This window comes from Methylophaga sp. F-2 (genome assembly GCF_056859315.1).
The window spans coordinates 288358-346028 of record NZ_JBSXOF010000015.1 but is presented as its reverse complement, the minus strand read 5'-3'; the positions used below and the strand labels follow the sequence as shown (position 1 = coordinate 346028).

Below are 57671 nucleotides of genomic sequence, written 5' to 3'. Positions count from 1 at the left end.
ACTAACATCCAACCCATTGATTCATAGAGAATTTTAAATATTGGCACACTTATAGCAAGTTATATTCATAACTTGAATAAGGAAGTGCTCCAATGGAACACCCATCAATATCAAACAAGCATAAACTAAGCCTGGTAGAAGGGTCTAAACCAGCAATAGATTACACTCAGACCAAAACAGCGGAAGACATACACCGTCAACTTCCTTACACGCTGCAAACCAGCCTTATTTTGGAAGACATGCTTCAATTATTTCAGCATGAAGTGAATGCTGTTTTCCCTGAGTGTAGCTTTCATTATCAAAACCCTAGTATGAAAGTCGATATCAACTCGGCGGAAAAATCTCACCACCGCTGCCATTATAAGCTTGAAATGAATGGTGATTATCTGGGCGATCTTAGCTTTACGCAAAGCAAAAAGTTTTCTCAAGCAGATATTATTTTTCTAGAAGATTTACTCAGCCTGCTTGTTTACCCTTTACGTAACTGCCTGCTTTATAAAAAAGCACTTGCCTCTGCACTACTGGATGACTTAACCAGTTTGGGTAACCGGGCTGCTTATGAAAAAAGTTTGCATAGGGAAATCGACAGAGCAAAAAGACACAATATACCTCTGTCACTCGTCCTTATTGACATTGATAACTTCAAAATTATCAATGACAACTTTGGTCATATGACCGGCGATAGAGCACTTAAAATTTTGGCAGATATGATTAACCAGAATTTGCGTGGTAGTGACTTGGCATTCAGATTTGGTGGTGAAGAATTTGTTCTGCTACTAACGGATACTAGCATTCACGACGCTCAAGTTGCAGCTGAGAGAATCCGTGAATCCGTTGCACAAATATTATCTCATGATGGAACAAACAGCTTCGGTTTCACCATCAGCTTAGGCGTAGCCCAACTTGATATGAATGAAGAAGGCTATCACCTGTTTGAACGGGCTGATATGGCACTTTATGAAGCCAAACACATGGGTAAGAATATAACTGTCTGCGCCAAGAAACCCTAATCTTTAATAGACAGCAGACAGTATAAAATCAATGGCCTCGAATACGAGGTCTTCTTTTAGGCGTGGGCTCATCCTGATCCCGGCTTTGTTCTTTTTTATTGGTACTATATTCTTTTCTTGGACGTGTTTTTTTAGGACGCTCCGTCTTAGCAGCTGGTTTCTTGCGTCCACCTGTAACGTTACTGACTGGCTTCATCCCAGCCTGTTCATAAAGATAATCTAAGTCTGAACCTTCCAGCTTTGTCCAGTGTCCCATACGCAGATTATTAGGAATAATGATGGGTCCATAACGCACCCGCATCAAACGGCTGACCTGTACACCCTGGCTTTCCCACAAGCGACGTACTTCACGGTTACGACCTTCCTGGATAACCACGTGGTACCATTTATTGGCTCCTTCACCGCCAGATTCCTGAATATCTGCAAACTTAGCTTCACCATCTTCTAGCATGACGCCATCACGTAGCGTCTGCATCATTTCTGATGTCACTTCGCCTAAGACACGAACCGCATATTCGCGATCCATTTCATGCGATGGATGCATTAAACGATTTGCCAATTCACCATCTGTGGTCAGGATGATTAAACCACTGGTGTTTAAGTCAAGCCGTCCCACACTGACCCAACGGCCCTGCTCTGGAATAGGTAAGGACTGAAAGATAGTACGACGGCCTTCAGGGTCCTTACGCGTGCACACTTCACCAACAGGTTTGTTATAGAGAATGACCTGTTTAGCCGGTTCCTGCCATAAACGTTTCGGAGAAAGCGGTTTATTATCCAGCTTTAAACGATCGCCTTCACTGATCTGATCTCCTAAACTTGCCAACTCACCATTACGAGTGACACGTCCTTCTTTAATCCAGGTTTCTACCTGGCGACGAGAGCCATAACCTGCTCTTGCTAATACTTTTTGAATACGTTCAGCCATAAAAACGCGTCAGCAACCCTTTTTATTTATAGTTTAAACCCATTGATGAACGGACTTCCGCCAAGGTTTCCTGTGCCACTTCACGCGCGGCAGCATTACCATCATCAATAATACGGCGGACATCTTCTGGGTGTTGGCTAAAATCCAACGCCCGTTCACGAATCGGTCTCAGTTCAGCACTAACAGCATCAATCAACGGACCTTTACAATCCAGACAACCAATACTGGCACTACGACAACCTTCTTGTACCCACTGTTTCTGATCTTCTGAAGCGTAAACCTCATGCAACTGCCATACAGGGCAGCGATCGGGCTCACCAGGATCAGTACGTCGAACACGGTTGGTGTCCGTTGGCATACGCTTAATTTTCTCTGCCAGGCTATCATCAGGCTCACGCAGCGAGATTGTATTGCCGTATGACTTGGACATTTTTTGACCATCCAGGCCTGGCATTTTAGATGCCGGTGTTAATAAGGCTTTTGGCTCGGGCAAAATCACTTTACCTGCACCTTCCAGATAGCCGAATAAGCGCTCCATATCACCCAGCGCTAAATTCTGTTGGTTTTTAAGCAACTCACGCGCGGTGGCTAAAGCATCCGCATCACCTTGCTCTTGGTATGACTTACGCAGAGTATTGTAGAGCTTTGCGTTTTTCTTACCCATTTTTTTAATCGCCGCTTCAGCTTTTTCTTCAAAGTCCAACTCACGACCGTAGATATGATTAAAACGACGAGCGACTTCACGTGTTAACTCGACATGAGCGACCTGATCTTCCCCTACAGGCACCTGACCCGCCCGATAAATCAAAATATCGGCACTTTGTAATAAGGGATAGCCTAAAAAGCCGTAAGTCGATAAATCTTTTTCTTTTAGTTTTTCTTGTTGATCTTTGTATGTTGGTACACGCTCTAGCCACGAAAGCGGTGTAATCATCGACAATAATAAGTGTAATTCAGCATGCTCAGGTACTTTTGACTGTAAAAACAGCGATGCCGTCGAAGGTTCAATACCGGCAGCGAGCCAGTCAATCACCATCTCCCAAACACTGCCTTCGATGACACTGCTCTCTTCATAATGAGTCGTCAATGCATGCCAGTCTGCGACAAAGAAGAAGCAGTCAAATTCGTGCTGTAATTTAATCCAGTTTTTTAGAACGCCATGATAATGACCTAAATGCAATTGCCCTGTTGGACGCATGCCTGAAACAATGCGACGGGACTGTATAGCAACCGTATCCAAAATGTTCTCCTGATAAGCCTTAATTAGCTAACTATAAAATACTGAATATTTGTGCTGGTAAATGAAAGACAGACACCAGCAAACCTAGCATAGCACTGACCAATGGCCATAAAATCAAATTCAAAATGCCGAAATAAAGCAGTCCCAGCAAGATAAAGAAACCATAAGGCTCTATCCTGCTGAACTTATATGCCATCGGTCCTGGTAGCCAGCTTGATAACACACGACTGCCATCCAGAGGAGGAATAGGCAGTAAGTTAAGCATCATTAACATTGTGTTAATTAGTATCCCCGCAAATCCCATGAGCATCATTGGCTGACCCAATGTAATATTGGCATGAATAAGCATCAAGCCCAGCTTGGCAACAATCGCCCAGATAATCGCCATAATAAAGTTGGCAGCAGGACCGGCAGCAGCCACCCACGCCATATCTCGTTTGGGCTGATGCAGATTCTGATAGCTCACCGGTACCGGTTTCGCCCAGCCAAATACAAAGCCGCCCAGTAATAATAATAAGCCGGGCACAAGTACTGTGCCGATAGGGTCGATATGTTTAAAGGGGTTTAGCGTGAGCCTACCCAACATTTGTGCTGTTCTATCACCTAACTTTAATGCAACCCAACCATGCGCAACTTCATGCACAGTAATGGCAAATAAAACAGGTATCGCCCAGATAATAATTTTCTGGACCAAACTAAATTCAAACACGAATGCTGTCCTGACCGCCCATATATGGACGTAACGCCTCTGGAATTAACACCGAACCATCTGCCTGTTGATGATTTTCCATCAACGCTAACAGCGTACGGCCAACGGCCAGTCCTGAACCATTGAGCGTGTGAACTAACTCAGGTTTTCCAGTAGCAGGATTACGCCAGCGAGCCTGTAAACGACGTGCCTGGAAATCACCAAAATTACTGCAAGATGAAATTTCTCTGTAGGTTTGCTGGCTTGGTAACCAAACTTCAAGATCATAGGTTTTTGTAGATGAAAACCCTAAATCACCCGTACACAAATTCACCTTACGATATGGCAAATCTAATAACTGCAATACTTTTTCAGCATGTGCTGTTAATTCTTCATGCGCGGCAGCTGAGTCCTGTGGACGGACGATTTGTACCAACTCAACCTTTTCAAACTGGTGCTGACGGATAAGACCACGCACATCGCGACCATAAGAGCCGGCTTCACTTCGAAAACACGGTGTATGTGCCACAAACTTCAGAGGCAGCGATGCATCTTCAGTAATCGTATCGCGGACAATATTAGTCACTGGCACTTCAGCTGTTGGAATCAGATAAAACTCACCATCATTCACTTTAAACAGATCTTCTTCGAATTTTGGTAGCTGTCCTGTTCCTCTTAAAGAGTCAGCATTCACTAAATAAGGAACATAGGTTTCCGTGTAACCATGCTGTTCACTGTGTAAGTCGAGCATAAACTGGGTCAGCGCACGCTGTAACTTAGCCAAAGGACCTGACAAAGTGACAAAACGGGCAGCACTGATTTTTGCTGCGGTATCAAAATCCATACCTAAAGCAGCACCTAGGTCGACATGATCTTTTGGTTCAAAATCAAATTGACGCGGTTCACCCCAACGTAAAATTTCCTGGTTCTCGCTCTCATCTTTACCGGCCGGAACATCCGCCTGAGGAAGATTAGGAATACCCATGGCGATGTCTTGCAACTGGGTCAGCACATCGTTTAAACGTGATTCAGCCGCTTTGTGACGGTCACCTAAATCCTCGATTTCTTTCAGCAAGGGAGCAATATCTTCACCCGCCGCTTTGGCTTTACCAATATTTTTAGAACGACTATTTCTTTCTGTTTGTAATTCCTGAGCATCCAGCTGTGCCTGTTTACGCTCTTCTTCAAGCTTAGCCAATAATGCAACATCTAAATCAAAGCCTCTTCGGGCTAGTTGCTCAGCAACCTGTTCAGTCTCATTTCTTAATAACTTCGGATCTAACATTCTTTTATTTTCCAGATTGTGCAGTCCAGCTCACAATATGATCCGGCTTAACCATACTTTCCAGCTGTGTAATAATTTTTTCCACTTTATGTGGAACATCAAAAAACTCGATCACCAATGGTAATTCAGGTGATAAATCCAATAGTGACGCTTTATGCAACTTTTGTTCAGCACCAAAACCAGCAATGCCACGAAATACGGTAAAGCCTTTAATATCTAATGTTTCAAGTAACTCTATAACGCGATTACTATGATCCCGCCCCTCAGCAAGGTATACACGAACCATCGTGACTTCGAACCGACTCATAACTGTCTCCCCAGGCTTAGACCTATCCATGTAGCCGTCAGACAGAGCAAAACGCTAAGAAATATATTTAGCATGGCTCTCGTCACATCACCGGCTTCCAGCAGAGCAATAGTTTCCATAGAAAATGTCGAAAACGTCGTAAACGCGCCAAGTAAACCGATTAAAATGGCAGAGCGCCATTCTGTCATACCCAACTCTCTCTCGATAAAGATGATAAACAGAAATCCCATCAATAAAGAACCGAGCACATTAACAGCCAATGTGCCGTAGGGAAAGTCTCGCCCTAAAACACGATAGATGCCGTTGGAAACAACAAACCTGAGTACGGCACCCACTGCACCGCCGGCGGCAATAGCAATTATTTGATGCACGAACGATATTCCCTGCTAAAAAACAGGTAGTTTACCGTATTCTGGCACAAGCCTCGCAACTGATTGTTTAATGAGGAAAATAACATTCAATCATAGATAAGTCTGAGTAGATGAAAATCACTGACAAACAAACTGTTATCGACCCAAACTAATATCTTTCAACCATTTTAGCTAATGAAACAGGCACGATCTTTCTGGCATGTCCTGCGCTACCAAATGCCTGATAACGCGCTTCACAAATCGTTTGCATCGCCTGCGCCGCTGCTTTGAAGAATTTCCGTGGATCAAATTCCGCTTTATTCTTCTCATCAGTCAAAAACTGACGAATAGCACCCGTTGAAGCCATGCGTAAATCGGTATCAATGTTGACCTTACGCACACCATATTGAATGCCTTCAACAATTTCTTCTACAGGCACCCCATAGGTTTGGCCAATATCTCCACCATGTGTATTGATAATCTTCAACCACTCCTGCGGTACAGAGCTTGAACCATGCATCACAAAATGGGTATCAGGCAGATTTTGTTGCAAGGTTTTTAAGTGGCTAATCGCCAGCACATCACCTGTTGGTGGTTGTGTAAACTTATAGGCGCCATGACTGGTGCCTATAGCAACGGCTAAAGCATCAACCTGCGTTAAATTCACGAACTCCACTGCCTCATCGGGATCGGTCAATAGTTGACTATGATCTAAGGCAGATTCAGCACCATGACCATCTTCTTCCCCCATCATACCGGTCTCTAAAGAGCCCAGGCAGCCTAACTCCCCTTCCACGGAAACACCGCATGCATGGGCAATGTCACTAACGTTTTTTGTCACCTGCACGTTATAGTCAAAATCAGACGGTGTTTTCATGTCTTCTCGTAATGATCCATCCATCATCACCGAAGTAAATCCTGACTGAATCGAACGAATGCAGATAGCCGGGCTAGCGCCATGATCCTGATGTAAAACCACAGGAATATGCGGATATTCTTCAACTGCTGCAAGGACCATATGTCGTAAAAATGGCTCACCAGCGTATTTTCTGGCACCCGCACTGGCCTGCATGATCACAGGGCTATCTACCTTGTCTGCTGCCTGCATAATGGCATGTACTTGCTCCATATTACTGACATTGAATGCCGGAACAGCAAAATCATGTTCAGCTGCATAGTCTAATAATTGTCGCAACGTAATCAGGGCCATAAAGCCTCCTGTAAAAAAAATTCATATTCTGTGTTTAGTCTATCTGTCTGGGTTCAGCCATATCACCGACTTTGACAATTTTCATAGCATTGGTGCTGCCCTGAATTTCAAGATCGCCTTTAGTGATAATGACGATATCACCATCAGACACAACACCACGGCGGACAAGCTCATCTACCATCTCTTTATTCATCAGCGCATGATCATGATGTTCTACATCAAACTTAAGCGGATAAACGCCTCTGTATAAGGTCACTTTCCGTGCTGTTTTTTCATGGGGTGTAAGTGCAAAGATAGGAATACCTGAACTAATTCTGGACATCCACAACGTGGTTGCACCTGAGTCCGTCAACGCAGCAATCGCTTTTACATCCAGATGGTTGGCAGTATACATAGCAGCCATAGCGATGGCTTCATCCATCCGTTCAAAATGCGAGTCTATCCGGTGTCGCGATACTCGTATTTCACGTTCCAGTTCTGCTTGCAGACAAACACGGTCAACAGCCGCTATGGTTTTTATTGGATTTTTACCAATCGCCGTTTCCCCGGATAACATCACCGCATCGGTGCCATCCAGCACAGCATTGGCCACATCAAACACTTCAGCCCGGGTCGGAATCGGATTCATGATCATTGATTCCATCATCTGGGTGGCTGTAATGGTCAGGCAGTTCTTTTTACGAGCCAGCCCAATGATACGTTTTTGAATAGGCGGTAATGCGGCATCCCCCATCTCCACGCCCAAATCGCCACGTGCGACCATAATCGCATCGGTAGCTGAGATGATCTCATCAATAGCTTCTACCGCTTCTGCACGTTCAATTTTTGCCACAATGGCACCATAGCCGCCAGCATCGCGTAATAACTGCCTTGCCTGATGGATATCATCAGCCGAACGAGGGAATGACACAGCGAGATAGTCTGCCTGCATGCTGGCAGCCGTTTTAATATCATGTTTATCTTTATCGGTAAGGGCTTTGGCAGATAGTCCACCACCAAGACGGTTAATGCCTTTGTTATTGGAGAGAACACCACCGAAACTTACCGTCGTATAGATTTTATGCGTATCGACTTTATCCACACGCAATACAATCCTGCCATCATCAAGGAGCAAGGTGTCTTTCGCTTTGACATCACGTGGAAGCGCTTTATAGTCAATGCCCACTTGCTGTTCATCACCCTCGTCTCTACCAAGCTGGGCATCCAGAATGAAATACGCGCCTTCTTCAAGCACAACCGAGCCTTGTTTAAAGCGGGAGATACGAATTTTGGGTCCCTGAAGGTCAGCCAGAATGCCAACCTGTTTATTTTGCATACGAGCACGTTCTCTGACCAGCTCTGCCAACGCAATGTGAGTGTCAGGCTCACCATGAGAGAAGTTAAGCCTGACCACATTCATGCCGGCTGCGATCATCGCATCCAATACTTGCGGGCTTTGTGTGGCCGGCCCTAAAGTCGCAACAATTTTTGTTCGTCTTATGGCCGTCACATGAAACTCCTTTATGCTTGTGCGGCACGTTGCTCCAAAATATCTACAGCCGGTAATTTTTTACCTTCAAGAAACTCCAGAAATGCGCCACCACCGGTTGAAATATAAGAAATGTCATCACAAATTTTATATTTAGACACTGCCGCTAATGTATCACCACCACCAGCAATAGAAAATGCATCAGACTCAGCAATCGCCATCGCGACTTCTTTCGTGCCTTCACCAAACTGATTAAATTCAAACACGCCGACCGGACCATTCCAGACAATCGTACCAGCGTTTTTTAAAATTTCTGTTAAAGCGGCGGCCGATTTTGGACCAATATCAAAAATCATGTCATCGGCAACGATATCGGTCACTTTTTTGACTTCAGCTTCCGCATTTTCAGCAAAATGCTTACCACATACGACATCAACTGGTACCGGAATATCCCCACCACGAGCCTGAGCTTCCGCTCTTAGTTTTTTACAGGTATCAATTAAGTCTTCTTCATAAAGCGAATTACCGACTTGGTGACCCTCTGCCGCAATAAAAGTGTTGGCTATCCCACCACCGACAATCAGTTGATCCACTTTTTTAGATAACGATTCCAGCACCGTCAACTTGGTGGATACCTTTGAGCCACCTACAATCGCAACTAGCGGCCTTGCCGGGTTATCCAATGCTTTCGCCAATGCTTCTAATTCTGTTGCCAATAGTGGACCGGCACATGCAATCGGTGCGTATTTCGCTACGCCATGCGTCGACGCCTGAGCACGATGAGCTGTGCCAAAGGCATCCATTACAAACACATCACACAACTTGGCCATACGACGAGATAACGCATCATCGTTGGCTTTTTCACCGATGTTAAAACGCACGTTTTCACACAAGACGACTTCACCCGCTTCAACGGGTATAAATTCTGGTTCTAGCCAGTTTTGCTCAAGCCTGACCGGTTGATCCAATAAGGCTGATAAATAATTAGCAACAGGGGCCAGCGAGTACTGATGCTCATACTCACCTTCAGTTGGTCTGCCAAGATGCGACATGATCATGACCTTTGCACCTGCTTTTAATGCCATTTCTATAGTGGGCAATGAAGCATGAATACGGGTGCCATCAGCAACAACACCTTTTTTCAGTGGCACATTAAGATCTTGGCGAATCAGTACACGCTTACCCGCCAAATCCAGATCAGCCATCTTGATTACAGACATGATGATTTTCCTCGTGAATAATTAAATTTGTGATCTCCATCACAAAGTATAACGTTCTAAATTAGTTTGACCATAAAAAAAGGCTTCCTGAATCCAGAAAGCCTTAACGTTTTTATTGATAAATGAATGAATTAACGACCAACGTGCTGTACAAGACGCATCATATTGCAGGTATAGCCATATTCATTGTCATACCACGCAACCACTTTAACAAACGTCTTATCCAATGCGATTCCAGCACCGGCATCAAAGTTTGAAGGGGCTGTGTTACCACGAAAATCCGTTGATACCACGCTTTCTTCCGTATAACCCAGTACATCTTTTAACTCTGATGTAGAAGCGGCTTTCATCGCTGCGCAGATATCTTCATATGTCGCATCTTTGTCTAACTCAACCGTCAGATCAACCACCGAAACATCCGATGTCGGCACGCGGAAAGCCATACCGGTTAACTTGCCATTCAAATCAGGTAAGACTTTACCAACCGCTTTCGCCGCACCGGTAGATGATGGAATAATATTTTCCAAAATGCCGCGACCACCACGCCAATCTTTCATTGAAGGGCCATCCACGGTTTTTTGTGTTGCGGTGGCAGCATGTACTGTAGTCATTAATCCACGTTTGATACCAAAGCTGTCATGCAAAACTTTGGCGACAGGCGCTAATGCATTGGTCGTGCAAGATGCAGCAGAAACAATCGCCTGACCGTCGTAATCTTTATGGTTCACACCATACACAAACATTGGGGTGTGATCTTTTGATGGCGCAGACTGCACCACTTTTTTGGCACCGGCATCAATATGGGCCTGACAACTTTCTTCGGTCAGGAAAAAGCCCGTACATTCTATAACCAAATCCGCACCGACTTCATCCCATTTCAAATCTGCAGGGTTACGCTCAGCGGTAATACGAATGGTTTTACCATTCACCACCAGATTGCCATCTCTGACTTCTACTTCACCATGGAAGCGACCATGCACAGAATCGTATTTGAGCATATAAGCCAGATATTCGGGATCTAACAAGTCATTGATTGCTACCACTTCAATATCTGTAAAATCTTTGATGGCTGCACGAAATGCCATGCGACCAATGCGGCCAAAACCATTAATACCGACTCTAATCGTCATGCTTAATCCCCTATCACTATATCCGTCTGTCTAAGAACTGAAATCTCAGTCTGAAATCTCACTTATTAGACTTTCGAGTTTTAGAGAGAGAAAAACCAGTGAGCAAAACTGCCCACTGGTTCGACTCAATTACTACTTAATTTAAATCAGCAATCATTACAGCACTGATTTAACTGTCTTAACGACATTTTCAACTGTGAAGCCGAAGTGTTTCATCAATACACCACCTGGCGCAGATTCACCAAATGTATCGATACCAACAACGCCGCCTTCCAGGCCAACATACTTGCGCCAGAAGTCAGTGACACCCGCTTCAACAGATACACGTTTAACACCAGGTGTTAACACGCTGTCTTTGTAAGCTTGGTCTTGACGATCAAACACATTGGTTGAAGGCATAGAAACAACGCGTGCTTTCACACCGTCAGCTTTCAGTTCTTCTTGTGCTTTAACCGCTAAGTCAACTTCAGAACCTGTCGCGATAATGATGACATCAGCTGCGCCACCTTCTGCTTCAGACAATACATAAGCACCTTTACGGATAGCTTCAAAGTCAGCAGTATCATGTTTACGGCCAGGGATACCTTGACGGCTTAATACTAAGCTTGAAGGACCATCTTTACGTTCAACGGCAGCAACCCAAGCCACAGCAACTTCAGTTTCATCAGAAGGACGCCATACATCCATGTTAGGAATGTAACGCAGACCTGCTGTGTTTTCGATTGGTTGGTGAGTAGGACCGTCTTCACCCTGACCGATAGAGTCATGAGTCAAGATAGCAATTGTGCGTTGCTTCATCAATGCCGCCATACGTAAAGCAGACTTAGCATAGTCAGAGAACATGTGGAACGTACCACCGTAAGGCAGTAAACCACCGTGCAGAGCCATACCATTCATGATGGCATACATACCAAACTCACGAACACCGTATGAAATGTAGTTACCTGGCTCTTTACCAGAAACATGTTTGAAGCTTGAGCAGCTTGTCAGGTTAGAACCTGTTAAGTCAGCAGAACCACCGATAAATTCTGGTAATTCAGGCGCTAAAGCAGTGATAACGTTTTGTGATGCTTTACGTGAAGCAACGCTTTCTGCTTTATCGTTGAAATCAGCGATCATTTTATCTGTGAATTGTTTCCAGTCAGCGGGTAATTCACCTGCCATGCGGCGTTTAAATTCAGCTGCTAATTCTGGGTATTCAGCAGCATAAGCGTCGAACTTTTTGTTCCATTCAGCTTCAGCAGCATCACCTTTAGCTTTCGCATCCCAACCCGCATAAACATCTTCAGGAATAACAAAAGGTTCGTAGTCCCAACCTAACTCTTTACGCGTTAATGCAACTTCTTCTTCACCTAATGCCGCACCATGGCAATCATGGCTAGCTGATTTGTTTGGTGAACCGAAACCGATGATGGTTTTACAGCAAATCAGTGAAGGTTTGTCAGTGACTTTTTTCGCTGCTTCAATAGCTGCGTTGATCGCATCAGAGTCATGACCATCAACTGATTGAACGTGCCAGCCGTATGCTTCGAAACGTTTAGCAGTATCATCTGTGTACCAGCCATCAATGTGACCGTCGATAGAGATATTGTTGTCATCCCAGAATGCGATCAGGTTACCCAGACCCCATGTACCCGCAAGTGCACATGCTTCATGAGAAACACCTTCCATCAAACAACCGTCGCCCATGAATACATAGGTGTGGTGGTTAACGATGTCATGACCTGGTTTGTTAAATTGGTCAGCCATCAGTTTTTCAGCCATCGCAAAACCAACACCGTTGGTGATACCTTGGCCTAATGGACCTGTTGTTGTTTCAACACCTGGTGCATAACCGTATTCAGGGTGACCCGCACATTGTGAATGTAATTGGCGGAATGTTTTGATTGAATCCATTGGCAAGTCATAACCTGACAAGTGCAACAATGAATAAATCAACATAGAACCGTGACCATTAGATAGGATGAAACGGTCACGATCAGCCCAATTTGGGTTGTTTGGGTTGTGTTTTAAATGGTCATTCCATAACACTTCGGCAATATCTGCCATACCCATAGGCGCGCCGGGGTGACCCGAGTTCGCCTTTTGTACTGCGTCCATGCTCAGCGCACGGATAGCATTAGCTAAATGTCTACGTGTAGCCATTATCTACATTCTCCTATTAAAAAAAATTAAGCTGCCCGCCATTTGATCGAGCAACCCATACTAGGTATTTGATTTTCTGGGCCGTGGCCTGTTTCTGCCACTTGTTTCATTGCTTCAAACAAATCTCGTCTGACATCAGATGCCGCTGCTTGTTTTTTACTGGCATCTAAACGACCGCGATATTGTAGTTGCAAATCACCGTTATAACCAAAAAAATCGGGCGTGCAGACTGCACCATAAGCCTGGGCAACCTGTTGTGTTTCGTCATACAAATAAGGAAATGAAAACTGCTGCTGTTCAGCAACGCGTTTCATATTATCGAAAGCATCTTCTGGATAGTCATTCACATCATTAGACATAATGGCGACAGAGTTAACGCCCAACTCTTTCAGCGCATTCGTATCACGGACAAGTCGATCCATGATCGCTTGTACGTACGGACAATGGTTACAAATGAACATCACTAATAGTCCATTTTCACCACGACACTCATCTAATGTCCAAATTTTACCGTCTGTTCCTGGCAGAGAAAAATCCACAGCAGGCAAACCAAATTCACAGACTGGTGTCTCTAAAGCCATAAACGCTCGCTACAGTTGTACTTTTGTCGTTTCAGGTGAAAAACTACGCATGAAACTCTTTTGGAGTTCTGCATATTACCAGACAAATTGCATAATGCGAAATCAAGCTGTTAGCGCTTTTTAGGCGTGCCTGTTTTGACGAACTGTAAAAAAAGTAATGACTTAGAGCACAAGCGTATCGGTTTCCATTGCCCTGATTTATCTACAAACAGGATCAGACCTCTGACAATTTTCACTGCTGCGCGTTTTAACGATTCGTTTCCGCTGAACGCCGCATATTAAGGTGCACTGTTATCACTTAATGCCAACATCATGTTTTAATGTTGTTATTGAATTACCGCCTGAACAGGCTCGTATCCTAAGCTGAGAATCTCATGGCTCAAAAGAAAACGCCCGCTAAAAAACGTACACGCTCAAAAAAAACAAGCTCCCGAAGAAAAAAACAAACTGGTTTCATCAGTCGCTCAAGCTTACTCAAGATCGCTTTTACGATCCTCGTTCTGCTCGGTTTGTTAACGCTGTTTCTTGATGCTCAAATCCGTAGCCAGTTTGAAGGCAAACGTTGGGCGGTTCCTGCCAAGGTGTATGCACGTCCACTGGAACTATATGCGGGTGCGCCAATATCGATTGCTGACTTAAAAATCGAGCTGAGAGGCTTGGGTTATCAGTTTACCAACAAAGCCGCCCAACCGGGGCAAGCCGCGTTTTCGACATCAAAAGCCATTATTGCAACTCGGGGATTCCGCTTCAGTGACGGTATGGAGCCGGCAAGAAAACTGATTCTCGATTTTGATGGCCAAGGCCTAACACAATTGAGAGATTACCAGGGGCAGGATGTGCCGTTGGTTCGGCTTGAACCCGTACTCATCGGTGGTATCTATCCCTTAAATAACGAAGATCGGGATCTTATCCAGCTGAAAGATGCGCCGCCGATGCTGACCGAATCCTTGATCGCGATAGAAGACAGGGATTTTTATCAGCACCACGGTATATCGCCTAAAGGCATTGCTCGTGCGATGGTTGCTAATATTAAAGCCGGTGGTTTTGTGCAAGGTGGCAGTACGTTAACTCAGCAATTGATCAAAAACTTTTATCTGACCTCGGATCGCAGCCTTGTCAGAAAACTCCTCGAAATTCCCATGGCTTTGTTATTAGAACTTCATTATGACAAAGATGAAATTCTCGAAGCTTATTTAAATGAGGTCTATCTGGGACAGGATGGCTCCCGAGCCATTCATGGTTTTGGTTTAGGAGCACATTACTTTTTTGCTCAACCCCTACAAGAACTGAAATTGCATCAGTTAGCGCTACTGGCTGGACTAGTTAAGGGGCCCTCTTATTATGATCCAAGACGTCACCCTGAACGAGCGAAAAAAAGACGTAACCTGGTATTACAAGTGTTGTTTGAGCAGGGGAAAATCACCCAGCAACAATATCAGCAAGCTATCAATGCGGATCTTGATGTCGTCAAAAAAGGTACCTTATTAAAAGAAGCCTACCCGGCGTTTCTGGATTTAGTAAAACGACAACTTCGTCGTGACTACCGTGATGAAGATCTGAATTCCGAAGGTTTACGTGTTTACACCAGCCTGGATCCCATCACTCAAAGCCATGCTGAAATGTCACTCAAACAAACCATCAGCACTTTGCAACAAAGCTATGGCGCCAAACTGAAACCATTGCAGGGCAGTATGGTAGTCACGGATCCACAAACGGGTGAAGTACTTGCGGTTATTGGTGATAAAAACACCCGTTACAAAGGATTTAACCGCGCATTAGACTCGCTTCGCCCAATCGGCTCCCTAGTAAAACCCGCAGTGTATTTAACCGCATTAGAGCATGGCAAAACGCTGGCCAGTATTGTTGATGACTCAAGCTTGACGGTGAAACTGCCTAATGGGCAAACATGGAAACCACAAAACTTCAGCAAACAATCACACCAACAGGTCATGCTGATTGATGCCTTAGCCCATTCTTATAATATTGCAACTGTTCGCCTTGGTATGGAGGTTGGCTTAAAAGAAGTGATTAACACATTAAATCGGCTGGGTATTAAACGTCAGTTAGATGCTTACCCCTCTCTTTTACTTGGCGCACAAGGACTATCCCCCCTCGAAGTAGCGACCATGTATCAAACGATTGCTGCCAATGGTTTCCAGACACCTGTACGAGCGATTCGCACGGTGACAGATAGTCAGGGCGAAGCATTATCCAGCTATCCATTCCAGCTACGTCAAACTATTGATGCTGATGATGTTTATCTAATTCAAACTGCCATGCAGGAAGTCACTCACAGCGGTACTGCTGCCAGCATTTATTCCGTATTACCGAGCAGTATCAATACAGCCGGAAAGACAGGAACCACCGATGACCAGCGCGACAGTTGGTTTGCAGGATTTAGTAACAATCGTTTAGCCGTCGTCTGGCTAGGCCTGGATGATAATTCACCCTTGCCGTTTACCGGTTCCGGTGGTGCACTCAGAGTCTGGAAGAGCTTTATGAAAACTCAGCCGCTTGAATCATTTGAGGCACCGTTACCAGACGATATAAAATGGCTATGGATAAACGCTGAAACCGGTTTACTGTCTGCTGAAAACTGCGAAGGTGCAAGGCTGCTACCCTTTATTTCTGGATCAGAACCGACTGAAGCATCCGAATGTATGACAAAACCAGATGAATCATCTAACCCAGTGACACGTTCATTGAACTGGATCAAAGACTGGTTCTAATAAGGTATAACAATGACAAATTATGTATCACGTTTTTTTGTAACGGGGCTTATGCTAAGTGTGCTTGCTGCCTGTACAACATCGCCTTATCAACCCTCACAACCACCAGTTGATGATCGTAGTAACCTGCCTCCTCAACAGCCCACGCCTGAAACTCATGCCTATCCGCCTGTGGAAGAAGCCATTCCTGGACAATCTATCCCTTCACACCAAGCGCCACCACCGCAAGCTCAGTTGCCACAAAAACAAAACCCTGCTGTTATTGCTTTACTGGACAGGGCTGAGCAAGCAAGAGTCAGTGGTGACTTAAGAAGTGCGCAGAATAACTTACAACGAGCACAACGTATTGCCCCAAGGGATCCTAAAGTCTATTACTCTTTAGCTCAGACGCATATGAGTCTGGAAGATTATGACTTAGCAGAACAAGTCGCCTTAAAGGGCGTGTCGTTATCCTCAGGTAATCAAGTTCTTCTGAAACGTTTCTGGCAGTTGATCACCGAAATCAGATTACGGGCTGGCGACGTCTCCGGAGCAGAAGTAGCTAAACTGAGAGCCCAGAAATACTAATCAGACTGACTTAAGCGCTTATATAGGAAGGGATAATCGGACAATAAGTCCGTCATACCCTGAATATCGAATACTTCTACTTTATCCAGAAGTTGCTGGGCATAATTGGCTAAAGGTGTGAATTTCTCTTTATCTGCGACTTGGTTCAGGTCCGATGCAAAACGTTTAATTTCACTCATATTATTGCTTTCTTTGACCATCTTCCAAATCGGCATTTTGCTCTCCATAAAGCCGAGAATAGTCGGTAATACACTAATTTCATGTTTCGATAAGACTGGCATCTGATCATTAGCGTGAGCCATGTCTGAATCACTAGGCTGTTCATGCACTAAGAATTCGGCCAGCTTATGGTAGAGTTCGGCCTTTTTGACTGGCTTACGGATATGCGCATCAAAATGCTCTGATTTGAGACGATCAAAATCATCCTTCATCACAGAGGCTGTGAGCGCAATGACCGGGATATCAAATTCTGCCTTAATTTTTTCTGCCGCCTGATAACCATCCATCACGGGCATACGTAAATCCATCAACACTAAATCAATAGGATGATGTTTCATCGCTTCAACCCCTTCTTTACCATTTTCGGCCTCAATAATTTTCAGTGCAGAAGTAGAGAAACTCTCAGCCACCAAGCGCCGGTTATCTTCAATATCATCAACCACAAGAATGGTTGCCGGAGCAAAAACCGGCAATGTCGGCTCGCTGTAATTATTCAATGTTGTTTCAGCAGCAATCGCTGCCACAACGACATTATCCAAGTGCACAGTAAATATCGACCCTTTGCCCAATTGACTCTTGACGGTAAGCGTCCCACCCATCAGTTTAATGAGACGACTGCAAATCGATAATCCCAACCCCGTGCCACCAAACTTGGCGGTATCCTGACCTACTGTTTGATTAAAGTCTTCAAAAATTCGGTCTAATTGATCTTCTGGAATACCAAGACCGGTATCTTCCACATCGATACGCAGCCCTAATTTACTGCCGATATTATTTTTATTATCGACACGTGCCCGCATGGTTATTCGCCCTGACTCAGTAAATTTAACGGCGTTTCCTAATAAGTTGAGCAATACCTGGCGCAGTCGAACCACGTCTAACATCAGACTTTGTGGAATTTCAGCATCTACTTCTAATACCAGCTCTACGCCTTTATTTCTCAAAGGCACACTGAAAATATGGGATAACTCTTCAAATAAGACGTGCGGGTTTGTCGCTGCGTAATTAATCTCTAATTTTCCCGCCTCAATTTTGGATAAATCGAGAATGTCATTTATTAATAACATTAAATCATTGCCGGCAGACTGAATGGTTTTTACATAGGATTTTATCTTGTTGTCTTTGACCTGCTCATAAAGCAGTTCGGTAAACCCAATAATAGCATTCATAGGTGTACGAATTTCATGACTCATATTGGCCAGAAACTCCGATTTAGTGCGATTAGCGACCTCGGCTTTTTCTTTCGCCTCCAGCAACTGTGCTTCCATCTCCAGCCTGTCCGTGAGATCCACCGCAATACCCAACAAGGCATCTTGATTCTGATATTTGATGGGCATGATAGACACCATCATTGAGCGTTCTTCACCATCCAGTTTTTTAAACTGGACGATTTTCTGATCGACAAACCCTTTTGTTCTTATATCTTCCAGAACATCCTCACGCTGACTTGGATTGGCGTAAAAATCGAGAATATTAAATCGCTCCAATTCATCTATTTGTAGGTTGTAGTCTAATAAGGCTTGCGGGTTACCAGTAATAATCTGGCCATCATAGCGTGTCACCGAAATTTGCAAGGGAAGATGATCTATCAATGTTTTTGTCTGTGCTTCGGCCGCTTCCCGCAAACGAATCTGAGCAGCGAGCTTTCTATTCCAATATAAAATCCATGCTACTACTACCAGAAATACTGCAATAACCTTCAAAACAAGACTGTAATCAACGATCGTTGCGTATTTATCTTTTCCCCATTCATCCAGAATACGTTGTTTCTCTGTAAGCGAAATCGCATTAAATGTGCGATTAAAAAGACTCACCATAGGCTGATATGCCTCACTAAAGCCGAATGCAAGAGAGGTTTTAAACCCGGTTTCACCCACTATCCTGATATTATTAATCCCCATCTCTGCAATGTGATAGCTGGCTTGTGCCAATGTTGCGACCAATGCATCTACTTTTCCCGTAGACACAGCTGTTAGGCCATCCTGAATGCTCATGACTTCGATGAAGTTAATTTCGGGATACTGGTTACGAATATTATTCACATAACCATATTCATGAATGACCGCAATTTTTTTCTTTTTTATGGAAGAAAGACTTTCGACATAGACATTGTCATCACGCATCACGACAACAATCGGACTATTTAAATACGGCCTGGTGAAAGTAAGAAACTGACCCAAAGTGGAATCACGGGTTTCTGAAATCATATCGACTTTACCAGACTTAATCAGATCAATAGATTCAGTCCAACTGGACGTTGGAACATACTCAATCGTGATACCCAGCTTCTTTTCTATCAAATGCAAATATTCAGCAACAATACCAATATAGTTGCCATCTTTATCAAATGCTTCGTAGGGCAACCAATTTGGATCACCCGTAAAGCGAATTGTTTTATGTTCGTTTAACCAGGCTTGTTCACTCGGTGACAGGATAATATTTTTGGAAACGCCTTCTGCGATAATATTTCGTTTGAACCACTTGTCATCAATACTACGTTTTTGCACAGCAGAGATAGCCAGCAAACCTTTATCAATAATGGATAACAACACTGGCTCAGATTTCTGCGTAGCCATATAGAGATTCTCACTCCCTAAATAGCGTGTTGACTGTAAGGGTTCGATATTCAGGATCCCTTGCCTGTCCAGCTTGTAACTTAATACCGCATAGTAGTCATACAACAAGTCGGCTTTGCCATTTAAAACCAGCTCAATAGCCTCATCTGCAGTGTTGGTTTCAACAATATTGAGTTCAGGGAAATAACGTTTAATCGTACTGATGCGAGAGTCATCTCTCGGTAAAGCGACCCGTAAATTATCCAGAGAGTTTTTGTCATCCAGCTTGATATCACTGCGAATAAAAAAATACTCTACTGCTTCGTGATAGGGACTGGAAAAAGCCATATATGAAGACTTTTCCTGTGTCATAAATACGGCAGGTAGTAAATCAATTTCTCCCGCCACAAACTGTTTAAGGTGATCGCGCCAAGTACCCGTCTCCTCATATTTGAATTTCAAACCGGTTAACGATGAAATAATATTAAGGTAGTCTCTAGCTATACCCTGATACTGGCCTTTCGAATCAATAAAATCGTAGGGTGGCCACTCAGCGCCTCCACCGACAATCACTACTGGATGTGTTTCTATCCAGTCAATTTCTTCCTGCGTTAGTAATACTGGTGTCTGATACTGTGTTTTAACCGTTTCGTTATCCGCCATAACAGTCGAGCTAAACAAAGTAACGACCACATTTAATAACAGAAAGAACAAAGTGATAAACATCATTCTTTTTGTTATTAAATCATCATTCATCTTATATGCTTCTATTTCACTATTTCAGCAAACTTATCAAGATTCTGTATCATCAAGTCCACTAACTCAGGATCAAAGTGAAGACCTCGCTGTTCTTTAATGAACTCAATAGCCTCATTCACAGACCAGGCAGGTTTATAACAACGTTGATGGGTTAAGGCATCAAACACATCCGCTAATGCCACGATACGACCATATATGTGGATATCATCGCCCTTTAGCGCTCTCGGATAGCCACTGCCATCCCATTTTTCATGATGTTGATGAGCAATAATCGCCGCTGATTTAATTAATTTACGTTTGGAACCAGACAATAATTTATAGGCATTAGTGGTATGCGATTTCATGATCTCAAACTCTTCCGGCGTATATTTCCCTGGCTTATGAAGAATCTCATGAGGCACTGTCATCTTACCGATATCGTGCATCGGTGAAGCATGATAAAGGGTATCTGCATCCATATCCGTTAATGTCGGATGAAGTTTTGCCAATAATGCTGAGATTTCTGCCACACGACGTATGTGTTTGCCTGTTTCATCTGATGTCGATTCCATCAGCTCAGTTAAAAACCAGATTAATTCTTTTTGGCTGTTTTCTAATTCAGATAATAATCGAGCCTGGGCGAAACGGGATTTTGTCTCAAGGTCAATATTTTGTTGTTCGAGCCACTTTTTGGTTTGGTATAGCTGGATATGGGTTCTGACACGTGCTAACAGCTCAGCAGCATGAAACGGTTTGGTCACATAATCGACCCCGCCAGCCTGAAATGCCTTGGCAATCGAGTCAACATCGGCTTTGGCCGTGAGGAATATGATAGGAATATCCTGATATTGTGAGCTAGCCTTTATGCGTTTACAGGTTTCATAACCATCGATGCCAGGCATCATTATATCGAGCAGAATAAGGTCAAAATCAGCATCATCACTATTGAGAATTGATAATGCTTTTTCGCCACTATTGGCAAAAGAAAACTCATAACTGTCTTCTCTCAGCAAATTCATAGCGACCTGAATATTGTCAGGGACATCGTCAACTATGAGAATCTGAGCATGTGGTGCCATCAATCCAACCTGTTAATGCGTTGGTTCGATTATATAAGTAAGTTAAGAGAAAAGTACAATACCCTGCATGAAGCAGGGTATTGGTAAAGAAATTTAGAGATCAGAAGCAGAGCTCTAACAGAAAATTGTCAGTCAGAATTTAAGATAAACCTAAAACATCCTGCATATCAAATAACCCATTTTGCTTCTGCATTAGCCAGCTAGATGCACGCATGGCACCGAATGCAAAAGTCATACGACTGGAAGCTTTATGGGTAATTTCAACCCGTTCACCTTCGGCGGCAAACATAACTGTATGGTCACCCACAATATCGCCTGCGCGAACAGTGGCAAACCCAATCGTATTTCTATCACGCTCTCCGGTACGTCCTTCACGACCATAAACAGCACACTGTTTAAGATCACGACCTAAAGCATCGGCAACCACTTCACCCATACGCAATGCGGTGCCCGATGGCGCATCAACTTTATGGCGGTGGTGTGCTTCAACAATTTCAATGTCGACATCGTCACCTAAGACACGTGCGGCAATATCCAATAATTTTAATGACAGGTTCACCCCAACACTCATATTGGGTGCCAAAATCGTCGCTATTTGCTTTGCCGCATCTTCGATCGCTTGTTTTTGGTCTGCATCAAAGCCGGTTGTACCGATAACCGGTCGACATTGGTGAGCAACACAAGCAGGTAATAAAGCCATTGTGACTTCAGGCAAAGTAAAATCAATAATGATGTCGGAGTCTTTCGTGGCTTGTTCGATATCCGAGCTAATCGCAATACCCAGTTTACCTACGCCTGCAACTTCACCTGCATCAGCGCCTATTAGCGAGGAATCGGCGCGATCTATCGCCGCACTGAGTTCTAAACCTTCAGTCTGTTCAACTGCCTGAATCAGGCAACGCCCCATTCTGCCAGCAGCGCCATTAATCGCAATCTTAGTGGCCATAATTATTCCTTTTTCATTTCGCCTGATGATATCTGCACATCATATTATTCAAAAAAACGTTTTACCGCATCCAGCCAGGAGCTATGTTTCGGGTTGTGCTTTTCACCGCCCCCTTTCAGATCGCCCTCAAACTCTTGCAGTAATTCTTTCTGTTTTTTTGATAACTTCACGGGGGTTTCGATAATAACCCGACATAAAAGATCGCCGGTTGCGCCACCACGAACTGACTGCACACCTTTACCTTTCAGGCGGAATTGCTGGCCAGTTTGCGTGCCTTCTGGAATCTTCAGATTGGCTTTGCCTTCCAAGGTCGGTACTTCCACTTCACCGCCCAATGCCGCAGTGACAAAACTCAATGGCACATCGCAAAATAAATTTGTACCATCACGAGTGAAGACATCATGTCGGCTGACTGACACTTCCACATACAAATCACCAGCAGGGGCTCCGTGAGTACCCGCTTCACCTTCACCCGCCAGACGGATACGGTCGCCTGTATCGACACCAGCAGGGACTTTCACTTGCAGTGTTTTTTCTTCCTGAACCAGCCCCTCACCATGACAGTCTGGGCAAGGCTCTTTAATCATTTTACCTGTGCCCCGACAATGAGGACACGGCTGTTGCATGGTGAAGAATCCTTGCTGAATACGTACCTGACCATGACCACCACAGGTGGTACAGGTAACAGGCTGTGTGCCTTTCTTGGCACCACTGCCATCACAGGTGTTACATTCAACATTGACCGGAATACGTATCTTCGCCGTGGTTCCGGCAACGGCATCTTCCAATGACAAATCAAGACGGTATCTTAAATCAGCACCGCGATAAGCCTGCTGTCGGCCACCGCCACCACCGCCGAAAATATCATTAAATACATCACCAAAAATATCGCTGAAGCCGCCACTACTTCTGAATCCTCCACCCATGGATTGATCCACACCCTCATGACCAAACTGATCATAGGCAGCACGTTTTTGACTATCAGATAAAATTTCGTAGGCTTCTTTGGCTTCCTTAAACTTGGACTCAGCTTCAGCATCATCGGGATTTCTGTCCGGATGATATTTCATCGCCATGCGACGATAGGCTTTTTTGATTTCAGCTTCAGTCGCCGTGCGTGATAATTCTAAAACTTCGTAATAGTCTCTTTTGGCCATTATTCTTTTTCCCAACTACCTAAAACGACAAAACAGGCGCCGGAAATTCCTGACGCCTGTTTGCCATGCTCAACATAATCTCGTTAAAGATTATTTTTTGTTGTCGTCGTCAACTTCTTCAAACTCAGCGTCAACGACGTCATCACCTGCTTTTGCATCATCGGCTTGGCCTGCATCAGCACCGGCTTCTGCATTTTCTGCATAAGCACGTTCTGCTAACTTGCCAGCGACTTCACTTAAAGCGGTTGTTTTTGCTTCAATGTCGTCTTTGTCTTCGCCTTTAATCGCTTCTTGTAAAGCGGCGATCGCTGATTCAATTTTTGCTTTTTCATCAGCTTCAACTTTATCACCTAAATCTTTAAGTGATTTTTCTGTGCCGTGAATTAATGCATCAGCTTGGTTACGTGCAGTCACTAGTTCATGGAATTTACGATCTTCATCCGCATGCGCTTCTGCATCTTTCACCATTTTCTCAACTTCTTCATCAGATAAGCCACTAGACGCTTTAATCACGATAGATTGTTTTTTGCCTGTCGCTTTATCTGCTGCTGATACGTTAAGAATACCGTTAGCATCAATATCAAATGTCACTTCGATTTGCGGTGTACCACGTGGAGCAGGAGGAATATCTGCCAAGTCAAAACGACCCAGTGATTTATTCGCTGATGCCATTTCACGCTCACCTTGAAGCACATGAATGGTTACCGCGGGTTGATTGTCCTCTGCTGTTGAGAACACTTGATTCGCTTTTGTTGGAATCGTGGTGTTTTTCTCAACCAGTTTAGTCATCACACCACCCATGGTTTCAATACCCAGGCTCAGTGGCGTGACGTCAAGTAACAATACGTCTTTAACATCACCTGAAAGCACCGCTGCCTGGATAGCAGCACCCACTGCGACCGCTTCGTCAGGGTTCACATCACGACGAGGCTCTTTACCAAACATTTCTTTAACCGCTTCCTGCACTTTAGGCATGCGGGTTTGACCACCGACTAAAATTACATCGCTGATTTCAGATGTAGATAGGCCGGCATCTTTCAGTGCCATTTTACATGGCTCCATGCTGCGTGAAATCAAGTCTTCAACCAATGATTCCAACTTAGCACGAGTTAAACGCATTTCCATGTGTTTAGGACCTGATGCATCCGCTGTGATGTAAGGTAGGTTAATATCTGTTTGCTGGCTTGAAGACAGTTCGATCTTCGCTTTTTCAGCCGCATCTTTCAGACGTTGCAGAGCGAGTGGATCTTTTGCCAGGTCAACACCTTGATCTTTCTTGAACTCAGCCACTAAATAATCAATGATGCGTTGGTCGAAATCTTCACCACCTAAGAAGGTATCACCATTAGTGGCTAATACTTCAAATTGGTGTTCGCCTTCAATATCCGCAATCTCAATGATTGATACGTCGAATGTACCACCACCTAGGTCATAAACAACAACGGTAGAATCGCCGCGTTTTTTGTCCATGCCGTATGCCAGTGCAGCAGCGGTTGGTTCGTTAATAATACGTTTAACTTCCAGACCGGCAATTTTACCCGCGTCTTTGGTTGCCTGACGTTGTGAGTCGTTGAAGTAAGCAGGTACAGTGACCACCGCTTCTGTGACAGGTTCACCCAGGAATTCTTCAGCGGTTTTCTTCATTTTCATCAGAACACGTGCTGAAATTTCAGGTGGCGCCATTTTTTTATCGTTAACAGACACCCAGGCATCGCCATTGTCTGCTTCAACGATTTTGTAGGGCACCATATCGATGTCACGCTGAACGACATCTTCTTTAAACTTACGGCCGATCAAACGCTTGATGCCGTAGAGTGTATTGTTTGGATTGGTGACTGCCTGACGTTTTGCAGACTGACCAACCAATACTTCGTCATCTTTTGTAAAAGCAATGATTGATGGCGTAGTGCGATCGCCTTCGCTGTTTTCGATAACGCGAGCTTTGCCATCTTCCATCACTGCGACACAGGAATTTGTTGTTCCTAAGTCAATACCAATAATTTTTCCCATTTTTATACTCCATCAATCTTGTATCTTGCTGGCTATTTAAGCCGCCTTCGGATAAGTAATTGGGGGATAAAATTAAAATTTCAAGCCCCGAATGTATTTTTATTGAGAGACCACAACCATTGCCGGTCGAAGTAAACGGCCATTGAAGCTATAGCCTTTCTGCATCACGCTAATAACATGATTGGCTTCAATGCCATCGGCAGGTTGCATAGACACAGCTTGGTGTAATTCAGGGTCAAACGGTTGGCCCACGGGATCAACCTGTTCCAAGCCAAGCTTGCCAATATTGTCGAGTAACATTTTCATGGTCATACTCATACCATCGCGAACTGCATCTAGCGTCGCTGATTCTGACTTAGCCGCATTTAAGCCAAGTTCAAGGCTGTCACAAATGGGTAAAAGCTCATTCACAAACTTATCTAAAGCGTGTTTATGGGCATTTTCCAGGTCCCGAGCATGACGGCGACGAACATTTTCCAGATCAGCACGAGCTAATAACACCTGGTTCCAGTTTTCTTCTGCTTGTTTTTGTGCTTCTTCCAACAACTGTTCTGTTGTTTTTTCTGTTTCTGATGATGCCTCAGTTTCAGCTTGCTCACTCGCTTCTACTTCTGGCTTTTCAATTTCTTCATTGCTCATGATGATGTATTCCGCTTTGCTTCTAACAGAACGTCAATCTGGGGGTAAAAAATTTGATTTCAAGGCGAAATTTAGATTTTGTTTAGATATCCCGATGAGCGTTGATTTATTTACAAGCTATTTCGCCTTACTGGCGAGTCAGGGAAATGCTTGCCCATTTCCCTAACAACCCTAGGGCACCCCACCGTGCTGGCCTGTGGCTCCACTCGTCATAACATTGATTCATGCGGTCGGCTAAAACTCGCTACGCTCAAACACTAGCCTCCCTCAGACCTGAATAAATGTCATTCCTCGTCAGCACAAATGGGGAAAGAGAGAATTCTTTTCTTCCCGTCTATTGCCGCTAAAAATTGGCTTCATTTTATGGGTTAAGTGGGCACGTGTTTGAGCGTAGCAAGTTGGTGTCCACGCCATAAAATGCAGTGAATTTTTTGAGACAAGGCAATATCGGGTGCCCTTTTGTTTGGTTCGTTTATTTTGGACAAGCACAAATTCGTCTGAAACGAATTTGGACGCCGGAAGCGCCCAAAGGGTGAGTGACATGGATGTCACGAATCCAATTAAATGAACGCCCCGCGGCAGCTTCGATACTTTAATTCAACGAGCGTGTTGGGTTTCGTTCCTCAACCCAACCTAGAACCCTAAAAGTCTTAAAGACTATGATTCTCTCAACCAAACACATTCCCCACCACTACTTTTCTGCACTTTTTCTAACATCGCCTCATGCGCAGCAAGTTCTTCCTCCGAGGCTCGGATGACTTTCAGATTTCTGGACTTTACAGTCGAAATAACTTCTTCAGCTTCGCTTCCTGATGTGGTTGAGGTTGCCGTTTCCTCTTCGTTAGCAGCCAGCAACATACTAACCTGGCCACCGGTCATTGCTAAATAAACGTCCGCTAAAATCTCAGCATCCAGTAAGGCTCCATGTAACTCACGGTTGGAGTTATCCACGTCATAACGTTTACATAAGGCATCGAGATTGTTTTTCTGGCCCGGATGTTTGTCTCTGGCCATTTTTAAAGTATCTAATACTGTGCAAAGCGAATTAACCCGGCGGTTTTCGCCGCTCAATTTTTTGAGCTCGTGATCAATAAAGCCAACGTCGAACGGGGCGTTATGAATAATTAGCTCGGCACCTTCAATGAATTGCAAAAAATCTTCAGCGATATCCTCAAAACTCGGTTTATCCGCTAAAAATTCATTGGTGATGCCGTGAACTTCAATCGCACCGGCATCAATTTCACGATGAGGATTAATATATTGATGAAATGTTTGCCCAGTGAGGCGGCGGTTAACCATTTCCACACAGCCAATCTCAATAATTCGATGATCTTCAGCGGTGCTGATACCGGTGGTTTCGGTATCCAGAATCACTTGTCGTTTAACAACATTTTCTGCCATGGTGTCCTCTTATTTATTAGCGGCTATTTGTTCTCTGGCGGCAACAGCTAATTGATCCGCGCGTTCGTTTTCAACATGTCCCTGATGGCCCCTCACCCATTCCCATTTTACCTGATGAGGCGCTACTGCTTTATCAAGGCGCTGCCAGAGTTCAACATTCTTCACTGGTTTTTTTGCTGCTGTTTTCCAGTTTTTGGCTTTCCAGCCTGTTAACCATTCGGTCATGCCTTTAATGACATACTGTGAATCCGTGGTAATTGTGACCTGACATGGGCGCTTTAATGCTTCAAGTCCGGCGATTACGGCCATCATTTCCATTTGATTATTCGTGGTATTTTTTTCGGCACCGGACAGTTCTTTTTCTTGTCCCTTTGCTCGTAATATCACGCCCCAACCACCTGGGCCGGGATTGCCACTACAGGCACCATCAGTAAATAACTCAACGTGGTCCATCTGTTCCTTCTCTTGTTATCGGCTTATTCACTAAACCGGCTGACGGAAATAAATTCGGTTGACGCCAGCGTTGTTTAAGCGGGTTGAGCGGGATCGTTCTTTTGCATGCCACCACAATCGTCACGCCGCCAAAACATGGCCATAAACGTTTACCCCAGCGCTCTAAAAAACGGCACCTATTTAACCAACTCATCCGGCTAAAAGGCGGTCTGAACATGACTTTATGATGTTCAACCACTTCAAAATTTAATAGTGCTAACCAATCCCTGATACGAGTTTGGGTAAAAAAATGACCATGCCAGGGCGCATTGTCCTGCCATGAAAACAGGCGGCGCAGCCCCCACAAACTCCAGGGATTGAAACTGCATAAAATGACTCGACCATCGGCGCCAAGAACTCTTTCCGTTTCCCGCAATACCTGATGCGGATCATGGGCATACTCCAACACATGCAAAAGTAATAAATTATCTATACTGTGAGACTTGAAAGGCAGCGACTCAGCGCTGGCATTTAGATCTCCCGTTGGGCCCACAATACTTGTTTTAATGGCTCGATTCGACGGTGGAAACAAAGAATAATGACCACCTAATTGAACATAAAAATACCCGACTAGAGGATGATTGAGAGATGTCAGGATATCCTGCTCATGTTGGATGAGCATCTCTCCCAATGGACTATGCCACCATTGATTCAGTCGTCGTTGTTTGTTCTCATTCATACTGTGAGCCCATTAAAGGAGAAATCATGCTGAATGTGCACAGAATTCCCGCATTTGAAGACAATTATATCTGGCTTATTCAAGCGCAAGGTACGAATAAAGTCATTGCCGTTGATCCAGGTGATGCGACGCCCGTTTTAAAAACCTTAAAAGCCAAAGATCTGGACCTTATTGCTATATTGATTACTCACCACCATGCCGATCATACTGCGGGCATTGTTGAGTTAACAAAAGACGTCGCCATTCCCGTTTATGGTCCTGCCAATGAAAACATAAATGGGGTGACTCATCCACAAACTGGCAGAGACACCATTGCTATCGACCCCGCATTTCCTGAATTTACTGTTTTAAATACACCTGGCCATACGCCTGGTCACATTAGCTATTTGGCTGAAGGAAAACTGTTTTGCGGTGATACACTATTTGCAGCCGGCTGCGGACGATTATTAGGTGGCACCGCAGAGCAATTACATTCCTCACTCAGCCATCTTGCAACCTTGCCTGCCACAACAGAAATCTATTGTGCTCATGAATACACATTAGCCAATTTACGTTTTGCTAAAGCAGTTGAGCCGGATAATGCCTTGCTGATACAACGCTTTGAACAAACAGAAAAAGCTCGCCAGCAGCAACAAGCTACCGTTCCTTCATTGATGCAAGATGAGCTGGACACCAACCCTTTTCTGCGTTGTGAGTTAGACAGTATAAAAAAGGCGACCGAATCTTTTTCCGGTCGCCCGCTGGCAGATAGTCAGGCTGTTTTTACAGCATTAAGAGCATGGAAAGATGCGTTTTAAGCGGCCTTTTCATCTTCTTTATCAAGATTATTAAAGTGAATGTCCATTTGTGGGTACGGAATAGAAATACCGTTTTCATCAAACGCTAATTTGATGGTTTCAATCAATTCCGAACGGACTGGCCAGTAATCATCGGCAGCCACCCATGGGCGCACATCAAAATTCACACTGCTATCCGCTAATTCAGACACACGAATAACAGGAGCAGGATCTGCCATGACTTTCTCATGTCCGGTGACAATATCAGTCAGTAATTGTTTGGCTTTGAGCAGATCATCGTCATAACCGATACCAAACACCATATCGATGCGTCGGGTATCTTTTGCTGAATAGTTAGTGATGGTATCGCCATAAATCAAACCATTTGGGACGATAACTTCACGGTTATCACCCGTCTTCATAATCGTATTGAAAATAGTGATCGTCTCAATAACACCTGCGGTACCTCCAGCTTCAACAAAATCACCAATTTTGAAGGGTCTGAAAAGGATAAGCATCACGCCGGCAGCAAAGTTTTGGAGTGAGTCTTTTAAAGCCAGACCAATCGCCAAACCTGCTGCACCCAGCACAGCGATCATCGAGGTGGTATCGACACCCAGTTGGTCTAAAGCCGCAATGAGTACGAATAACAATAAAATGGCGTTGGCAATGGTGCTAAAGAAATTAATCAGAATAGGATCAAGGTTTGCTCTGACCATCAGTTTGCGTGACATTTTTACCAGCCACTTGACTACTATACGACCGACAAAAACAATGATCGCAGCATAGAGAATATTGATCAGCCAGAATACAACAATACTTCCGGTTGCAGTTTCCATGTTAGTTCCTCTTTGATATGGATTGAATCACTTCTCGAATAAGCTTGGGGCCTTGATAAATCAGGCCACTATAAATTTGTACAAGGGATGCACCAGCATCCAACTTGGCTAACGCCTGTTGAGCAGACATGATTCCACCGGCAGCGATGATAGGCAAGTCATCATCAAGTGCTTCGCGGAAAAGTCTGACAATTTCCGTTGATTTTTCAAAAACAGGTGCACCGCTCAAACCGCCCGCCTCATCAGCATTCTGCAGACCTGCTACCGCCTCACGATCCATCGTCGTGTTGGTGGCAATCACCGCATCAATCTTATGTTTATTGAATGCCTGCGCTAGTTGCGACACTTCATCAGTTGTCAGATCTGGCGCAACCTTCACCGCCATCGGTACATATTTGTTATGTTGTTCTGCTAAATCAGCCTGTGCCTTTTTTAAGGCTGATAACAAGCTGTCCAGAGACTCGCCAAACTGAAGCGTGCGAAGCCCTGGCGTATTTGGCGAGGAAATATTGATAGTGACATAGTCAGCGTGAGGGTAAACCTTATTAAGACCTGTTAAATAGTCATCTACCGCTTTCTCAACAGGGGTATCGAAGTTTTTACCGATATTAATACCAATTAAGGTTTTTGTATCCGCTGCTTGTACTTGCTGAATAAGATGATCAACGCCCAGGTTGTTAAAGCCCATTCGATTGATAATGCCCTGTGCTTCAGGAATACGAAATAATCGCGGTTTAGGATTACCCGGTTGTGGTCGTGGTGTGACTGTACCAATCTCAACAAAGCCAAACCCGAGTGCCGACATTGCTTCAATGTGATCACCATTTTTATCCAGCCCGGCGGCAAGCCCGACGGCATTAGGAAACGTCAGCCCCATCACGCGTACTGGCTTCATTTTCATCTTGCGAGTCATCAGCCATGACGCACCGGTCATTTCCAGCCAATCAAGACCAACTAAACCAAGATGGTGGGCCTTCTCGGCATCAAGACGAAACATCAGATCTCGCATAATGCGGTAAAACATTTATACCTCCACTTCGATGTGATAACCGCTAAATTTGCGGAGATTAATAACACCGTTATCTAAAATCAGATACTGGCCTTTAATGCCATCCAACCGTCCTTCAACAGTTGCCGTTTTATCAAAATTAAATGAACTGACTTTTTTCGGATAGGCATTCACCGGGTATTCAATCGTTTGCACAGGCTCAGCTGTTAATACTTGAATAGCTGACTCGCCAAACTGTTGTTGCAGTAAGCTTATTCCACTCTCACACAAGGCTAATAATCGATCTCTTTCCGCAGCCAAATCAAGCGGTTCTGCTTCACCTTTTAACATTTTCCGCCAGTCAGTTCGGTCAGATACATGCTGTTTAAACATCACCTCAACCAAGCCCGATTGATAACGGCTTTTTACCCGAAAAATAGGTACAGCTTGAGTGGCGCCCTGATCAATCCACCGTGTTGGAATCTGATTGATACGAGTGATACCGACTTTTAAACCAGAACTGTTTGCCAGATACACAATATGGTCTTGCATACATACCGCTTCACCCCACTCCGGTTCACGGCAGGTGCCCTGATCATAGTGGCAAAGCTCTGGCTTCATAAAACACAAATCACATTGTGCTAACTTCTGCGAACAGGGAAAACAAAAGCCACCACTGAAACTTTTTTTCGTTAGACGATCGCAATTCAGACAATGGATTTCACCCTGATAGTGTAAGGAAATCGGCTGACCGATCACCTCATTTAAAGCGAATACTTGCTCATCGAGCTTTATTGCATAATGTGCTTGTCTATTGTTAGTCAGGCTGACCTGCATTTTGGACAATTGTCCGCTGAGCTTTGCCACTGAGTCTCCCTTTAATCTGAGTTTTTCTGCTGATCTTATCGTAGATAGGCTGTGGCCGACAGCCGCTATTCTTTGTTGTCCATATTTGGCTTTGGTTCATTATCTGTTACCAAACGAATCGGAAAAGGTTCTGTTACAGAACCGGTATATAGGGAACGATGTGGAAAAGGAATTTCTATCGATTCAGCGTCAAACGCTTCTTTGATTTCTTCATGAATACTGTTTTTGAGTTCAATAAAACTCTCACGCTTCACCCATACCGAAAACTGCATATTCAGCGATGAGTCGCCAAAGCCCAGAAACACAAATTTTGGTTTGGGCTCATCAAGGCAAAGTGGATTGGCCTCTGCCACTTTCTCCAGGACTTTTCTGACCGCCTTGATATCTTCTTTCAGCGCAACAGCAATACTTAAATCAATTCGTCTGATAGGAAAACGCGTCAACGTTGTGACTTCTGACTTAATCAATGTTTCGTTTGGAATGCGCACAAACAAATTATCAAAGGTACGCAATTTCACCGATAACAAATCGATAGAAAGTACTTCACCGGTGGTCTCCCCCACCTTGATTAAGTCACCGACAGAAAAAGGACGCTCAGCGACTAAAAATAAACCACTGATAATATTGGAGGCCGATGTTTGCGAAGCAAAACCAATAGCAACGGATAACACCCCGGCGGCACCAATTAAAACGCCGAGGTTGAAGCCGATCGCATTTAAGCCCATCACAACAAACACCAACAAAATCAAATACGACGCCACGCGTGCCATCAAAAGCTGTTGATGGGTATCAAAACGGTTTTTACTCCATTGACGAACACCTCGACTAGCCATCTTGGCCAGAATCAGCCCGACAATAAAATAAATCAGTGCTTCCGATGCAGAGATAAACCATTCTGCATTGAGACTGTTAAACCATTCCGTCATAACTTTTCACTCAACTAATTAACCAAATAAGGCTGAAATGGCCTTGGTAATTTTGCTACGCCCAATATCTTCTCTCGCAGGACACACCAGCTCAAGCTCGCTGAGTGCTAGCCCACCACTTATCACATCGTCCAAACTCAAAATCGCATCATCCTGATTACGTCTGACCAGCGTTATACGTGGCGTCCAGAATTGTCCTTGTTTGTCGGCATATAAACTTAAATTAGGTGCCGGTACACTGATTTTATCCAGCGTTAACACTTGATCAGACTGATTCTGAATCCGTACCTCAATAGCGGCTCTCGCCTTGTTATTGGCAATGGGCTTTACATCTAATTGCTCACTCACTTGCGAGGCATAACTCAACACACCTTCACGCGTGTTAGGACCGAACCAGGAGTCACAGACTTTTACCGTTGGGATATCTAATAATGTCTGATCGGATTCACCAGTCGCTATCTTCAACCATAAAGGTAGACACACAAATAAAGTGACTTCCTGAAACGGCAATAAACTCACCGAAACCACTGGCCGACACACTACAGGACGGTCGGCTAACGCTGGCTGAATCACCATTTTCTCTGGAAGTTTAGCAAAAACAAAACGTTGCTCATGTTTAGGTGATGACTCAAAGGGACTGTTTTCATTTCTTAATGAAGGCTCAAATTGGTTTATATTTTGTTGCCATTCATAACCTGCCCACCATTGATGAGGCGCAGAACGAAGCCCAAGACAGACATCTGCACATCGCATAACCCATTGTGTTTCCTGGGGAAAATCAAAAACACCCCACCAGTTATTTAGCTGTTCAACCATCAGTAATTGCAACTTTTATAAATTATTCGGAGACAGGTAGAAAATCCTTGCTTATAATAGCGCGGATGTTTACTCGAAATATGATAAGAATAGCACTCGTATCGGTATTTACGTTACTTGTCGCTTCCTGTAGCAGCACCCCCGAAAAAGTCGCGGGGGCCTCGGCATCGCCGTCTGTTACGTATTCTAAAGCGAAGCAAAAGCAGAAACATACTCCCTGGGAACAAGCATATAACGAATCCCTAGAAGAAAACGAAAACCCTCTATCCTCAGAAAACCCACCAATTACACTTCCTCCCCAAGACCCAACCGATGTTTGGGAACGCATTCGAAACGGCTTTGTCATCTCTGATTATAAGACGCTTGAGCCAGATACAGAACGTCAACTTCGCTGGTTTATTGATCATCAGGATTATGTCGCTAGGGTGGTGGAAAGAGCCAGACCTTACCTGTTTTACATTGTTGAAGAAGTCAAAAAACGTAATATGCCGATGGAAGTCGCCTTATTACCTGTTGTCGAAAGTGGCTTTAAACCCATGGCTTATTCGCCCAGCCATGCGGCAGGGTTATGGCAGTTTATTCCAGGCACTGGTGAACTTTATGGCCTGGAGCAGAACTGGTGGTATGACGGCAGACGTGACGTAGTTAAGTCAACACAAGCGGCACTTGATTATCTTGAAAAACTTCATAACGACTTTGGTGACTGGCAACTCGCTTTTGCTGCTTATAATTGTGGTGAAGGCACAGTCGGACGTGCTATTAAAAAGAATCAGGAACAAGGTAAACCGACTGATTTTTGGTCGCTCGATCTCCCCAAAGAAACATCTGCTTACGTACCTCGCTTAATGGCTGTCAGCCACATGGTGAAATACCCTGAACGTTATGAACTAGAGTTAAGCCCTATTGATAACAAACCGTTCTTTGGTCAGGTTAATGTTGGTTCGCAGATCGATTTAGCGATGGCCGCCAAGATGGCAGGCATCAGCGAAAAACAGCTACACCAATTAAACCCGGCATTTAATCGCTGGGCAACGGCGCCACAAGGCAACCATAAATTAGTACTGCCGCTGGAAAAAATTCCTACTTTTAAAACCGCCTTAGCAAAAATGCCTACTTCACAGCGAGTGCAATGGGCACGTCATGAAATTAAACGTGGTGAATCTTTAAGTATTATTGCCAGAAACTACGACACCACAGTCGATGTTATAAAACAAGCCAATAAACTCGGCACCACTCAAATCCGTGCAGGAAGAAATCTACTGATTCCGGTCGCCTCACATGACATCAGTAAATTGGCTTTGAATAAAGCACAGAAGAGTGTGTCACCTGAGAATGTCAAAAAATCGACCTATGTTGTGAAAGCGGGTGACACTTGGTGGGACATTGCCCGAAAAAATAACACCGATGTAAAAACGCTGACTCAACAGAATAATAAATCGGCCAAAGACATCCTGCGTGCAGGCGAAAAACTTGTCATCACTAGTGCTGCTGCAGATATCAGAAAGTCGGTCCGTTACACTATCAAAGATGGTGACTCACTCTGGGCAATCTCACGTAAATTTAATGTCAGTGTTGCTGATGTGAAAGAATGGAATGGCCTCAGTGATCGCTCAACTTTACAGCCAGGTCAGAGCTTAAAACTGTATATAGACGAAACCTGATCCGCTGTGCTGCATGTTGCTCTCTATGAGCCCGAGATTCCTCCCAACACGGGCAATATAATTCGCTTATGCGCTAATGCTGGTGCAGGCCTACACTTAATTGAACCGCTAGGCTTTGCTATTGATGATAAACGCCTACGCCGCGCTGGACTGGATTATCATGAGTTCGCTGATATCCTTGTCCATAAGAGCTTCGATGAGTTCTTAGCATGGAGCGGCAGCAGACGAATTTTTGCCTGCACGACAAAAGCCAGACAACATCATCATCAAGCCAGCTATCAAGATGAAGACATTCTGTTATTTGGCCCGGAATCACGCGGCTTGCCTGAAGACGTCCTCAATCAAGTGAATGATAGGCAAAAAATACGCATACCGATGCTGCCTGACAGTCGAAGCCTTAATCTATCTAATGCAACGGCCATTATCTTGTACCAAGCATGGCAACAACTGGATTTTTCCGGTGCCAAACAGTTTGATAACAACTAAATAGTGATTCACTAACTCCGCTTGCTGTGAAATATTGGTTTTTAGAGCCAATTAAAAAAATAGAAAATGCGAGTATCACACAAAGCTTCAGGATATCGCCGCTATTCTTATTCGACTTGATTGGGTTATCATCTAAGCACCAACACATCATCTAAATCTTTGTGTGTAAACGCTAGGGAAAGCTATAAACAGAGATGTTTACCCTCTATACAATTCATTGAGCATTATTCATGGGTGTAAATCACTAGAAATGATAAGCCATCGATTTTTTTGTGTATGTCTTCTTAACCTTTTATTGAGCCTGTCGCTACCCAGCTACGCTCAACTGGAAGCTACAGATGAAGACTTACCCCTGGAAAAAGTCAGTTTACAACTGAAATGGAAATATCAATATCAGTTTGCTGGCTACATTGCTGCCGTAGAAAAAGGATTTTATAAAGAGGAAGGCCTGGATGTTGAATTACGTCCTCGTCAACCTGACATTAATGTTCTCAATGAGGTCGTCAGCGGAAAAACGGATTACGGTATCGGTGGTATCGGGATCCTCGCTAAATACGCGAATGGTTCACCGATAAAAGCCTTAGCCGCGATATTCCAGCATGATGCTTTAGTCTTTATGTCACGCTCAGAATCCGGAATTGTCAGTCCTTATGAAATGGCTGGAAAGCGCGTCATGTTTGACGCCAGCAATGGTAATGACGCCATCTTAAGAACCCTGCTGAATGATGCAGAAATCCAGCTGAAAGATATCAATATCATCCCTCAGAAAATGGGCATTGATAGCCTTATCAATAATGAAGTCGATGTCATTTCTGGTTACATCAGCGATCAACCCTATGAGTTTTTGCAGAAAAAAATCCCTATAAACATCATCAACCCGCGTAATTATGGTTTTGATTTTTACGGCGATATTTTATTTACCAGCGATGACGAACTGAAAAAATATCCAGGCCGAGCCCAACGCATGCTGAAAGCCTCGTTAAAAGGCTGGCACTATGCGCTCGAGCATAGTGAAGAGATGATTAATATCATCAAGCAGAAATATGGTGCTGAACAAAGCCTGTCGCGACTTAGGTTTGAAGCAAGAGAGACAAAAAAACTAATATTGGCGGATCTAATACCGTTAGGCAGTATTGAGCCTGGTCGCCTGAAACGCATTGCCGATATTTATGCACAGCTGGGGGTCGCCCCTGCTCTGCCAGAAAAAACCCTTAATCACTTCATTCATCAACCCAGCACCATGTTATCTCTCACTGAAGATGAACAGGCATGGCTACAGGCTCATCCCGTTATTAAAGTCGGTGTAGACAAAGACTTCGCTCCCTATGAGTGGATCAACAAGGATGGTGAGTATGTTGGTCTGGCTGCTGAATATATCAATTTGCTGGAAGAACGATTGGGCGTGAAATTCGACATCATCTCTAATCGAAGCTGGGATGAACTGATGACTATGGCTCAAAACGATGAAATCGACATGCTGGCCTGTCTGAATGAAACCACCGAACGTAAGGAATACTTAACGTTTACCGATCCGTATATTCAAAATCCTGTGGTTATCATTAATACGGATATCAATGGCTACATTGGTTCATTAAAAAATCTGGCTGGTAAAACAGTCGCATTAGAAAAAGGTAACTTTAGTAACGCGCTGCTGAGCGATGAGTACCCTGAAATTACTTTGCTGTTCACTGACACACCTCGACAAGCATTGGAAAAAGTAGCTAGAGGCGAGGCAGATGCTTATATAGGGGATGCAGCCTATGCCAATTATCAAATAAAAAACAGCGACCTCATTAATCTTCAATTTGCCGGACAAACGCAAGCCAGAGCGGCATACCGCATGGGTATAGTCAAAAATGAACCAGAACTATTAAGCATCATAAATAAAGTGCTGAGTCAGCTATCTGAGCAAGAAAAGAAAGAAATTGAGTCTCAGTGGCTGGGTATTAAAATCGACTCCGGACCACAACTAAAAACACTGATACAGTTTGGTTCTGGCATCCTGCTGTTGTTTCTATTGTTTAGCTACTGGATTTACCGGCTGCGCCAGTCACGACGAGCCCTTCAGGAAAGTGAGGGACGTTTAAGTGATGTTTTGAACACCTCACCCGTGCCAGAAATCATTATCGATAATCACGGTAAAATTACTTACCTTAATCAAGCGTTCATTACCTCTTTCGGCTATGACCTCAGCGATATTCCAACATTAGATGATTGGTTACTCAGGACCTTCCCCAAAGTAGAAACTCGTGAACGATTTATCACACAAGCTGATATCGCGTTTAACAAACAATACGTTTCTTTCAATTTTGAATCTATTGAAACCGATCTCATCTGTAAAGACGGGCAACGACGCTCTGTCATTGCCAATGCCCGTAAAGTGACCAGTGACACGATACCAGATACATTAATTATTCTTTACGATATTACTGAGCGGAAACGTGCAGAAGAAAAATTAAAACTGTCCGGCAGGGTCTTTACACAAGCACACGAGGGAATTCTCATCACCGACGCGGACGGCCTTATCGTCGATGTAAACCCGGCATTCTCTGAGATAACGGGCTACAGCAGGGAAGAAATATTACATCAGAATCCCTCAATATTACGTTCTGATAAACATGACGCCTTATATTTTGAAGAGATGTGGAATGAACTCCGCCAGCAAGGCCACTGGCAAGGCGAGATATGGAATAAACGCAAAGATGGTCAACTCTATGCTGAGTTACTCACTATTTCTACATTGGTCGATGATTATGGTGAGACCATACATTACCTCGGCATGTTCTCCGACATTACCCAAAGCAAAGAGCAACAGCATGCCCTGGAAATGATGGCGCACTATGATGTGCTGACGCAATTGCCTAACAGAACATTATTTGCCGACAGGTTCAAGCAAGCCATCGCCCATAGTAATCGCAATAAGAGTCTGCTTGCTGTGGTCTTTTTAGATTTAGATGGCTTCAAACCTGTTAATGATACCTATGGTCATGAAGCGGGGGACCAGTTACTGATTGAAGTCTCTGCCCGTATTCAATCCTGTATCAGGCAAGACGATACCGCATCCCGACTCGGTGGTGATGAATTTGCTTTATTACTCAATGATGTCAGTTCAGCAGAGCACTGTGAAACACTGATAAATCGTATCCGACATGCTATTGAACTGCCCTATCATATTGATGGTAATAGCATCAGTTGCAGTGCAAGTATTGGTATCACCCTTTACCCTCTGGACAATGCCGATGCCGACACCTTGTTACGCCATGCCGACCAGGCAATGTATCAGGCAAAAGTATCTGGCCGCCAACGTCATCATATGTTTGATACGCAACAAGACGAGCAAATGTCTGAACAGCAGAATCAATTTAAGTCGATCGAAGATGCTTTGATATCGGATCAACTTGTGCTGTTCTACCAACCCAAGGTGAATATGCGCTCAGGCGACATCATTGGCGCTGAAGCATTAATCCGCTGGCAACATCCTGAACGGGGCTTGATCACACCAGCTCACTTTTTACCTGTTGTTCAAGGCAGTTATCTGGAAATAAACATAGGAAACTGGGTCATTGAGCGCGCCATCAAACAGCTAAACAACTGGATTGAACGTGGCTGGACAATGGAAATGAGCATTAATATTTCGTCACGTCATCTGCAATGGCAAGGTTTGTTTGACCATCTGGACCGTGTTCTAGCCAAGTATCCCAATGTACCTTCTTATCTCATTCAATTAGAAGTTCTGGAAAGTAGTGTTTTAACCGATATTAACAATATCTCTTCTATCATCGAAACCTGCCGCCACACGCTTGGCCTTAAGATTTCACTGGATGATTTTGGCACCGGCTATTCCTCACTGACACATTTACGTCATCTTCCTGTAGATACCGTCAAGATAGATCAAAGTTTTGTACGTGATCTGATTGACGATCCCAATGACTATACGATTATTGATGGCGTTATTGGTCTGACAGACGCTTTCCATCATCAGGTCATCGCTGAAGGTGTAGAAACAACTGAGCATGGCATGATGTTGCTGGCGATGGGCTGCGATTTAGCGCAAGGTTATGCGATCGCGTATCCAATGTCGGCTGATGACTGCAATCAATGGTTCACTGATTACCAACCAAATAAGCAATGGATCGATCTGGCTAATCGTCAGCTTAATGCGGAACAGACCTTACTGGAATTAATGACGCTGCAGATCAATTATTGGCTAAACCGTGTGATTGCCAATCTAGAGTCGAGTCCTGACACTATTACTCATTGGCCACTGATGAATCATAAGAAATGTCACTTCAGTTTATGGCTGGAGCAAGCCAAGAAACAGAATTTGTTTGATAGAGTATGGATAGAGTCGATGAAACTGGCTTATACAGAGCTTTATCATAATGCCAATAGTCTGAAATATCAGTATCAGGAAGACCAGCATCCTATTAATGATGCTGGTATTGCTGAACTGAAAGACCACTTTAAAACCATTGAATTACTGCTGGATGCCAAAAAACAGCAATAATTAGTTACCAATAAAATGGCCCAGACTTCTTGGGCCATCAGGCATAGCAATCTGCTTGATAACTTTCTGGGATTTAGTATCAATCACTGACAAGCTATTACTAAACCAATTAGTCACATAAGCATATTGACTATCTTCGGTAAAAGACACACTTTCAGGCATTTCGCCCACATCAATTTTTGCCACTCTTTCTAAACGTTTTGTATCAAAAACCCAGACATCATTCGTGCCTTGGTTCGCCACATATAACCACTGATTGTCTGGCGTTACAGCAATACCATAGGGTGCCGTACCGGCTTCAAGTGTTTTGATCACCTTGTAATCATCACCATTGATGACCGTCACCGTATTGTCCTGAATCGCTGTAACATAAATACGTCCACCATCAGGGCTCACGGTAACAGCATAAGGTGCTTTACCGGTCTTCACTTCAGCGTACTGACGCGGTGTGTCAGCATCCAGCACGGTTAGTGTGTCACTATTGCGATTAGCGACATAGATACGTCTTGCTTCACTATCGATGGCCAGGCCAGCAGGATTTTTACCCACAGATAAAATATCAACGACTAATTTTGTCTCCGGGTTAATCACAACAACGGCATTGCGTTCCCAGTCAGAGACAAAAACCTGATGTTTACCTGAGGGATCCACAGCAACAGCAAAAGGTTGCCCACCCGTTCTGATTTCACCCAGTTTTTTATTGGTTTGCGTATCAATCATGGTCACAACACCCATTTCCGGATGGGTGACGAATAATTGATGACGCTGATTGTCTAAAGAGACACCTACCGGTCCTGTTGCGACATCAACCGCAGTCATGATTTCCTGTTTATCAATATCAACAACCGTGACCTTACTTGCTGCCTGACTACTGATATAAGCATGTTGCGCTGCTAGTGGCATAGCCACTAGCAATAAACTCAATGAGAGACCTAAACGCAACTTCACTTATTTCTTCCCTTCAAGTGCTTCTTTCAGGCTAGCCATACCTGTTTTGGCAAAGGCTTCCATGGCTTTGACTGCCGATTCATCATTGTATTGTTCAGGTGGGAAATTGCCGGTATCCGCACGATAAAAGCGGCCCTTCCAGCTCATTTCCGTACCATCGTTCGCCTTGCTTAATTCAATACTGACCGTATAAAAGCTCACTGGAAAAGCTTCAATATTCTCTTCTAATAAACGATAACTCAGATAATGTTTCGCATCGTCTTTCTCATCCAGGCTATCAGTAATTTCACCCTTGCCTTTTAACTTGAGAACTCGCGTGCCTTCTTCGGGCGATGTCACTGACTCAACCATGGGATGCCAATCGGCTATGCCATTAAAATCTGAGACTTTTTCCCAAACCTTATCAATCGGTGCAGCAATCACCATTTTTTCATCGATTTTTTGTGGTGTCGGTCCATGAGCGAAAGCAAGGCTGGTGACGAATAATTGACTTGCCATCAAGGCGGTTGCCCATAATTTCATTAAGTGTTCCTCTTTAATTTAAGTGTCGTAAATAGGATGTTATTTAGGGTCGCGATTGGTATGTCCCAATGTCTCAACATGGCCATTAACAATGCCGAACTGGGTATAGCGATAAATTTTGTCAGAGTGTGCTTGCTGCACAAGATCACGATAAATCCAGAACTCAATCGTGCCACTGGCGTTTTCTTTCTTAGCGATGCTGTCAGGCTCACCCAACTCTGTTCTGATAAATTCGGGGGTTTTTCCGGTGAAGTGTTTGAGGAATGCCATTTCCTCATAGGTTTTGTGTGTGGTGGAATCCGCCAGGCTTATTCCGGGGAAAAAAAGTAGTACTGAAAGCAGTAGTGGCAAGAGTTTCATGTTCTTCCTCAAAGTGAATAGAAAACTTGACCATCGTACTGAGCATTGTGCCGATACCGTTAGAGACATGTCCTTGTATTTCATCAGGACCTTTTCATCTATGTCTGCGTGATTTGCTCCCCATCTCATCTTAGGCTATGGGTAAATCGCTGCCTCTGCTTCATACTTTTCTTTTTTAATGACGTATGAATACATTATGGAAGGCCTGCAGCAGCTCAAGCATCACACTGATAATAATCAGCGTAAACACAGTATTAAACGCGACGTCGTCTGGATTACCATCTCGTCACTTATTACTTATCTTGTCGCATCGTATTTGGATCTGGCAGAGCGTTATATCGATTGGACTGCTCTGGGCGAGTTCTATCAGCTTGATGAGATTATTTTTGTATTACTGGTTTTTTGTGCGGGCCTTATCTGGTTTAGCACCCGACGTATTTCAGAGTTATCACTGTCGCTCAAACACAATTTGGCGATGCAGGCAGAATTAAGCCAAAACAATAAAAAAATACGCCAGCTACTCAACGATAAACAGTCCTTAGTCCAACGAATAGCCTTGGTCAGAGAGTCTGAACGCGATCATCTCGCCTCTGAACTTCACGATATCTTTGGCCAACACCTTGCTGCAATGGATGCTAACCTGACTGTCGCCTTAAACGAAACCGACGCCCCCACTCTCCAGCCTATCCTCGAATCTGTCATGGACAGTACAACAGTGCTTCGCTCAATTACCCGTAATAAATTACGTCATCTAAAGCCACCGAGCCTTGACAGTATCGGCCTTAAAGGCGCTGTTCGTGAGCTGGTTTCTGAATGGAAACAAGCCTTCCAGGGTAGAGAACATCTCTCACTGGAGATACAGGATCATGAAATACCCAAAGCAGTTGCACTGTCGATATATCGAGGCCTACAGGAAGGGCTGACGAATATTAGCCGTCACGCGAATGCCGATCAGGTTTTTATCTATTTGCATCAATTCCGTGAACCTGGCAATGCCTGTATTCAATTAAAGCTGGAAGATGACGGTCAGGGCTTCAACAGCAATATAGAAGCCCAACAAGGCCTTGGACTTATCAGTATTCGTGAACGTTGTGAGGCTTTAGACGGCGAATTTTATATTGCATCTCGTCAGCCTCAGGGAACCTGCTTAACGATTACGATTCCTTATGACCCAATTATTTGAGTAAACCATCATGTCTAAAACGACTATATTATTGATTGATGATCACGCCATTTTACGAGATGGCTACCAACATTTATTGAACTCTTCAGGGTTTGACGTCATCGGTCAGGCCAGTAATTCAGAAGAAGGTTACCGGCTCTATGTCAGTCATAAACCGGATGTTTGTATCATTGATATCAGCATGCCTGGTGCCGGTGGCCTTGAATGTATTCGCCGCATAACATCCCGTGATCCACAAGCTAAAATTCTTGTTTGCACCATGCACGATGATTCCACGCTGGCTATGCGAGCGATGGATATGGGAGCGCGCGGTTATATCACTAAATCCTGTCCATCATCCGTATTGATTGAAGCCGTTAAAACGATAGCCAGTCGTGGCCACTATCTCAGTACAGAGATTGCTCGCGCCATTGCCATGGAAAAACTGATTCATGCTGATCAGAAAGTGCACTCGTTATCACATCAGGAATTTGCCGTATTTCGCATGGTGGCAGAAGGAAAAAGTATCAATGAAATGGCTGATAACTTAGCTCTGGCGCCTAAAACAGTATCCAATTACAAAACCAATATGATGCGAAAATTAGGCACTAATAATCTGGCCGAAATTATTTTCCTGGCACAAAAAACCGGCCTGATCACTACACCGCCTAGTTAATGGTGGCTAGTGAAAAAGTTCATTATGTTTTTACACATAGCTCCCATAGAGAAAAACATAAACAACAAATAAATTATTGATATATAAAAACAAAAAACTTAAACAACATAGCTTCACCAGCGAATTAAGGATAACTTCCCTGAACCTTTCAGGTGTCGCTCTCTATCCCCTGTCACAGCAAAGATAAGAAGATGACCTTTGTGCTCAGCCGTGTTTTTTACAGCTGATACACAAAGTCAGCATTGACTGACTCTCAAAACAAATAGGAGGATATATGAGAGAAATGCATCATAGCCGGTGGTCAAAAATCGGTACTGCGCTTGCTGTCTCATCCGCACTCGGATTGATGTCAGGCATGTCAGTTGCAAATGATAAGTTAGTAGAACTGTCTAAAAGCAATGAAAACTGGGTAATGCAAGGGAAAGATTTCTCAGGCACCCACTACAGTACTGCCAAACAAATTAACAAAGACAACGTTAAAAAACTGCGTCCATCATGGTCATTCTCAACAGGTGTACTAAACGGTCATGAAGGTGCACCGCTTGTTGTGAACGGCACTATGTACATTCACACACCTTTCCCGAACAACACTTTTGCTATCGATCTGGATGAGCCAGGTGTGATCAAATGGGAACACAAACCAAAACAAGATCCAGCTGCACGTGCTGTTGCCTGTTGTGACGTTGTTAACCGTGGTCTAGCTTACTGGCCAGGAGATGACAAAGCGCCAGCCATGATCGTGAAAAGCTTACTGGATGGTCACGTTGTCGCATTAAATGCTGAAACAGGTGAAGAATACTGGAAAGTAGAAAATGGTGATATCAGCGTTGGTCAAACAGAAACAGCTGCACCATTTGTTGCTAAAGACTTGGTTATCCAAGGTTCTTCTGGTGCTGAATTAGGTGTTCGTGGTTATGTCACCGCATACGATATTCACACGGGTGAAATGGTATGGCGTTGGTATGCAACGGGTCCTGATGCAGATGTTGGTCTGGATAAAGACTTCAACAAACATAACCCTCACTATGGTCAAAAAGGTCTGGGTACATCTACCTGGGAAGACAACGCATGGAAAATCGGTGGTGGTACTAACTGGGGTTGGTATGCCTACGATCCACAATTAGACATGTTCTACTATGGTTCAGGTAACCCTGCTCCGTGGAACGAAACGATGCGTCCTGGTGATAACAAATGGACGATGACTATCTGGGGTCGTGATCTGGAAACCGGTTTAGCTAAATTCGGTTACCAAAAAACACCTCATGATGAATGGGATTACGCGGGCGTTAACGTCATGATGCTTTCTGAGCAAAAAGACAAAAACGGCAAAATGCGTAAATTGCTGACTCACCCTGACCGTAACGGCATCATCTACACACTGGATCGTGAAACAGGTGACTTAGTGTCTGCTAACAAAATGGATGACACGGCAAACTGGGTGAAAAAAGTCGATCTGGAAACAGGTTTACCAATTCGTGACCCTGAATATGGAACACGTATGGGACACCGTTCACGTGATGTATGTCCATCAGCAATGGGCTTCCATAACCAAGGTTTCGATTCTTACGATCCTAAACGTGAATTGTTCTACTTAGGTATTAACCACCTATGTATGGATTGGGAACCGTTCATGTTGCCATATCGTGCAGGTCAGTTCTTCGTTGGTGCCAACGTATGGACATACCCTGGTCCTAAAGGTGATCGTCAAAACGGAATCGGTTCAGGCCAAGTTAAAGCCTACAACGCGATTACGGGTGAGTTCGCCTGGGAAAAAATGGAGAAATTCTCTGTTTGGGGTGGAACGACTGCAACAGAAGGCGGCTTAGTGTTCTACGGAACATTAGATGGCTTCATCAAAGCACGTGACGCTGATACAGGTAAATTACTGTGGAAATTCAAACTGCCTTCAGGTGTTATCGGTCATCCAATGACTTACACACATAAAGGTACACAGTATGTTGCTATCAACTACGGTGTCGGTGGTTGGCCTGCAGTAGGTCTGGTATTTGACCTGAATGATCCATCAGCTGGTTTAGGTGCAGTAGGTGCCTTTAAAGAACTGGCTAAAAACACTCAAATGGGTGGTGGTGTCATGGTCTTCTCACTTGATGGTAAGAGCCCATATGACGACGTGAGCTTAGGTGAATACGGCATGTAAGCAGTCGCTTACAGGTCAATAACTTAAGACTTATTTCGTTAGAAACCTGGCCAGCAACCATAGGGTTGCTGGCCTCCATCAAAGAGACCAACACGATGAAACGAAACATGAAACAAGCCAAATCAGGTCGGATGTTACCTTCTTTTTTGGCACTCCTATTAGGCAGTGGCTTAGCCTTTAATGCACAAGCCAATACCAGCACGCTCAAAGTGTGTGCAGCCAGTGATGAAATGCCCTACTCAAATAAGCAGCAGGAAGGCTTTGAGAATGAACTGGCAAAAATTCTAGCGGATACCATGGATCGGGAACTAGAGTTCGTCTGGTCCGACAAAGCAGCTATTTTCCTCGTTACTGAGAAGCTGCTTAAAAATCAATGTGATGTCGTCATGGGCGTAGACAAAGGTGATCCTCGTGTCGCGACCAGTGACCCATACTATAAATCGGGTTATGCCTTTATATACCCTGCAGACAAAGGCTTGGATATTAAGAACTGGCAAAGTCCAGCACTGAAAGACATGTCTAAATTTGCCATTGTTCCAGGCAGTCCTTCAGAAGTCATGCTGCGTGAAATTGACAAATATGAAGGCAACTTCAATTACACCATGTCATTAATCGGCTTTAAGTCTCGTCGTAATCAGTATGTCCGTTACGCACCTGACTTACTGGTATCAGAAGTCGTTTCAGGTAAAGCGGATATCGCTCATATCTGGGCGCCAGAAGCAGCGCGCTATGTTAAATCAGCCTCAGTTCCACTGAAAATGGTGGTCTCTGAAGAAATTGCGCCAACCCATGATGGAGAAGGTGTCAGACAACAGTTTGAACAAGCGATCGCCGTACGCAGTGATGATCAGGAACTGTTGAAAGAAATCAATACAGCGCTGCATAAAGCTGATCCTAAGATCAAAGCCGTATTGAAAGACGAAGGCATCCCACTTTTATAACTCAAATAAAAATACTCTTTGTTACTTACAGGAAATTTTTTAAATCATGACTATCAAAACATTTTTGCCAAAGAAGATTCGAGGAATCGCACTGCTTACTGTCTCGGTACTCTCCGTGGCAATGATTCCTGTCGCTCAATCTCAATTGGTTTTCAGAAATACAGTCACAGGTGATGTGCTGGACTTATCTTTTGGCAAGAAAGGTGAAAAAACAGAAGCTGTAGAGCATTTCCTTAATACCGGTGAAAACCTCTACAACACCGATGATGAAGCCATCAAGGCAGGTGAAAGCCTGTTTATGACAGCTTGCTCTGGTTGCCATGGTCATCATGCTGAAGGCAAGTTAGGACCAGCATTAGGAGATGATTATTACACCTATCCTAAAAACGCTAACGATAAAGGCCTCTTCGAAACCATTTATGGTGGTGCCCGTAGCATGATGGGGCCACAGTACAACAACCTCACTAAAGATGAAATCTTGCACATCATGGCCTGGGTAAGAAGTGTTTATTGGGGTTCAGCAGATAAAGCAGACTGGTTGACTGAAGAGCAGAAAGCTAACTTTAAACCAGCAGAAGTGCCAGAAGACTTCAAAGAAGCTATGGATAACTTTAATAAAACTCATCATTAATTAATGGGTGGCATGTTGCCATAGTGGCAGCATGCCAATTCATTATGTCGTCGCAAAAATAAGGAGAGAAATATGAAACTAAAAACAATCGCTGTTGCTTGTTCAGCTCTGATGATGTTGTCAGGTGCAAGTGCAGTTATGGCTTACGATGGTACTAAATGCAAAGCCGCTGGTGATTGCTGGGAAGCCAAACCAGGTTTCCCTGACAAAATCAAAGGTTCTAAGTACGATCCAAAACACAGTGAAAAAGAACTGAACAAACAAGATGCTGCGTTAAAAGCAATGGAAAAACGCAATGCAGAACGTGTTGAACAGTTCAAAAAAACAGGTAAATGGGTTTATTAATCCATTGCTGAAGCTGACCGGCCTAATTCTCAGGCCGGTCTTTTCTTTTTCTTCCATGTGAAACCGCTATGAACCAGCTATCTAAAACATCAACGATAGCGATGTCAGATTGGCATGCGCTTATTGCTAAGATGGAATCCAGCATCAACAGCACCATCCTGGGTCAAGAACACATTGTCAGATTGATGACCATTGCTACTCTTTCCAGAGGACATATCCTGCTTGAAGGTGATGTAGGTGTCGGTAAAACCACCTTGCTGAAAACCGTAGCCGAATGTCTGGGTGGTAACTTTGAACGTATTGAGGGCACCATAGATCTGATGCCGCATGACCTCGTCTATTACACCTATATTGCTGAAAATGGTAAACCAGGTGTCAGTTCAGGGCCGGTTCTGAAACATGGAGATGAACTCTCTATTTTCTTTTTCAATGAGATTAACCGGGCACGTCCACAGGTCCACTCTCTGTTATTGAGAATCATGGCCGAACGTAGCGTGCATGCTTTCAACCAAACACACTTTTTCCCTCATTTACAGGTGTTTGCTGATCGTAATCGTATTGAAAAGGATGAAACCTTTGAGCTGCCTGCCGCAGCACGTGATCGCTTTATGATGGAGCTGCATGTTGAGCAGCCAAAATCTGAAGTGCAATTGAAAGACCTGATGTTTAATCCACGTTACCATGATGCCGACAAACTGGTGGATTCAGCGGATAAAGCCATTGTGCCATTCCAGCAATTGAATGATGTTGCTGCCGCCATTCAGGAGCATGTCCACACCAGTGAAAAAGTGCAGGACTACGGCTATCACTTGTGTCGTGCGCTACGTGAACCTGCTGAATATGGCATTCAGATCACCGATGTCGATACAAGCAATATGTTACGTGGTGGTATGGGACCACGCGGGATCAGTTATCTTGCCCGTGGCGCCAGAGTCAATGCCTGGCTTAATGGACGTGATGCATTAGTGCCAGAAGATTTTCATATGATTATCCGGCAAGTCGCCAAGCATCGACTCTTTTTAAACCCCGTTTATGACTACAACCGTGATGAGATTGTTGAATCACTCATCACTGCCGCATTGAATACTATTCAATCACCATGAACCAGACGTTTGATTACAAAACCACTGGCCTGGTCAGTGGCTTAATGCTGGGCTCACATAAAAGTCGGCAACGAGGTACAGGCGCTGACTTTTATAAAAAATCATTATTTTTGGATGAACCCGATACATCAAGGCTGGACCTGAATGCCAGCCTGACCGATCCTTTTGAGTCTCTGCATGTCAAAAGTTACAGACAACGTAGCAAAATCGATGTGTTATTACTTATCGATGGTTCATCCTCAATGCTGTATGACGAAAAATCGGCATTACTGCATGAAGTCTATGAGAGTACTAAGGCCTCAGTTGAAGCCGCTAATGACCGTTTTTCCTGCTATCTACTCAAGGAAAAACTAATAAAGCTCGATGATATCGATGCCCTAACAACCGAGTTTACGAGGCTTAGCCCCGAGTCCAATCATGCGGAAGCTACTCAACAGGTTTTCCCCGTGTTACCTGGCAAACCTGCACTCATATTTTTAGTCTCAGACTTTCACTGGCCGGAAACACAATTACAGTCATTGATGACCGTTTTATCAGCGCATTTAGTTGTACCCATAGTGTTATGGCAATCCAAAGAGTATCTCGACTTCCCGTTATGGCGATTTGTTGAGCTGACCGATCTTGAAACGGGTGTCAGCTCTCTAGTGTTTATCACCCGTGATCAGAAACAAAAAATTCAGCAACAATATGAAGATCGGAGAGCCTACCTCACACAACAATTCCGCCGCTTTAATCAACAGCCTTTTTGGTTGATTGATCACTATGACGCCAAACAAATGAGTCGATACTTTTCGATGCAGTAGGAACCTTTATGAAGCTTATTAACACCATTTCACTGCTTTTGAGCTTATTTCTGCTGTCTGCTGCCTGTTACGCGGAACCGGTTCTGCCTGCTCAGCTTATCAAAATGGACCAGGGGCGAAATTATGGCCTGATGGTGGGTGATATTATCGAACACCGCTATCTGATTGCCGTGGATGAAGGCTATTCCTTATCTCCATCCTCATTACCTGTAGAAGGTGAACTGACTTACTGGCTGGATCTGAATAGCGTGAGCATGACTTCTGAGCAACAGGGCAAAAAGACCATCTACAATCTTACCCTCCGCTATCAAACATTTTACGCACCCCTTGATGTTCGAACCTTACAGATTCCTGAGCAACAGTTAGTGTTCACAGACAGTGCAAATCAGCGTGTAGAAATCACCTTACCCGACTGGCACTTCATCATGTCACCTATCAAAGAAATTACCGCGAGTGGTGTGGGTAATAATGACGGTAGTGATGGCTTCATGAAAGCGGATATAGCACCCAGAACACACTCACTTTCTCGCTATCAATCCCCCATTATCATCTACGCCAGTTTGTCGATTCTATGCTTGCTTATCTGGGCTGCTCTCGCAGGGTTATTGCCTAAGTTTGATACCTCACCTTTTCACACCGCACGGCGTCAAATCAAGCGTATAAATCGACATAAAAACATCACCGTTGATCAGATTCAACAAGGCTTACAAGCCATGCATGATGCGTTTAATTCACGGGCATCTTATACCGTGTTTGCCTCACAAATTGATGTTTTTATTCAGCAGCACCCACAATTTAATGAGAGCCGGACACAGATAGAAGATTTTTTTCAGCAATCCAGATGCGTGTTTTTCTTTGATGAAGCCCCCAAGCCAAACCTGCTGAACGATTGTATTCGTCTATGCGACAGACTCGCTGCCGCTGACAAAGTGGTTTCCGGTAAGTCATGAATCTCGCCTTTCATCTGCCATGGCTGCTGGTGTTATTACCACTCAGCTTATTACCTTTCTTCAGCAGCTTATTTGAGCGACATGCTACGCCCAGCAAACAGCTCATTAAACTTAATCCGCTGACGATCTGGCTAAACCGCTTAATTAAGCTTGCTGCTTCTCTGGCTATAGCCACAGTCATTATTGGACTCGCTGGTTTGCATAGTCTTGAGCAAATTGTGACTCGTACCGGACAAGGTGCCCATATCGTTTTTGTATTGGATCGCAGTGCCAGTATGAATGAAACCTTCGGCGGCCAGACACCGGATGAAAATGAGCAATCCAAAGCACAAGCAGCCCGGCGTTTACTCTCGGAATTTGTAAATCGCCGTCCCCATGATTTATTCGGAGTAGCCGGTTTTAGTACCCAGCCTTTTTACATCAGCCCGCTGACTGAACATAAAAGTGCAATTCAGGCAGCGATTAATAGTCTGGAGACACCAGGGTTAGCGTTTACTAACGTTGCAAAAGGTTTAGGCATGGGCTTGAGTTATTTCAAAGACCAGTCTCACACCGGATCACGTGTGATCGTTTTGGTCTCCGATGGCGCCGCCACCTTGGACCATCGTGCCCAGAAAACCCTACGTGAATGGTTTGAACGTTACCGGGTAAGTCTGTACTGGTTCTTCTTACGTACTGAAAACGGACAAGGCATCTTCAGCGAGCCCAAATCGCATCGCGATGATAACCCCAGAGTCATGCCTGAACGACATTTACATAAGTTTTTCAATACCTTATCAGTGCCATACCATGCATATGAAGTCGATACGGCAGAATCACTACAAGCCGCTTTAGGTGAGCTGGATGAACTGGAAAGCCTGCCATTAATTTATCAGGAAAAGCTTCCAAAACAGAGCCTCTCAGCATGGTGTTATGGCTTTGCTTTGTTTTTTGTTTTGTTACTTGTTGCAGTAAAATTTTTGGAGAAACGCTCATGATGTTGCGCCGTATTTATCTACAACATCTAACGCTGGCCATTAGCCTCGTTTTTCTTACCCTACTCGGACTGCAAATAATAGAAAGGCAACATCAGCAAGACATCAATGATGCAATACGTTTGCTACAGTCACCACGCTTGGTGGAGGCTACTGAGATTGATCTAACAGAGCCCGAAGTACAATTTGCCTATGCTCATCATTTGCAACAACGCGGTATGTTCGAGTATGCTGTCGATGCCTATGGCAAAGCCGAACGGTTCAGTTCTCCAGCCATGTTAAAACTGGTTTACTACAATATGGGCAATCTCTATCTACAACAGGCGATTGAAACGGCTGAAAAAATGGGGATTGATCGTGCAACAGCTTTGGCTGATGTGGCAAAAGATCTCTATAAATCTGCATTAAAAAAAGATCCCGAGTTTTGGGCAGCCAAATATAATTTCGAAGCAGCACAACGATTATCCCGAGATTTGCCTCTCGGCGATCTACAAGAGTCTGGTGAAGCGCAGGAAAGCTCAGAAGAGCTGTGGTCAGCCATGCCTGGTTTTCCCTTAGGTCTGCCTTAGGTTGTTATGATGAAGCGTTTATATGCACTGATAGCTTCCGCCGTCTTATTACTGATAGCCATCATTCTGCCCCCTTTACCCTTCACAGTAAAAAGCTATGACTTTGTGTTTGTGCTCGATATTACCCGTAGCATGAATGTGCAGGACTATTCTGATAAACACGGCGGTGCCATCAGTCGTTTAGAAAAAGCGAAAACAGCTATGCTGAATGCGGCCAGAAGCCTGCCATGTGGCTCAAAAGTAGGCTTAGCTGTATTTACCGAACGCGTACCTGCTTTACTCTATTCGCCCATTGAGGTATGTAGTGATTACCCTGTTCTTGAGGCCAGTATTCATGCACTCGACTGGCGAATGGCCTGGGTGGCTGATAGTAATATCGGTCAGGCTTTATACAATACGCGTGAGCTGATGCTGAATGATGTGCTCGCTGGCAGTAAATTAGTCTTTTTTACCGATGGTCACGAAGCACCGCCCATCAATCCACGTTATGCTCCCGATTTCGGTTATCTGGATACTGAAGATCAAAAAGAAGATTGGAAGGCAGGCATTATTATTGGTGTCGGTGAACTGGGACTGAGTAAAATTCCAAAGTTTGACGAGGATGGTGTACAGATAGGTTTCTATACTGCTGAAGATGTGCCTCATGCTTCACGCTTTGGCCTACCGGAGGATCCCAGCAAGGTCGAGGGATACATTCCACGTAATGGTCCATGGGGCACAGCCAAAGCCGTTGGCACCGAACACCTATCCAGCCTCAAACAAGACTATTTAATGGATCTGGCTCAACAAAACCATATGCTCTATCATCACTTGGAAAACAATAGGGATATCGCCAAGGCACTACAAAACACTGATTTTGCCTATGAGGCAACACAGCCCACGCAGTTTAATAAAATAACGGCGGCATTAGCGTTATTACTGCTTCTCTATTGCTATCAGCCTTTCAGACCTAAATGGCCTGCCAGAAAGTAAACACTTCTCCTGGCTAGTCTGAATTACACCGATAAGATATTCCTATCTTTTGATTAATGCCTATTAGGCTTGTCCATCTTTTTTTGCTCTGTGCTTACGTCGACTCTGACAAATCTGTGCATGATTGCTATCAGCCCAGGCAATAAGGGCTTGCATAGGTTCAAGAAATGAGTAACCAAGCGCACTGAGTTTATATTCCACTTTCGGTGGTACTTCGGCATAGATCTTACGTTCAATAAACCCGTCCTGCTCTAAGCGTTTTAAGGTGCGAGATAACATCTGTCGGGAGATATCACCAATTTCACGATGTAGTTCATTAAAGCGCAAAGTCGCCGGCGCTAATGTGGTTAGGATTAATAAACTCCACTGATCGCCGATTCTATCCAACACATCTCGTATCGGACATGGATGGTCAAACTCAGTCTCTGCCTGCGTTTCGACAGAATTAGTCGTTGTCATGGTCACCTCCAAGTAACTTAGTACGCTGAAATTGACTTCTTGTCAGCTCAAGAAAAAGTATCTACGCTTAACTCAAAGGTCTACATTATAGACCTAATATTTATTAGATACTATTAGGAGATTTATTATGTCAAAAATTGCTATTATTGGCGCTTCCGGAGAAGTTGGTTCAAGAATAGTCAAAGAACTATCAAACAGACATCATCAGATTACGGCTATCTCACGTCATCCAGAAAACATTCCATCATTACCCGGCGTAACTGCATTAAAAGCCGATCTGCTTAACAGCGATGACATTGTTCCACATCTTAGGGGGCATGACGTCGTGGTAAGCGCTGTAAAATTTAATGATGCTGAAGCAAAGCACATTATCGATGTGGTTAAAAAATCCGGCGTGCCGCGCTATTTAGTGGTCGGTGGTGCCGGCAGTCTGGAAGTCAAACCCGGACTTCGTCTAATCGACACAGCCGAATTCCCAGATGCCTATAAGGCTGAAGCAAGCAAAGGGGCAGACTTTCTCGATGAAATACAAAAAGAAACGGAGCTTAACTGGACCTTCTTATCCCCATCAGCCCTGTTTGGCCCAGGCGAACGTACAGGTCAGTTCAGACTAGGTAAAGACACCCTTCTCACCTCAGACAATGGCAGCCACATCTCATATGAAGATTATGCTGTGGCTCTGGTCGATGAGATTGAAACACCACAACACCCTCGCCAACGTTTTACTGTCGGTTATTAAAACATATCAAGGAAATAATAATGAAAACACTATCACGTAAAGTCGTCCCGGCCCTGATTAGCTTTGGTTTAGTATTATTCACCGCAAATGTGACTGCTGAACCAGCTAGCCATCGGGATCTGGCTAAAGAGGAAGCCAATCGTCAACTTGTTATCCACTTTTATAATCAGTTTTTTAACCAACATAAGGTTGAGCAAGCGGCAAAGGTTCTGGCTGAGGACTATATCCAACACAATCCTGATGTTCCTGATGGCAAAGCGCCTTTGCTTGACTACTTCGAGGGATATTTCAAAACACATCCACAATCCAGAGCAGATATTGTCAGAAGTGCGACAGATAATGATCTTGTGTTTCTGCATGTGTACTCTGTTGAAAATGCAGACGATCTTGGACAAGCGGTTGTTGATATTTTCCGCGTTGAAAATGGCGTAATTGTCGAACACTGGGATGTTATTCAAGCTGTGCCAGAAACCTCAGCCAACGACAATACTATGTTTTGAACCTGATGAGGTCATAGTTTGGGCTGATTTTAAGGCTCAACCTAACCACGCCATGTATACGTTGATTTCATCACTATACAAATTCACAGGCGAAAAAAAAGCCGGAGTAGAAACTCCGGCTTTTGAATCTTTTGGTGGCTATGGGTGGATTCGAACCACCGACCCCATCATTATGAGTGATGTGCTCTAACCAACTGAGCTACATAGCCACACGAAGCGCGAAATAATACGATATAAATGCTTAAGTTTCAAGTGAAATAATCATATTTATAACCAGTCACTCAACTGGATACCAAAGCCGATACTATTGGAGTGGGCATCATAGTCAATCAGGCTTTCTCCATAGCCATTAAACCATTGCACATAACCTTTCACACGGTCTGTCAGCGGGAAACTCCAGCCTAACTGAACAGCGCCATAGTTATCATCAAAATTCAGGTTATTCCGCAGCAGAATATCGAAGCTGTGATTATCCATTTTATAGACAGCGCCGAATTCAAAGTTACCCATATATTCTTCAATATCCGGATTATCGTCATCGCTGCTGCTATCCGGGATTCGCCACCATGGTTTAAATGAGTAGTACCAATCATTGTGCTCAAACACAAAGTCCGCATAAACCCGGTTCCAGCTACGTGATAACTCACCTGCCTGACCATTTGACTGGTGGACAATACCTGTACGAATAAGTGAACTTTTTATACCAAACAATTCATAATCGTTTTTGAATGATAACCAGGCTTCCGGTTCATGATCAGACTCACGGAAAGGCGAAGAACTGTGTTTATTAAACTGCTGCCAAAATGACCGGTTGGTATAAGCTACATAGGCATCAGCCCGACCATTGAAGAGATCGTAAGCCACTGGCAGCTTCAGGCTGATTTGGAACTTGGTTTCCCACGGCTGCAAATGAATATTGTCATTCGGATAAGCTGCTTCAAATGGCGCTTCATTCGGAGCAGACATATTATTACTTAAGATAATGTAATTCGGTTTATGCGGTAATAATACAAACGGGTTTTTGGCTTCTTTCTTTTCCAGAAATAAGCGTCGGGTAATGGCCGACTTGTCTTCTGTCTCTAAACCCGTACTGGTTACTTTAACGTCAACAGGCTCAGGATTGGGGGAGGCTTCCTCAATAGTGTTCTGGGTGATTGAGGAGTCACATAATTGTTTAATATCACCGACTGACATGGTGTCATCTGCTGTCGCCAGTTGAGTGAGCAAGCATTGATTTAACTTATCATCGGCATTGACCAGTGGTGTATAACCGATAGCTAACGATAAGAAGTAAAAGGAGAATGATGCCGTCTTCATAGCTTGCCTATGTCAGAAAGAAATAAGAACTCACGACATCATATCCCAGAATGCTAGACGTTGAAGCGGAAATGCATGACATCGCCATCTTTGATGACATATTCTTTGCCTTCCAGACGCCACTTACCGGCATCTTTCGCGCCTTGCTCACCATTGTATTGAACAAAATCATCGTAGCTGATGACTTCTGCGCGGATAAACCCTTTCTGAAAGTCAGTGTGAATAACACCAGCGCCTTCCGGTGCTGTCGCGCCGACTTTCACCGTCCATGCCCGCACTTCTTTTACACCGGCTGTAAAGTAAGTATGTAAACCAAGCAATTCATAACCGGCACGGATAACACGATTCAAACCCGGCTCGTCTTGCCCGATTTCACTTAGAAATTCGACTTTTTCATCGTCTTCCAAGCCTGCGATTTCTGATTCAATCGCCGCACAAATCGCGACAACATTAGCATTTTCTTGCTCAGCGAATTGTTTAACGGCATCTAAAGCAGCGTTATTCTCAAAACCATCTTCAGAGACATTGGCAATATACATGGTGGGTTTGATCGTCAGCAGATGTAAGTCACGGATCAAAGCCAGCTGCTCTTTATCAAAGCCCATGGCACGAACAGGTTTGCCACTATCCAGTTCATCACGCATTTGCGTGAGTAGCTCTAATCTGGCTTTGGCCGTTTTGTCACCACTTTTGGCATCACGAGTCGTTTTGGTGATGGCTTTTTCAACACTTTCCAAGTCCGCAAGCGCTAACTCGGTATTAATCACTTCGATATCATCCAAAGGTGACACTTTACCGGCGACATGCACGATATTGTCATCTTCAAAACAACGTACTACGTGTGCAATCGCATCTGTCTCGCGAATATTGGCCAGAAATTTATTACCCAGACCCTCACCTTTT

Annotated in this window: 53 protein-coding genes and 1 tRNA gene (1 of these 54 running past the window's edge); 21 read left to right on the top strand and 33 right to left on the bottom strand. The window is 44.1% G+C overall.

The window, feature by feature from the left end; all coding sequences use genetic code 11:
* The first annotated feature begins 92 nt into the window (after positions 1-92).
* Positions 93-1010, top strand: coding sequence for a GGDEF domain-containing protein (locus AC13DA_RS03990; protein WP_007144444.1), 918 nt, complete (start codon positions 93-95; stop codon positions 1008-1010).
* A gap of 28 nt (positions 1011-1038) precedes the next feature.
* Here the strand turns inward: AC13DA_RS03990 and rluB are convergent, their stop codons facing one another.
* The 12 genes from rluB to AC13DA_RS03930 all read right to left on the bottom strand — a co-directional run bounded on the left by rluB (position 1039) and on the right by AC13DA_RS03930 (position 13562).
* Entirely contained in the window at positions 1039-1938 is a 900-nt protein-coding gene (rluB, locus tag AC13DA_RS03985) for a 23S rRNA pseudouridine(2605) synthase RluB (protein ID WP_284452270.1), read from the bottom strand.
* 22 nt (positions 1939-1960) lie between these two features.
* A complete protein-coding gene (locus AC13DA_RS03980; protein WP_284452268.1) occupies positions 1961-3178 on the bottom strand; it encodes a tryptophan--tRNA ligase in 1218 nt (405 codons plus the stop codon).
* A 31-nt stretch (positions 3179-3209) separates the two neighbouring features.
* Positions 3210-3887 carry a site-2 protease family protein gene (locus AC13DA_RS03975; RefSeq protein WP_284452266.1) on the bottom strand — a complete coding sequence of 226 codons (678 nt, stop codon included), beginning with the start codon at positions 3885-3887 and terminating at the stop codon, positions 3210-3212.
* Positions 3880-5151, bottom strand: coding sequence for a serine--tRNA ligase (gene serS, locus AC13DA_RS03970; protein ID WP_284452264.1), 1272 nt, complete (start codon positions 5149-5151; stop codon positions 3880-3882). The genes AC13DA_RS03975 and serS overlap by 8 nt, the downstream gene beginning before the upstream one ends.
* 4 nt (positions 5152-5155) lie before the next feature.
* Entirely contained in the window at positions 5156-5458 is a 303-nt protein-coding gene (locus tag AC13DA_RS03965; protein ID WP_273183023.1) for a DUF190 domain-containing protein, read from the bottom strand.
* On the bottom strand, positions 5455-5829 hold the full coding sequence (gene crcB, locus AC13DA_RS03960; protein ID WP_273183021.1) for a fluoride efflux transporter CrcB: 375 nt from the start codon (positions 5827-5829) through the stop codon (positions 5455-5457). The genes AC13DA_RS03965 and crcB overlap by 4 nt, the downstream gene beginning before the upstream one ends.
* 148 nt (positions 5830-5977) lie before the next feature.
* Positions 5978-7018: a class II fructose-bisphosphate aldolase gene (fba, locus tag AC13DA_RS03955; RefSeq protein WP_284452262.1), complete on the bottom strand. Its 1041-nt coding sequence runs from the start codon at positions 7016-7018 to the stop codon at positions 5978-5980.
* Positions 7019-7052: 34 nt separating this feature from the next.
* Positions 7053-8507: a pyruvate kinase gene (pyk, locus tag AC13DA_RS03950; protein ID WP_284452260.1), complete on the bottom strand. Its 1455-nt coding sequence runs from the start codon at positions 8505-8507 to the stop codon at positions 7053-7055.
* A gap of 11 nt (positions 8508-8518) precedes the next feature.
* The gene (locus AC13DA_RS03945; protein ID WP_273183015.1) at positions 8519-9706 is read right to left on the bottom strand and encodes a phosphoglycerate kinase; all 1188 of its coding nucleotides are present in this window, start codon (positions 9704-9706) and stop codon (positions 8519-8521) included.
* Between the two features lie 131 nt (positions 9707-9837).
* A complete protein-coding gene (gap, locus tag AC13DA_RS03940; RefSeq protein WP_284452259.1) occupies positions 9838-10836 on the bottom strand; it encodes a type I glyceraldehyde-3-phosphate dehydrogenase in 999 nt (332 codons plus the stop codon).
* Between the two features lie 156 nt (positions 10837-10992).
* A complete protein-coding gene (gene tkt / locus AC13DA_RS03935) occupies positions 10993-12981 on the bottom strand; it encodes a transketolase (RefSeq protein WP_284452258.1) in 1989 nt (662 codons plus the stop codon).
* Positions 12982-13007: 26 nt separating this feature from the next.
* The gene (locus AC13DA_RS03930; protein ID WP_007144432.1) at positions 13008-13562 is read right to left on the bottom strand and encodes a thioredoxin family protein; all 555 of its coding nucleotides are present in this window, start codon (positions 13560-13562) and stop codon (positions 13008-13010) included.
* A 374-nt stretch (positions 13563-13936) separates the two neighbouring features.
* Here AC13DA_RS03930 and mrcB point away from each other — a divergent pair, with 374 nt between their 5' ends.
* Complete coding sequence (gene mrcB / locus AC13DA_RS03925; protein ID WP_284452257.1) at positions 13937-16291, top strand: penicillin-binding protein 1B; 2355 nt, start codon at positions 13937-13939, stop codon at positions 16289-16291.
* A gap of 12 nt (positions 16292-16303) precedes the next feature.
* Entirely contained in the window at positions 16304-16858 is a 555-nt protein-coding gene (locus AC13DA_RS03920) for a tetratricopeptide repeat protein (RefSeq protein ID WP_007144429.1), read from the top strand.
* On the opposite strand, the gene AC13DA_RS03915 is transcribed toward AC13DA_RS03920, so the two are convergent.
* The 9 genes from AC13DA_RS03915 to AC13DA_RS03875 all read right to left on the bottom strand — a co-directional run bounded on the left by AC13DA_RS03915 (position 16855) and on the right by AC13DA_RS03875 (position 28773).
* Positions 16855-20388 carry a transporter substrate-binding domain-containing protein gene (locus AC13DA_RS03915; protein WP_284452256.1) on the bottom strand — a complete coding sequence of 1178 codons (3534 nt, stop codon included), beginning with the start codon at positions 20386-20388 and terminating at the stop codon, positions 16855-16857. The two genes, AC13DA_RS03920 and AC13DA_RS03915, sit on opposite strands and share 4 nt — an antisense overlap.
* Positions 20389-20399: 11 nt before the next feature.
* Positions 20400-21449: an HD domain-containing phosphohydrolase gene (locus AC13DA_RS03910; RefSeq protein WP_273183006.1), complete on the bottom strand. Its 1050-nt coding sequence runs from the start codon at positions 21447-21449 to the stop codon at positions 20400-20402.
* Between the two features lie 139 nt (positions 21450-21588).
* The gene (gene dapB, locus AC13DA_RS03905; RefSeq protein WP_007144426.1) at positions 21589-22395 is read right to left on the bottom strand and encodes a 4-hydroxy-tetrahydrodipicolinate reductase; all 807 of its coding nucleotides are present in this window, start codon (positions 22393-22395) and stop codon (positions 21589-21591) included.
* Positions 22396-22439: 44 nt separating this feature from the next.
* Entirely contained in the window at positions 22440-23552 is a 1113-nt protein-coding gene (gene dnaJ, locus AC13DA_RS03900; RefSeq protein ID WP_007144425.1) for a molecular chaperone DnaJ, read from the bottom strand.
* 90 nt (positions 23553-23642) lie between these two features.
* Positions 23643-25562 (bottom strand): molecular chaperone DnaK, encoded by a 1920-nt coding sequence (gene dnaK, locus AC13DA_RS03895; protein ID WP_417542380.1) that lies wholly within the window; start codon positions 25560-25562, stop codon positions 23643-23645.
* A gap of 99 nt (positions 25563-25661) precedes the next feature.
* Complete coding sequence (gene grpE, locus AC13DA_RS03890; RefSeq protein ID WP_007144423.1) at positions 25662-26201, bottom strand: nucleotide exchange factor GrpE; 540 nt, start codon at positions 26199-26201, stop codon at positions 25662-25664.
* Positions 26202-26858: 657 nt separating this feature from the next.
* Positions 26859-27602 (bottom strand): DNA polymerase III subunit epsilon, encoded by a 744-nt coding sequence (gene dnaQ, locus AC13DA_RS03885; RefSeq protein ID WP_284452253.1) that lies wholly within the window; start codon positions 27600-27602, stop codon positions 26859-26861.
* Between the two features lie 9 nt (positions 27603-27611).
* Positions 27612-28055, bottom strand: coding sequence for a ribonuclease HI (rnhA, locus tag AC13DA_RS03880; RefSeq protein ID WP_284452252.1), 444 nt, complete (start codon positions 28053-28055; stop codon positions 27612-27614).
* On the bottom strand, positions 28042-28773 hold the full coding sequence (locus tag AC13DA_RS03875) for a class I SAM-dependent methyltransferase (RefSeq protein ID WP_284452251.1): 732 nt from the start codon (positions 28771-28773) through the stop codon (positions 28042-28044). The genes rnhA and AC13DA_RS03875 overlap by 14 nt, the downstream gene beginning before the upstream one ends.
* Before the next feature lie 26 nt (positions 28774-28799).
* Here AC13DA_RS03875 and gloB point away from each other — a divergent pair, with 26 nt between their 5' ends.
* The gene (gloB, locus tag AC13DA_RS03870) at positions 28800-29570 is read left to right on the top strand and encodes a hydroxyacylglutathione hydrolase (RefSeq protein ID WP_284452250.1); all 771 of its coding nucleotides are present in this window, start codon (positions 28800-28802) and stop codon (positions 29568-29570) included.
* Here the strand turns inward: gloB and AC13DA_RS03865 are convergent.
* From AC13DA_RS03865 to AC13DA_RS03845, 5 genes are all read right to left on the bottom strand, one after another.
* Positions 29567-30388 carry a mechanosensitive ion channel family protein gene (locus tag AC13DA_RS03865; RefSeq protein WP_284452249.1) on the bottom strand — a complete coding sequence of 274 codons (822 nt, stop codon included), beginning with the start codon at positions 30386-30388 and terminating at the stop codon, positions 29567-29569. The genes gloB and AC13DA_RS03865 overlap by 4 nt on opposite strands.
* Before the next feature lies 1 nt (position 30389).
* On the bottom strand, positions 30390-31412 hold the full coding sequence (locus AC13DA_RS03860) for a quinone-dependent dihydroorotate dehydrogenase (protein ID WP_284452248.1): 1023 nt from the start codon (positions 31410-31412) through the stop codon (positions 30390-30392).
* On the bottom strand, positions 31413-32243 hold the full coding sequence (locus tag AC13DA_RS03855; RefSeq protein ID WP_284452247.1) for a DUF2797 domain-containing protein: 831 nt from the start codon (positions 32241-32243) through the stop codon (positions 31413-31415). It abuts the gene before it with no gap.
* Positions 32244-32308: 65 nt separating this feature from the next.
* On the bottom strand, positions 32309-33169 hold the full coding sequence (locus tag AC13DA_RS03850) for a mechanosensitive ion channel family protein (RefSeq protein ID WP_273182991.1): 861 nt from the start codon (positions 33167-33169) through the stop codon (positions 32309-32311).
* Between the two features lie 18 nt (positions 33170-33187).
* Positions 33188-33985, bottom strand: a complete 798-nt coding sequence (locus AC13DA_RS03845) for a hypothetical protein (protein ID WP_284452246.1) — start codon at positions 33983-33985, stop codon at positions 33188-33190.
* An 80-nt stretch (positions 33986-34065) separates the two neighbouring features.
* Here AC13DA_RS03845 and AC13DA_RS03840 point away from each other — a divergent pair, with 80 nt between their 5' ends.
* From AC13DA_RS03840 to AC13DA_RS03830, 3 genes are all read left to right on the top strand, one after another.
* The gene (locus tag AC13DA_RS03840) at positions 34066-35646 is read left to right on the top strand and encodes a lytic transglycosylase (RefSeq protein ID WP_284452245.1); all 1581 of its coding nucleotides are present in this window, start codon (positions 34066-34068) and stop codon (positions 35644-35646) included.
* Between the two features lie 6 nt (positions 35647-35652).
* Positions 35653-36132, top strand: coding sequence for a tRNA (uridine(34)/cytosine(34)/5-carboxymethylaminomethyluridine(34)-2'-O)-methyltransferase TrmL (trmL, locus tag AC13DA_RS03835; protein ID WP_284452244.1), 480 nt, complete (start codon positions 35653-35655; stop codon positions 36130-36132).
* A gap of 250 nt (positions 36133-36382) precedes the next feature.
* The gene (locus tag AC13DA_RS03830; protein ID WP_482945853.1) at positions 36383-40639 is read left to right on the top strand and encodes an EAL domain-containing protein; all 4257 of its coding nucleotides are present in this window, start codon (positions 36383-36385) and stop codon (positions 40637-40639) included.
* Here AC13DA_RS03830 and AC13DA_RS03825 read toward each other — a convergent pair whose 3' ends face one another.
* From AC13DA_RS03825 to AC13DA_RS03815, 3 genes are read right to left on the bottom strand one after another with little or no spacing between them, the layout of a single operon-like run.
* Positions 40640-41587: a YncE family protein gene (locus tag AC13DA_RS03825; RefSeq protein WP_284450870.1), complete on the bottom strand. Its 948-nt coding sequence runs from the start codon at positions 41585-41587 to the stop codon at positions 40640-40642.
* Entirely contained in the window at positions 41588-42109 is a 522-nt protein-coding gene (locus AC13DA_RS03820; protein ID WP_284450869.1) for an SRPBCC family protein, read from the bottom strand.
* Positions 42110-42148: 39 nt separating this feature from the next.
* Entirely contained in the window at positions 42149-42469 is a 321-nt protein-coding gene (locus AC13DA_RS03815; RefSeq protein ID WP_273182980.1) for a hypothetical protein, read from the bottom strand.
* A 196-nt stretch (positions 42470-42665) separates the two neighbouring features.
* On the opposite strand from AC13DA_RS03815, the gene AC13DA_RS03810 reads away from it, so the two are divergent.
* From AC13DA_RS03810 to AC13DA_RS03755, 12 genes are all read left to right on the top strand, one after another.
* Positions 42666-43652, top strand: a complete 987-nt coding sequence (locus AC13DA_RS03810; RefSeq protein ID WP_482945852.1) for a sensor histidine kinase — start codon at positions 42666-42668, stop codon at positions 43650-43652.
* A 10-nt stretch (positions 43653-43662) separates the two neighbouring features.
* Positions 43663-44307 (top strand): response regulator transcription factor, encoded by a 645-nt coding sequence (locus tag AC13DA_RS03805; RefSeq protein WP_007144404.1) that lies wholly within the window; start codon positions 43663-43665, stop codon positions 44305-44307.
* A 274-nt stretch (positions 44308-44581) separates the two neighbouring features.
* Entirely contained in the window at positions 44582-46465 is a 1884-nt protein-coding gene (locus AC13DA_RS03800; RefSeq protein ID WP_007144403.1) for a methanol/ethanol family PQQ-dependent dehydrogenase, read from the top strand.
* 95 nt (positions 46466-46560) lie between these two features.
* A complete protein-coding gene (moxJ, locus tag AC13DA_RS03795; RefSeq protein ID WP_273182971.1) occupies positions 46561-47406 on the top strand; it encodes a methanol oxidation system protein MoxJ in 846 nt (281 codons plus the stop codon).
* Positions 47407-47452: 46 nt separating this feature from the next.
* A complete protein-coding gene (moxG, locus tag AC13DA_RS03790; RefSeq protein WP_273182969.1) occupies positions 47453-48037 on the top strand; it encodes a cytochrome c(L), periplasmic in 585 nt (194 codons plus the stop codon).
* Between the two features lie 72 nt (positions 48038-48109).
* Positions 48110-48382, top strand: a complete 273-nt coding sequence (locus AC13DA_RS03785; RefSeq protein WP_007144400.1) for a methanol dehydrogenase — start codon at positions 48110-48112, stop codon at positions 48380-48382.
* 68 nt (positions 48383-48450) lie between these two features.
* Positions 48451-49485 carry an AAA family ATPase gene (locus AC13DA_RS03780; protein ID WP_482945851.1) on the top strand — a complete coding sequence of 345 codons (1035 nt, stop codon included), beginning with the start codon at positions 48451-48453 and terminating at the stop codon, positions 49483-49485.
* Positions 49482-50288: a DUF58 domain-containing protein gene (locus AC13DA_RS03775; protein WP_007144398.1), complete on the top strand. Its 807-nt coding sequence runs from the start codon at positions 49482-49484 to the stop codon at positions 50286-50288. The genes AC13DA_RS03780 and AC13DA_RS03775 overlap by 4 nt, the downstream gene beginning before the upstream one ends.
* An 8-nt stretch (positions 50289-50296) precedes the next feature.
* Positions 50297-51238, top strand: a complete 942-nt coding sequence (locus AC13DA_RS03770) for a hypothetical protein (RefSeq protein ID WP_284450865.1) — start codon at positions 50297-50299, stop codon at positions 51236-51238.
* Positions 51235-52215, top strand: a complete 981-nt coding sequence (locus tag AC13DA_RS03765) for a vWA domain-containing protein (protein ID WP_284450864.1) — start codon at positions 51235-51237, stop codon at positions 52213-52215. Before AC13DA_RS03770 ends, AC13DA_RS03765 begins: the two co-directional genes overlap by 4 nt.
* Positions 52212-52781, top strand: coding sequence for an MxaK protein (locus AC13DA_RS03760; RefSeq protein WP_284450863.1), 570 nt, complete (start codon positions 52212-52214; stop codon positions 52779-52781). Before AC13DA_RS03765 ends, AC13DA_RS03760 begins: the two co-directional genes overlap by 4 nt.
* A 9-nt stretch (positions 52782-52790) precedes the next feature.
* Positions 52791-53753, top strand: a complete 963-nt coding sequence (locus tag AC13DA_RS03755) for a vWA domain-containing protein (RefSeq protein WP_284450862.1) — start codon at positions 52791-52793, stop codon at positions 53751-53753.
* Between the two features lie 63 nt (positions 53754-53816).
* On the opposite strand, the gene AC13DA_RS03750 is transcribed toward AC13DA_RS03755, so the two are convergent.
* The gene (locus tag AC13DA_RS03750) at positions 53817-54212 is read right to left on the bottom strand and encodes a winged helix-turn-helix transcriptional regulator (protein ID WP_284450861.1); all 396 of its coding nucleotides are present in this window, start codon (positions 54210-54212) and stop codon (positions 53817-53819) included.
* A gap of 127 nt (positions 54213-54339) precedes the next feature.
* Between AC13DA_RS03750 and AC13DA_RS03745 the strand changes: the two genes are divergently transcribed.
* Both AC13DA_RS03745 and AC13DA_RS03740 read left to right on the top strand, forming a co-directional pair.
* Positions 54340-54951, top strand: a complete 612-nt coding sequence (locus AC13DA_RS03745) for an NAD(P)-dependent oxidoreductase (protein ID WP_284450860.1) — start codon at positions 54340-54342, stop codon at positions 54949-54951.
* Positions 54952-54971: 20 nt separating this feature from the next.
* On the top strand, positions 54972-55451 hold the full coding sequence (locus AC13DA_RS03740) for a nuclear transport factor 2 family protein (protein ID WP_284450859.1): 480 nt from the start codon (positions 54972-54974) through the stop codon (positions 55449-55451).
* A gap of 132 nt (positions 55452-55583) precedes the next feature.
* On the opposite strand, the gene AC13DA_RS03735 is transcribed toward AC13DA_RS03740, so the two are convergent.
* The 3 genes from AC13DA_RS03735 to ychF all read right to left on the bottom strand — a co-directional run.
* A tRNA-Met gene (locus AC13DA_RS03735) sits at positions 55584-55660 on the bottom strand.
* A 58-nt stretch (positions 55661-55718) separates the two neighbouring features.
* Positions 55719-56768, bottom strand: a complete 1050-nt coding sequence (locus AC13DA_RS03730) for a phospholipase A (RefSeq protein WP_284450858.1) — start codon at positions 56766-56768, stop codon at positions 55719-55721.
* 53 nt (positions 56769-56821) lie between these two features.
* A protein-coding gene (gene ychF / locus AC13DA_RS03725) for a redox-regulated ATPase YchF (RefSeq protein WP_007144389.1) crosses the window boundary here: on the bottom strand, positions 56822-57671 show its 3' portion. The gene runs 242 nt beyond the window's last position; the window shows 850 of its 1092 coding nt (coding positions 243-1092); the start codon falls outside the window, past its right edge; it ends in the stop codon at positions 56822-56824.

Excerpts from the sequence above, each read along its gene's own strand:
- AC13DA_RS03990 (WP_007144444.1), top strand. The coding sequence starts at position 93 with ATGGAACACCCATCAATATCAAACAAGCATAAACTAAGCCTGGTAGAA.
- rluB (WP_284452270.1), bottom strand. The coding sequence starts at position 1,938 with ATGGCTGAACGTATTCAAAAAGTATTAGCAAGAGCAGGTTATGGCTCT.
- serS (WP_284452264.1), bottom strand. The coding sequence starts at position 5,151 with ATGTTAGATCCGAAGTTATTAAGAAATGAGACTGAACAGGTTGCTGAG.
- AC13DA_RS03965 (WP_273183023.1), bottom strand. The coding sequence starts at position 5,458 with ATGAGTCGGTTCGAAGTCACGATGGTTCGTGTATACCTTGCTGAGGGG.
- fba (WP_284452262.1), bottom strand. The coding sequence starts at position 7,018 with ATGGCCCTGATTACGTTGCGACAATTATTAGACTATGCAGCTGAACAT.
- AC13DA_RS03945 (WP_273183015.1), bottom strand. The coding sequence starts at position 9,706 with ATGTCTGTAATCAAGATGGCTGATCTGGATTTGGCGGGTAAGCGTGTA.
- gap (WP_284452259.1), bottom strand. The coding sequence starts at position 10,836 with ATGACGATTAGAGTCGGTATTAATGGTTTTGGCCGCATTGGTCGCATG.
- tkt (WP_284452258.1), bottom strand. The coding sequence starts at position 12,981 with ATGGCTACACGTAGACATTTAGCTAATGCTATCCGTGCGCTGAGCATG.
- AC13DA_RS03930 (WP_007144432.1), bottom strand. The coding sequence starts at position 13,562 with ATGGCTTTAGAGACACCAGTCTGTGAATTTGGTTTGCCTGCTGTGGAT.
- mrcB (WP_284452257.1), top strand. The coding sequence starts at position 13,937 with ATGGCTCAAAAGAAAACGCCCGCTAAAAAACGTACACGCTCAAAAAAA.
- AC13DA_RS03920 (WP_007144429.1), top strand. The coding sequence starts at position 16,304 with ATGACAAATTATGTATCACGTTTTTTTGTAACGGGGCTTATGCTAAGT.
- AC13DA_RS03915 (WP_284452256.1), bottom strand. The coding sequence starts at position 20,388 with ATGAATGATGATTTAATAACAAAAAGAATGATGTTTATCACTTTGTTC.
- AC13DA_RS03910 (WP_273183006.1), bottom strand. The coding sequence starts at position 21,449 with ATGGCACCACATGCTCAGATTCTCATAGTTGACGATGTCCCTGACAAT.
- dapB (WP_007144426.1), bottom strand. The coding sequence starts at position 22,395 with ATGGCCACTAAGATTGCGATTAATGGCGCTGCTGGCAGAATGGGGCGT.
- dnaJ (WP_007144425.1), bottom strand. The coding sequence starts at position 23,552 with ATGGCCAAAAGAGACTATTACGAAGTTTTAGAATTATCACGCACGGCG.
- dnaK (WP_417542380.1), bottom strand. The coding sequence starts at position 25,562 with ATGGGAAAAATTATTGGTATTGACTTAGGAACAACAAATTCCTGTGTC.
- grpE (WP_007144423.1), bottom strand. The coding sequence starts at position 26,201 with ATGAGCAATGAAGAAATTGAAAAGCCAGAAGTAGAAGCGAGTGAGCAA.
- dnaQ (WP_284452253.1), bottom strand. The coding sequence starts at position 27,602 with ATGGCAGAAAATGTTGTTAAACGACAAGTGATTCTGGATACCGAAACC.
- rnhA (WP_284452252.1), bottom strand. The coding sequence starts at position 28,055 with ATGGACCACGTTGAGTTATTTACTGATGGTGCCTGTAGTGGCAATCCC.
- AC13DA_RS03875 (WP_284452251.1), bottom strand. The coding sequence starts at position 28,773 with ATGAATGAGAACAAACAACGACGACTGAATCAATGGTGGCATAGTCCA.
- gloB (WP_284452250.1), top strand. The coding sequence starts at position 28,800 with ATGCTGAATGTGCACAGAATTCCCGCATTTGAAGACAATTATATCTGG.
- AC13DA_RS03865 (WP_284452249.1), bottom strand. The coding sequence starts at position 30,388 with ATGGAAACTGCAACCGGAAGTATTGTTGTATTCTGGCTGATCAATATT.
- AC13DA_RS03860 (WP_284452248.1), bottom strand. The coding sequence starts at position 31,412 with ATGTTTTACCGCATTATGCGAGATCTGATGTTTCGTCTTGATGCCGAG.
- AC13DA_RS03850 (WP_273182991.1), bottom strand. The coding sequence starts at position 33,169 with ATGACGGAATGGTTTAACAGTCTCAATGCAGAATGGTTTATCTCTGCA.
- AC13DA_RS03845 (WP_284452246.1), bottom strand. The coding sequence starts at position 33,985 with ATGGTTGAACAGCTAAATAACTGGTGGGGTGTTTTTGATTTTCCCCAG.
- AC13DA_RS03840 (WP_284452245.1), top strand. The coding sequence starts at position 34,066 with ATGATAAGAATAGCACTCGTATCGGTATTTACGTTACTTGTCGCTTCC.
- AC13DA_RS03830 (WP_482945853.1), top strand. The coding sequence starts at position 36,383 with ATGATAAGCCATCGATTTTTTTGTGTATGTCTTCTTAACCTTTTATTG.
- AC13DA_RS03820 (WP_284450869.1), bottom strand. The coding sequence starts at position 42,109 with ATGAAATTATGGGCAACCGCCTTGATGGCAAGTCAATTATTCGTCACC.
- AC13DA_RS03815 (WP_273182980.1), bottom strand. The coding sequence starts at position 42,469 with ATGAAACTCTTGCCACTACTGCTTTCAGTACTACTTTTTTTCCCCGGA.
- AC13DA_RS03810 (WP_482945852.1), top strand. The coding sequence starts at position 42,666 with ATGGAAGGCCTGCAGCAGCTCAAGCATCACACTGATAATAATCAGCGT.
- AC13DA_RS03805 (WP_007144404.1), top strand. The coding sequence starts at position 43,663 with ATGTCTAAAACGACTATATTATTGATTGATGATCACGCCATTTTACGA.
- AC13DA_RS03800 (WP_007144403.1), top strand. The coding sequence starts at position 44,582 with ATGAGAGAAATGCATCATAGCCGGTGGTCAAAAATCGGTACTGCGCTT.
- moxJ (WP_273182971.1), top strand. The coding sequence starts at position 46,561 with ATGAAACGAAACATGAAACAAGCCAAATCAGGTCGGATGTTACCTTCT.
- moxG (WP_273182969.1), top strand. The coding sequence starts at position 47,453 with ATGACTATCAAAACATTTTTGCCAAAGAAGATTCGAGGAATCGCACTG.
- AC13DA_RS03785 (WP_007144400.1), top strand. The coding sequence starts at position 48,110 with ATGAAACTAAAAACAATCGCTGTTGCTTGTTCAGCTCTGATGATGTTG.
- AC13DA_RS03780 (WP_482945851.1), top strand. The coding sequence starts at position 48,451 with ATGAACCAGCTATCTAAAACATCAACGATAGCGATGTCAGATTGGCAT.
- AC13DA_RS03775 (WP_007144398.1), top strand. The coding sequence starts at position 49,482 with ATGAACCAGACGTTTGATTACAAAACCACTGGCCTGGTCAGTGGCTTA.
- AC13DA_RS03770 (WP_284450865.1), top strand. The coding sequence starts at position 50,297 with ATGAAGCTTATTAACACCATTTCACTGCTTTTGAGCTTATTTCTGCTG.
- AC13DA_RS03765 (WP_284450864.1), top strand. The coding sequence starts at position 51,235 with ATGAATCTCGCCTTTCATCTGCCATGGCTGCTGGTGTTATTACCACTC.
- AC13DA_RS03760 (WP_284450863.1), top strand. The coding sequence starts at position 52,212 with ATGATGTTGCGCCGTATTTATCTACAACATCTAACGCTGGCCATTAGC.
- AC13DA_RS03755 (WP_284450862.1), top strand. The coding sequence starts at position 52,791 with ATGAAGCGTTTATATGCACTGATAGCTTCCGCCGTCTTATTACTGATA.
- AC13DA_RS03750 (WP_284450861.1), bottom strand. The coding sequence starts at position 54,212 with ATGACAACGACTAATTCTGTCGAAACGCAGGCAGAGACTGAGTTTGAC.
- AC13DA_RS03745 (WP_284450860.1), top strand. The coding sequence starts at position 54,340 with ATGTCAAAAATTGCTATTATTGGCGCTTCCGGAGAAGTTGGTTCAAGA.
- AC13DA_RS03740 (WP_284450859.1), top strand. The coding sequence starts at position 54,972 with ATGAAAACACTATCACGTAAAGTCGTCCCGGCCCTGATTAGCTTTGGT.
- AC13DA_RS03730 (WP_284450858.1), bottom strand. The coding sequence starts at position 56,768 with ATGAAGACGGCATCATTCTCCTTTTACTTCTTATCGTTAGCTATCGGT.